Source organism: Staphylococcus sp. GDY8P45P (assembly GCF_017892745.1).
Classification (GTDB): Bacteria; Bacillota; Bacilli; order Staphylococcales; family Staphylococcaceae; genus Staphylococcus; species Staphylococcus cohnii.
This window is the reverse complement of record NZ_JAESLS010000004.1, coordinates 346,379-404,049: the sequence shown is the minus strand read 5'-3', so window position 1 is coordinate 404,049 and position 57,671 is coordinate 346,379. Positions and strand designations below refer to the sequence as shown.

Genomic DNA, 57,671 nt, shown 5'->3' with positions numbered 1-57,671 from the left:
TCATGCGTTAGAGCGTGTAGGTGTCTACGTCCCTGGTGGAAAAGCTAGTTATCCCTCTACTGTGTTAATGACTGTAACACTTGCCAAAGTTGCAGGCGTTAAAAATATAGTGGCCGTTACGCCACCTCAACCTGAAGGTCTACCTGATATTGTACTTGCTGCTTGTTATATTGCTGGTGTTGATCAGGTTTACCAAGTTGGTGGTGCACAAAGTATCGCTGCACTTGCGTATGGTACTGAGACAATTCCTAAAGTGGATAAAATTGTTGGTCCTGGCAACCAATATGTTGCATATGCTAAAAAATATTTATTTGGTCAAGTTGGCATTGATCAAATTGCTGGTCCGAGTGAAATTGCGCTAATTATTGACCAAACAGCTGACATAGAGGCAATTACGTATGATGTATTTGCACAAGCAGAACACGATGAACTCGCTAGAACATTTGTCATCAGTGAGGATAAAGACTTGTTACAACAATTAGAAAATAACATCCAACACACAATGACACAAATCAAACGACAACCTATTGTTGATGCCAGTTTGAAACATAACCATTTCTTAATTTCAGTAGAAAACTTTACAGAAGCTTGTGATTTGATGAATCAAATTGCACCGGAGCATGCATCTATACAAACACAATGTCCCCAAGACTATGTCAACCATGTGAAATATGTAGGCGCGCTCTTCTTGGGTCATTATTCTCCAGAAGTTATCGGGGATTATGTTGCTGGACCAAGCCATGTTTTACCTACAAATCAGACTGCACGTTTCACCAATGGTCTATCAGTGAATGATTTCTTAACGAGACATTCTGTTATCGATTTATCTCAACAAACATTTAATAATATTGAACAATCCGCACGTAAGTTAGCACATATCGAGCGTTTGTATAATCATGAAAAATCAATAGAAATTCGAACAACAAAGGAGCCACACAATGATTAGAATTAATAAAAATGAAAGTCCACTTAAACCATTATCTAATGAACAACTCGCTACAATTATTCAAAAAGCAGCATTCAATCTTTATCCTGATGATGAATATGAACGCTTCAAACAAGCTTATGCAGCTTTTCATAATATTTCACCTGACCAAGTCATTGCAGGTAATGGTTCTGATGAACTTATTCAAAAGTTAATGTTAATCATGCCAGAAGGCCCAGCTTTAACGCTAGACCCTGACTTTTTTATGTATCAAGCATATGCCAATCAAGTCGCTCGCCCTATTAAATTTGTACCAGCAAATTCAGATTTAACATTTGATTTAGAGACGATTTTAAAACGCATTGATGAAGTACAACCTGCATTCTTTATTATGAGCAATCCACATAATCCATCAGGCATACAATATAGTACGACATTTTTAATGGCTATCGCGGATAAGATGCAGACGCTTGGTGGCTACTTTATCATAGATGAAGCTTATTTAGATTTTGGTGAAGCTTATGATATTAAGATGCAACCGCATATTATTCAAATGCGCACGCTCTCAAAAGCATTTGGCATTGCTGGCCTAAGATTAGGTGTATTAATTGGCACTAAAGATACCATCAAACTCATCCAAAGCATCGAGCACCCGTATCCTCTGAATACAATTACGCTTCATATTGCGATTTATATGTTTGAAAATCAAGCAATGACTCGCGCGTTTGTAAAGCAACAACGACAGCTTGCTCACAAACTTAAAAATATGTTTCATGAACTTGTCTCAGATGTCATGGTAGTCTTCCCTTCTGCTACAAATTTCGTGTTAACAAAGGGAGAAGCTGCACAAAGTTTAGGCGCTTATATTAAGTCCAATGGTTTCCTTCCAAGATTATATGACGAACCAGAAATGTCTGACTATGTCCGATACTCTATTGCTACAGATGAACAATTAGATCAATTATTTGTATTTATTAAAAATTGGAGGTCACAATATGATAGTAAATAAAACACGCAATACAGCTGAAACACAATTAACTATTTCTCTAGCTGATGATCATCGTGAAAGTAATATCAATACAGGCGTTGGATTTTTGGATCATATGTTGACGCTCTTTACTTTTCACAGCCAATTATCCTTATCTATAGAAGCAAATGGAGATGTTCAAGTAGATGATCATCATGTAACCGAAGATATTGGTATTGTTCTCGGTCAGCTACTATTATCCTTAGTGAAGGAACGCAAATACTTTCAGCGTTATGGGTTTAGTTACATACCTATGGATGAAACACTTGCACGTACAGTCGTTGATATTAGTGGTCGACCTTATTTATCATTTAATGCACAATTCAGTAAAGAAAAAGTAGGTACGTTTGATACAGAACTCGTAGAGGAATTTTTCAGAGCACTTGTTATCAATTCTCGCCTAACAACACATATTGACTTAATTCGCGGTGGAAACACACATCATGAGATCGAAAGTATATTTAAATCTTTTGCTCGAGCGCTTAAGGATGCACTAGCATCGAATGACACGAATATCACCCCTTCATCTAAGGGCGTGATTGAATGATTGCAGTGATTGACTATGGTTTAGGGAACATTAAAAACATACAACGTGCGATTAATCGTTTAGGTTTTAATGCGATTTTAACGGATAGTCCCAACGATATTAAAGCAGCAGATGTCATCATATTACCTGGTGTAGGTCATTTTAAAGATGCTATGCAAGCGATTGAAAAACGGGGATTAAAATCCATTTTAAAAACGATAACAAATAAACCAATCATAGGCATTTGCCTAGGTATGCAGTTGCTATACGAACACAGCGCAGAAGGTGATGTAGATGGCTTACAACTTTTCCCTGGAAATATCATACCTATCCAAACATCTTATCCGGTGCCCCATTTAGGTTGGAACAATTTAATCAGCAACCTTACAGAATTAACACAGGATGTATATTTTGTACATTCATATCAAGCTGAAATGTCAGAACATGTTGTTGCGTATGCAGATTATGGCACATTGATTCCTGCAATTGTCCAATATAAAAATCTTATAGGCATTCAATTCCATCCAGAAAAAAGTGGTGAAGATGGTTTAGCAATACTTAATCAAGCTCTGAAAGGTGGTTTCTTAAATGATTAATATTTGGCCAGCTATTGATTTAATTAATGCAACGAGTGTGAGACTGACGGAAGGAAAATATGACTCAGAAGAAAAAATGACTCGCAGCGCTGAAGATAGTGTCGTTTATTATAACAAGTTTAAATGTGTAGAACGTATTCATATTGTCGATTTAATCGGTGCAAAGCAGCAAACATCTATTGAAAAAGACTATATCAAGCAACTGAGAAGCCTGACCAACAAACCGATGGAAGTCGGTGGTGGCATACGTAGTCTTGAAACAATTAATGCATATTTTGCTGATGGTATAGATTATTGTATTATTGGGACTAAAGGAATTCAAGATATTGAATGGTTGGCCAAAATGTCTCATCAATTTCCGTACAAACTATATCTATCGGTTGATGCTTATCAGCGTGAGATAAAAATAAATGGCTGGGAACAAGATGCACATTTAGATTTATTTGATTTCGTTCAGCAAATTGAATCACTACCTTTGGGTGGCATTATCTATACGGATATTTCGAAAGATGGACGCTTGTCTGGTCCAAACTTTGAAATAACAACGCAACTTGTCGAAGCAACACAAAAACCTGTTATTGCTTCTGGTGGCATTCGTCATCAACAAGACTTAGAACTATTAGAAAAATCTGGTGTTTATGCAGCAATTGTTGGTAAAGCTGCACACAACCCTGCATTTTGGGAGGGATTATCATGATAAAAAAAAGAATTATCCCCTGTTTAGATGTGAAAGATGGGCGCGTTGTCAAAGGAGTACAATTTAAAGGACTACGTGACCTTGGAAACCCTGTGGATTATGCACTTTATTACAATGAACAAGGTGCAGATGAATTAGTCTTTTTAGATATATCCCGCACTGAAGCTGGCCATGGGCTTATGTTAGATGTCATTGAGGAAACTGCTGAAAAACTGTTTATTCCACTTACTGTAGGTGGCGGTATCTCCACAATCGATGACATATCGCAGTTGCTAAATCATGGTGCTGATAAAGTGTCTCTAAACTCTAGTGCTCTAAAGAACCCTTCATTTATCCAAGAAGCCAGTGAAAAATTTGGAAGCCAATGTATTTGTATTGCTATAGATAGTAACTATGATACAGAATTAAACGATTATTTTTGCTATACTCATGGGGGAAAAAAACGTACAAATAAGCGTGTCTATGATTGGGTTCAAGAAGTAGAATCTTTAGGTGCAGGCGAACTATTAATAACGAGCATGACACACGATGGCATGAAAGAAGGCTTTGACGTCAACCATTTACATGAGATTGAACAACTTGTGCACATCCCTATTATTGCTTCTGGTGGCGGCGGCAATCCTGATCATTTTGTAGATTTATTCAAACAAACGAATGTTTCGGCAGGACTTGCTGCTAGCATACTTCATGACAAAGAAACCACAGTAAATGAAATCAAACAAACGATAGCTCAAGGAGGTATTCCAATAAGATGACACAACAACCTGATTTTAGTAAAGGGCTTATCCCCGCAATATTGCAAGATGTTCAGACAAAGCAAGTGCTTATGCTTGGCTATATGAATGAAGATGCTTACAACAAAACAATAGCTGATGGCATGGTTTGTTTTTATTCACGTTCTAAAGACCGCTTATGGACAAAAGGTGAAACATCTGGTCATACCCAAGCCGTTCAAAACATACACCTAGACTGTGATCAAGACACCTTATTGATAGATGTAATCCCTAATGGTCCAACTTGTCATACTGGAAGCCAGAGCTGTTTCAACACCACTGTTCCCTTCTATGTTCAACAGCTCGAAGACACAGTAACTTCAAGTGCTAAGTCAAATAAAGAAAATTCATACACACAATATTTATTGAATGAAGGTTTAGAAAAAATATCGAAAAAATTTGGTGAAGAAGCATTTGAAGTTGTAATCGGTGCTATGAAATCGAACCGCGACGAGGTAACAAATGAAACTGCTGATTTAATGTATCATCTCTTTGTGCTCTTGCATGCGTTGAATATCAAATTTGAAGATATAGAGGCAATTTTGGCAAAACGTCATCAAGTTTCTAATAACTTTAAAGGCGAAAGATCAGATATAAAAGATTGGTAAATTGCACTCACTGATTATTCAATAATTTTCTATATTAAGATATTTCCACCAATCTATACCCACATAACAAAATTTAGGCTGAAACAGCTAATCGCTGTTTCAGCCTAAATTGTTTGATTCATTTTATTTTTATAAAAATAACACCATCAGATCTTCATCATAATACCGTTTGCCATCATAAAGTGCCTTAGGTTCTGTGCCATATCTTTGAAATCCTAATTTTTCATATAATTTAATAGCACTTAGATTTTCCGCAAGTACCGATAAACCTATAGTTTTAACTACACCTTGTTCACTGACAATATCTATCATTTTTTGAATTAATTGTTGTGTAAAGCCTCGTCTTCTATATTGTGGGTCGCAATATACACCGACTAAATTACCTCTGTGTTTAATTTTCTCTAAAGTTTCTCGATAAAAAGTTGCATAGCCAATCAATTTTTCACCATCAAATACACCCATTGTAAAATGTCTTTCATTCATCCCTATCCTATCTTCAAAACGTTCAATAGGCAAATGAATCTCGCGTTGATAAGTTGAAACAAAACCTGTAGGATCAGTTTGTAGAGACTGTAAGCGCAATAAACGATACGCTTCTACATCACCTTTCTTAAGATATCTAAACTCCATGTTTTGCCTACTTTCAAAGTATATTTTCACTTTACCATTAACTTTATTTTAAACTAAATATAAGAAGGACGTATCAGACTGGTCTGACCGTAATTTCATTTACATTTACATGTGAAGGTTGTTGTAATGCATAAACTACCGCTTCAGCAATATCTTTGGGTTCTAGCTTTTTGCGTTCTCCCCAATCTGTCTGACCACTTAAAGGCGTATCTACCATACCCGGTGAAACGCTTGTCACTCGAACGCCAGTTTTAGCCAACTCTTTTTCTAATCCTTGCGTAATCGTGTGCACCGCAGCTTTCGTTGCACTGTATATAGTACTCATTTTCGTCACTTCAAAACCTGAGATAGAAGCAATGTTAATAATATGGCCACTAGATTGATCTAAAAATGTTGGTATGACAGCATTAATGCCATACAGTGTCCCTTTTACGTTTGTATCAATCATTGATTCCCAAGCCTTTACATCTCCATCAGTAACAGCAGAAGAAATCATTTGGCCGGCACTATTTACGAGTATATCCAAGCGACCGAAATGCTCTTTTGCATATGCTACTAAACGTTCAACTTCTTGTTGTTGTGTCACATCCGCTGTTAAAAATTCAATCTTCGCTTGATATTCATTTGAACGAATACGATTTACAACATCTTTAAGTCGTGTTTCATCACGACCAGCTAATAATAATTGTACACCATGACTAGATAGCTCCTCTGCTATGCTAGCACCAATGCCACTACTAGCACCAGTAACGATTGCAACTTTGTGCTCTAATTTAACCATCAAATCTTCCTTTCATCAAACGTATTTCATATTTTTATACCCTATCCACACAGATTATACCATGTGCCCTCCATCTTGAAACAATGAGTCAGCTCATGAATTTGCATACTTGTCATAAACAATAAATAATTATAGAGTGGGTATATAATACATAACTAACTTACCTTTTATAATTTAGGAGGATGACTTATGGACTTTCATGAAAGAATTAAAAATTTAAGAAATAATATAGATAGCACAAGTTTCGATTTTCGTTTTGAACAATTGTTTAATGAAGCAGAATGGCTCGGACTATCACTTAACCAGCGCCAACGATATGAGCGTGAATTTCGTAGATTTGTGAGCCAAAGTAAGCAATTACGTATCTCATATGCTTCACAAGATCACATTCGCATGCGCATGTATAACTCTGTTTATAACTATAATGAAATCAAACAAAACTTTAAATCATATGTTTAATAATGATGAGAAAAGCCTACATTACTGGACGAACAGTAACATAGGCTTTTCCACTTTGTAAGGGCTCTAAATAAATCATGAAAGGTGATACTAGGGAGAATAATATACATGAAGTTTTATGCACAACACACGATGAAATATGTGTGCACAAACTTCGATGCTACTAGATGAATACAGTGTATTAATTACTTACTAGTATCTTTTTTTCTAATCCATAGTTGTATAGTTTTTCTGCGTCAATATAAGCTATATAATCAATACTTCTGTATCCATCTTTAATGTCATTAATAATGCCTTGATTCACACCAGTATGTGTGTATATGTCATAACTACTTTCATTTGAAAAAATGACTTCTTCAATTACTTTTCTCATTTAATAATCACTCCGTATTTTTTCTTTCGCTAGGCATTGTTATCTTCTACACTCTTATCATAATCGAAAGTAATAGAATTTTAAAGTATTTTGTGATTAATTTCACAAAATACTCACTTTTAGCCTTTTTTAATATATTTCACATATTTTTAGATTGACAAATTGTTTAATTTTAAAAATGAATGCTTTTCTAAATATTCCGCATAGGCCAGTGAGAACTTTACGTTTAAGCTGTTTGTCTCTTCAATATTTTGCTTAATCGTTTATAGTAAGTAGTTCTGTAATATTTCAGCTAATCACTTTAGTGCAAACGCATTGAATTTAGCTTTTCTACAAACGCATGTGTTTGATTAATAATCGTATCTAACTGGTTTTTTTGAGCCCCTTTAGTTAATGCATTACCAATCCCAATAGCAAATGCACCGTTTTTATACCATTGATCTATATTTTCTAATGACACGCCACCATAAGGTATTATATTTATATTTGGAATGGTTCCATAGATGTTTTCCATAAAATTCACTCCTAATATATTTGCAGGATACAGTTTAATCACTTCTACTTCATATTGCATCGCTTGTATGATTTCATCTTTCGAACCGCATCTTGGCAAGTAAGGTATTTGGTATACATTACAAATATGCGCTATTTGGACATCTAAATGTGGAGTTGCTATATAGCGGGCACCATTTATAATCGCTACACGTGCTGTTACAGCATTTTGAATCGCACCTGCACCAACAATAATTGATTTATCAAATTTTTGCGTTAACGTTTTTATGGCTAATTCTCCATAAGGCGTGTTAAATGTTATTTCAATATTTTTGATACCACTCTCAATCATTTTTTCACTTTTCAATATAGCATCTTCACAAGTACATCCTTTCACTACTCCTATCAAGTAATTACGATGTAATTGTTCCAAAGTAAGCAATTTATCCATTAGCGCCTGTCCTTTCTACGTCATTTTATTTCATTGTAATTTTTATCTCATTTTCGTCAATGAATACTAAACGAACCTTTAATACGATGCTACATTTTATTCCGTTGACGGATTTGCTCAAACACTAGTTTCTATGTAGCATATTGGTGTTTTATTCACAAAACGAATGCCAGAGATGTTATACACCAAAGAAGGAACGTACGCACCTCTGATTACGTACTTCAATCAAATAGATAATAGTTTTATTAATAAAATAACTATTTTAGTAATAAAATGACATAAAACATTAACTTTGTGATTAAACTCACAAAGTTACACGAAATGTGCTAGTTTTTTTCTATTATGAATGCTAACTTTAATAGTATAAAGAAAGCGCTTTATTATATTCGTAAACTTTGCTTAAAATACAATCCTAAGTAAAGCGATGGTTATGATAAAGCACACATATTTTTAATTAAATAATCATTAAGATTGTAATTTAACTTGAGAGGAACAGATTAAATGATTGATTCTTTATCACTTTATAAACCTAGATTTAAAAAATTAATTTGTGTTGATTCTGACGGGTGTGCCATCGATTCGATGACTATAAAGCATGAGCGTGCGTTTGGTCCAGCTATTGTTGAAGAATGGCAATTACAAAATATAGAGTCCAAGCTATTAAAGCGCTGGAATGATATAAACTTATATGAAATCACTAGAGGCATTAATCGCTTTAAAGGGTTAGAACGTATGTTAAGTGAACTTGTTGAACAAGGCATTCAAATTGAGGGCTATGAACATATTAAGCATTGGGTACAAACAACAGATGCTTTCTCTAACCCAGCACTGGAAAAAGCCATATCAAACTATCCACAACAAATTGGATTACAAAAAGCATTATCTTGGTCACACCGTGTGAATGATATTATCAAAACCTTACCAAGTATTGGACCATTTAAATATGTACAAGCATCTCTAAAAAACGCTTCAACTTTTGCTGATATCGCAATAGTGTCATCAGCAAATTTGGCAGCAGTTGAATATGAATGGAACACATACAAATTAACAGACTATTTAAGTGGCATGTTTGCGCAAGAAGCAGGTACAAAAGAGCACTGTTTAGAGCACTTAAAACAATATTACAATTTAGAAGACATCATCATGTTAGGAGATGCCAAAGGAGACTTAGAAGCAGCAGAATCGCATAATATGTACTTTTATCCAATATTAGCAGGCCATGAAAATCAATCATGGCTAGACTTTAACAATAAATATTTAAAATTGTTTAAAGATGGTAAATTCAACCAATACACACACGACACTTTAAAACAAATATTTTTTAATAATTTTGAAGGAGAGGCATAAACTATGGTTAAAGTAGATTTGACAGCATCACCATATCATTTAAATGACAATCAAATAACATGGGTAGAAGAAACACTTGGCAAATTAACAGACGAAGAAAAAATTGGTCAATTATTTTTCAACTTATTTTCCTTAGAGGGTGGTAAAAAATTCTTTGATGCAGACTTAACTAATAAAGATATACTTGAACGTTATCACATTGGAGGCGCACGATATGAAGGTGGGAACAAAGAAGATGTTCAAAACTTACTCAATGATTTACAAAGACATACTAAAGTTCCCGTACTTGTAGCAGCAAACTGTGATTCTGGTGGAAATGGTGCATGTAAAGATGGTACTTATATCGCAAGTGCTGCACAATGTGAAGCTGCTCAAGATACAAAAGTTTCATATAATGCTGGTCTTGTATCAGCACGTGAATCATCCGCACTAGGTGTTCATATTAATTTCGATCCTTGTGTAGATATACTTAAAAATTGGCGCAACACAATCGTTAATACACGTGCATATGGCACAGATGCTGAAACAGTTATTAAATATTCAAGTGCATTTATTGACGGCTTTAATGCAGAACGCGATATGATTACATGTATCAAACATTTCCCCGGTGATGGTACGGAAGAACGTGACCAACATTTAGTGCTCGGCGTAAATGAACTATCTACCGAAGAATGGGACGATAGCTTCCGTAAAGTTTATCAACATCATATCGATCGTGGTGTACAAATGATAATGGCAGGACATATTGCACAACCTGCTTATTCTAAAAAATTAAATCCTAGTCTGGAAGATAAAGACATTTTGCCTGCAACACTTTCTTCTGAACTTATAACTGATTTACTAAAAGATGATATGCATTTTAACCGTTTAGTCGTTACCGACGCTAGTCATATGTTAGGTATGACTGCTTCTATGCGTCGTGAAGATTATGTTCCATTAGCCATTGCATCTGGCTGTGATATGTTCTTGTTCTTTAATGATTTAGAAGAAGATTACCAATTTATGCTCGATGGTTATAAAAACGGCGTCATAACAGAAGAGAGATTAAATGATGCCGTAAGACGTATCTTAGGTTTAAAAGCACAACTCAATCTACACATTAAACAAGAAGATGGTTCAATTATTCAACCACAAGAAGCATTAGATATCATCGGTTGTACAGAACATTTAGAAATGCGTGCAGAAGCAGCCGATATGGGGATCACACTTGTGAAAAACACTTTAAATCAGTTACCTATCCGACCTGAAACACATAAAAATATTATGCTTTATGTGATAGAAGGTGAAAAAGATGGTATCTATAAATCTGCTAATAACGTCACAGATGATATTATAAATGAACTTGAATCACGTGGATTCAATGTCACATTGAATGATGGTTCAACACGTATTAAAGGTAAAACATTAGAATATCGTGAAAAAGTAGATGCCGCGTTAGTATTTGCAAACATTATCGGTTATGCTGCAGAAAATAACTATCGTATTAAATGGGGTACTGCCATGAGTAATGAAATACCATGGTATGTACATGAAGTACCAACCGTATTTATTTCTACCAATTTCACCACTCATTTGCATGATGCAACAATGGTTAAAGCTTATATAAACGCTTATCATTCTAATAAAGAAACAATTAAACAGACCATTGATAAAATCATGGGAGAAAGTGAATTTAAAGGGCAATATAATGATTTAGTTTGGACAGATAAATGGCAAGCAAAATTATAAATGAACCACGTTTTACAATATAATCTATCGTTATAAAACCCATGCTCAAACAAAGGACTAATCCTTATCAAATAAGGATTAGTCCTTTTTATTTTGCAGTGCTTTTGTTTTAAATCGTATGTATTTACTTGAAGATGCATGGTTGAGCTTGTTGTCTCTCACATACTTCATTGTTATGGTCTTAACATGTTACAAAATCGTAATGAATAGAAATGTTTAGAATAGCATCATTAAACACTTTCGTCTTATTTAATATCTGCCCTTAAGCCAAATAAAGGAACTAATTTGTAATATAACTCGCTTACCATTACAAGAAAATTTTTATATTAATGTTGGTATAGGTTAATATCACTTTCTATAAATTAAAAATAACCCTAAAGCTTGGTATGGGCTTCAGGGTAAATACACTTGTCATTGTTCTTATATAATTATGATTTATAACCAAAATTAGGAATATTTTCCCAACGTTTCTTAAAGTAATGTGCTACCGCTTTAGGACGACGTTCACGCGTGAATATTCCTTTTTTGTTTCCTTGAACACGTATAATCTCGGTAGAAGTTTCAAAATCTGCAAAATTCCATGTCTGTTCACCAATAAATTGTGGATATTGATCAATGACTTCATGATTTGCTTCATAATAACGAATTTGGTACTCTTCTGTAAATAATTCGTCATTTAATGAATGCATGCCAGCTACAGTGTCTGCACCATATTCTGTAAACATAATTGGCTTGTGCGGCTGTTTTTCACTCCAACCATCTAACTCAGTTCGTAAAGCTTCTTTAGCGGCTTCCAAGTCACCTGTTTGTGTATACCAACCATAATATCTGTTCAGACATAATACATCTACTAAATCTTGAACTTGGCAATTATCTGGTTGTGACATTAAAATAGTTACGATGGTTACAGGTCTGTTTTGTGGATCGCAAGAACGTGCTAAGTTGATTAATGGCTCAAAGTATTCCTTTGCGCCTTCTTCAGTAGAAGCTGGTTCATTAGCTATTGACCACATAACTACACATGCATGGTTTTTATCTCGAGCAATCAAATCTTTGATCACAGATTCATGTGCTTTTTTCGTGCCAATTTCTTTAAATGTATTTCTTGCCTCAACTCCAGATAATATTGTACTAAAGTTTAAGTGCACACCAACAGCAGTTGTTTCATCTATGACAACAATACCTTGTTCATCTGCCAATCGCATCATTTCTTCAGAATAAGGGTAATGTGAAGTTCTGAATGAGTTACCGCCAATCCATTTAATAAGATTGAAATCCATAACATTCGTTACTTCGTTTAATCCTCGGCCATTATAGTAGGTATCTTCATGCTTACCAAAACCTTTAAAATAAAATGGTTGTTCATTGATTAAAAATTGTCCTTGCTTCACTTCTACAGAACGTACACCAAAACGTTCAGCATAGCTGTCTACAACTTGGTTATTATCTATTAACGTTACTTCTAAATGATACAAATAAGCATTCAGTGGTTGCCATAAATGAGGCTGTTCTATCTTGATAGAACCATTAGCACCAGAAGTTTCTGCTACAACCTCTCCCGCTTCATCTATCAATTTAACTAAAATATCATCCACCGACTCATTGATGGAAATATTATAATTGATGTCTGCTACATCATTTTTAACCTCCGGAACAATTTCAATATCTTCAATAAATATTTGTGGTGTTGTGTAAATTTTTACAGGTCTATGCAAACCAGCATAATTAAAAAAGTCAAAATTAGGTTTATTTCTTTTAATCAAATTGCCGTCTTTGTCCGTTGTTTCGCTATAATTACCAACAGGTAACGTCGTTTCGTCTAATATATTATTTACACATACAGTTAAGCGATGTTGCCCTGAACTGAATTTTTGCCCTAATTCCACTTCAAACGGTAAAAATCCCCCTTGATGTGATGTGACTTCTTGACCATCAATATATACTGTTGCTTTATGTGTAGCAGAACCAAATCTCAATACAATTCGTTCATCTGATAGTACTTTAGGTATCGTAAACATTCTTTCATACCATACGTTCCCTACATGATTTCGTATGTTAGCAGTTACGCCTTGATCATTATATGAACCTGGCACTGCCATAACTAAATCAGTGTCTAAAGGTTTCGTTACATCGATTTGATCATGGTTCTCTTCTAATTTGAATTGCCAAACACCGTTTAAGTCTATAATACTTCTCTGTTCGTTTGTTACTGGATATAGCATATAAATGCTCCTCTCATAAAATGAAATACAAAATAATTATAATTCCTCTCTAAGTGCCAACTCTTTAACAATTTGTTTATGTTTCTGATCTGTTAATGGGTATGCAAAGAAGAAAAGTATCACCGCAATTAAACAAATGACTGCGGGTACCACAAAGAATAATATTTTTAAACCGAATATTGTATCAGGCGTTTGTGCCGCATTAGGTACATAACCAATAATCGTTAATGCCATACCTGGTATAAAACCTGCTAAGCCTTGTGATATTTTTCTAGTAAAGCTATAACTTGCATAAATAATACCTTCAGATCTAAGTCCTGATTGCCATTGTCCGTATTCTACAACATCAGCTATAAATGCCCATGTTACTGTATTAGGAATAACCAAGAATAATTGTGCAATCGTGTTAATGATTAAGAACGGAATAATTTGCTCTGAAAATAATGAAAAGTTTACGATTTGGAAAATAATAAAACCACTTACGCCTATGACTGCCGTCATTTTCTTACCTACTTTTTTACTTAAGAAAGTAGTAAGGAATAATGCTGGTATTAAAACAATAAAATTCAATGTACTTACAATACCTATTAAATTATCGAAACCAAGTACATTTTTGTAATAGTAAAGTTGTGCACCTTGTTGTAAAAATAAAGCAGTAATCGTTAACAATGTATAAATTGCTAAAATAATAAATGGTCTATTTTTCAGTAAATTAAAAAACGCTTTACGTCCCAAACCTTTTACTTGTGGACGTTCTATTGTATGACGCTCTTTAACTCCTTTATAGCACAACATATGTAGTGTCACACCTGCAATTGCAAGTATACCTACTGCAATCGGATAGCCAATCGCATGATTCGGAAATAAACTTACTAAAGGAATAATAACTATACCCGAAATAAACATAGCACCTTGTGAACCTAAATTACGGAATACTGATAGTTGCGTACGATCATCTGCATTAATTGTCATTGAAGCGGACAATGAACCATAAGGTATATTAACGACAGAATAAGCAGCATTAAAGAGTAAATATGTTCCAAATGCCCATATAATTTTACCAGTCTCACTGATATCAGGTGAAATAAAGGTTAAGACAGTCAATATTGCCAAAGGAATACTTCCATATAATATAAATGGTCTAAATTTGCCTCGTTTTGAAAAATTTTTCTGATTATCAACAAGGGTACCTACACCCGTGTCTACAAATGCATCGAAAAATTTAGCAACTAAAAATACTAGCCCACCTATAGCAGAGGGAATTCCCAAAATATCTGTATAAAAAAGCAATAAATAAATTTGCCCCATATCAAACATTAATCCGTTCCCTAAATCCCCAAAACCATAAGCTAATTTTTCTTTAAATTTCAATTTCGGTGATTCAATTTCATTAAACTTTTTCAATTTCGTATTTGCCGGTTTTAATCTGGCTGTAACCATAAGGATTACCTCTTTCCACTATCGAAACAACATTTGTGCACCTCATCTTTGTAGTTTCATAGTATGTTTTATTGAATGTGGCCATCAATCATTACATTATCCATAGAATTGAAAGCGTTTTCTTCCATGCATAAAAATTTTTACCCTATAAAATAGATTCGCTTATTATTTTCACGTGCATACACCCTTAACACTTTTGATAGAGCTCTTACTTTAATTATATTTTTATAATAGCAACAGTCAACAAAAAATAACAACGTTGTTAAAAAACAAAGCACTTTTCTCTTTTATGTTATTCTTTTTCAACTATTGCTAAAGTCTGTAATAACGCCAGTTCAAATTGATACAATACTTTACTACATACGATTTAGCTAAAAATCACAAATTCAGTCTAAATTTAATGTGAATTGGTAATATTTCAATTAATTTTAGAGGATATTATGATTTTTTTGATATTTTCCTAATTTTATTTACAATTTTTATATTGAATATTTAATTTTCTGATTTTTTATACTATATCAACTAATAAAATTCTTTATGTTCAGTCCGATATTTCAATGGTGTCTTACCATATTGCTTTTTAAAGCATTGTGCGAAATAACTCTGTTCCCTGAAACCGACATATTTTGCAACTTCCGCTACAGTCATTTTTGTCCGTGCTATTAAGTCACGTCCTTTTTTTATTCTTAACGATGTAATAAATTGAGATAAAGATTGATGACATTCTTGATTAAAAATTCTTGATAGGTAGCTAGGTGCCAAATCAACATAATTCGCTAACTCTTCTAACGTTAAATTACTATCTAAGTTTCTTTCAATATATTGAATCACTTTACTTACTTTAGGGCTAAAGGCATTCGCTTTTATTTTCATAGCTCTTTCTGCGTATTCCTTAACGATTGCATACGTTAATTCTTCTAATACTTCTACGTCCAGTGTCCGATCAATCATCGCAGCATATTTAGCGGATATTTCATCAATATGTATGAGACTCACACCAGCTTTTTCTCCAGCTTTGCGGCATAAAGTATTGATTAAATATGCTTTATATTGCTCATTTGATAGATCATCCTTCACTCGACGTAAACCAGTCACAGACAAACTCATCTTTTTTAAAATAGATAATGCTTCTTCAACATTTCCGTTTTCTACCGCAGTCAACAATTGATTTTCTAAATTATATCTATACTCTATTTCTTGTAGTGTGTAATCACTTTGAAGCTTAGAATCAGCTAAAAATGCTTCATTTGCATGAAAACTGAAGTCAATATTCACCGTTTCATAGACGATGTTTCTATTCTTCAAAAAACGAATTGCTAAACGACACATTTTTTGCGCTTTAACATGATGACATATCGGAATTTTAAGTAAATATTGTTTCAATGTGGGCAACTTAGAAATTTTAATATTTAAATTAAGTAACATCTCATTACATTGTCGCTCATTGGGTCGTTTATCCATATAAGGCCCAATAATATAAATTTTTCTATATTTTTTAAATTTAAAAATCAAAAAGCTAACATTAAAACTATTTTTATAATGGTAAATTTTGTTACTCTGCATATGCACAATAAAATGTTTTAACTCATTTTTATATTGTTTTCTAGTAGTATTCATAAACGGTGTCTTAATATGGTTACTAATTGCTTTTATGTCGTCCATATCATAACCTTCCAACTGAATACCTAACAATTGTATAGCATGCATTTGCAATATTTCTAGCGTTTCATTTTTCATAAAAAAACACCCCATTCCTTATATTTTTATTATATCTAAATATTAAGGAATAGAGTATCAAATGAATAAAAAATATTTAATTTGTTTTTTAGATTTTATATATTTAGACCTACAAGGCGCTTCATGGCCATATATCTATTGTTTATGTTTCTTACCGAATTTTAATTTAAACGGTGCATAAAATAGGACAAAGATAAGTACCAAACCTAAATAACCGATTAAAGGATAAAAGATTGCTACTAGATCCGTAAATCCAACAAAACTTAAGCAAAGCCCTACTAGGATTGCAAGCGTATAAAATATTTTAAAACGTATAGAATCAACTACGGTGAAACGTGTGGCAAAGGCATAAAACATGCCCAACCCTGTATTGAAAATCATGCCAAAGATCACAAGTGCCATGATGATACCTAGGATTGGTGATATATGATTTACAATACCTAACATTGGCATTTCCATATTACCGACAATATTGATTTGTGTAAAAATTGCTAAATGACTTAACACAATCATAGCGCCTAAAATCAGACCACCTAATAAACCACCAATTGCTGCCACTTTCGAATTTTTTTCTGCTCCCCCCATAACAATAGCCATTGATGCACCTACTGCAGTATTAAACGAAGCATAATTGATGCCTGCAACAAACCAATTAGGCAATGTTGAAGGTTTTGCATCTGAAATTGTATTTAATTCTGAAAAAGGTACATTCGTAGTCATGAAACTATAAACCGAAATAATTAATATAAACACAATTAAAAATGGCGTGATATTACCAATAACTTTCACTACACCTTCTACCTTCAACATACCTGCAAGTATGATTAGTATGGTCATTAGTAATGTACCAACGATCGATGGTACGCCGAATTGTTGATTTAAATTTGACCCAGCGCCTGCAATCATCACTACACCAACACCAAACAAAGTAAAGATAATGACTAAATCAATAATCCATCCCAATAATTTTCCAAATAGTGATTCACCAGTAATATTATGTATAACTACTTTATGTGAGTCTGTATCAAACTTGCTCCCTAACCAAACTAACATCATCCCAACATAAGCAAACAATGCCGTGGTAATGATAGCACCCAAAGTACCCAAAATACCAAAACTAGTAAAATATTGCAGCACTTCTTGTCCAGAAGCAAAGCCAGCCCCAACGATGACACCGATAAAAGCACTAGCAATCAGTAATATTCTTTTCATCATTTTACCCCCTTATTGAATCTACTATATACAACTCAAGTAAAATTTCAATCATAATATCTATGATTACTTTACATTTGTTATATGAAATACTTAAAACCATTATAGTTACTTAATTTTATCATTTTATCCATAAGTTATGTTGAAATACCTTAAAGAAGTATTATAGCGCTAGCTCATATTTTGATTGATTGTATTAAGTAGTAAATAAAAAAGACAGGTAGATGAAATCAAATATATTCCGTTTGATTTCATCTACCTGTCTATTAAGCATACAGTTTGTTGCACATATGATTGATAACGAATTATTATTATTACCTTTAAGCTAGCCTTTTACTAACAATTATATAGATATAAATGACATATATTTTTAAAATTAATAATTAAAAGCCATCTACTGACAATATGAAATGAGGTTGGGCGAATCCATTATGTCTCAGCCTCTTTATAATCATATGCCATTGAGTCACACTCAATGATATATATGCTTCTATGTTATTTTATTATACAAAGATACTTAGTATAAGGATGAATACTAATCCTGAAACTGAAATAACCGTTTCAAGTAATGACCATGTTAGAAATGTTTCTTTAACAGTTAATCCAAAGTATTCTTTAAACATCCAGAAACCTGCATCATTCACGTGAGACAAGATAACGCTTCCTGCTCCAATAGCTAATACTACTAATGCAACATTTACATCTGATGATTGTAGTAATGGTAATACAATACCTGTTGATGAAATAGCTGCTACTGTAGATGAGCCTAATGCAATTCTTAAAACAGCTGCAACTACCCATGCGAGTAATATAGGAGACATTTCAGTGCCTTCAAACAATTTAGCTATAGTGTCACCAACACCACCATCTATAAGTACTTGTTTGAACGTACCGCCACCACCTATAATCAAAATCATCATTCCAATAGGATAGATCGCGTTTGATACAGAATCCATGATTTCAGCATTTTTTCTACCTTGTCTTACACCCATTGTTATAATCGCAAATAGCACAGCAATTAACATCGCTGTACCAGCAGTACCAATAAAGTAAATGAATGATTCAAAGCCATTCGTCGCTTCTTCATTACCTGTCACTAACTGAACAATTGTAGAAAGTAACATAAGAATAACTGGTGAAATTGCTGTGAGTAAACTGATGCCAAATCCAGGCATTTCAGACTCTGAAAATTCTTTTTGTGCGCCTAAAGCTGATATATCCCCTTCGCGTTGATAAGCAGTTGGCGTAAGCTTTTGTGCCACTTTATTAAATAATGGACCTGCAATAATAGTAACAGGTATGGCTATGATAATACCGTAAAGTAACACATGACCTAAATTAGCTTGTAGTTCTTTAGCAATGACAACTGGTCCTGGATGTGGCGGTAAGAAACCATGAGTCACAGATAGTGCTACAACCATAGGAAGTCCTAGTTTTAATTGTGAGACATTAGCACGTTTTGCAATCGTAAATACTAATGGGATTAATAGTACTAATCCTACTTCAAAGAATAACGCTATACCTACAATAAAGGCTGCAATTAGCATTGCCCATTGGACATGTTTATGTCCAAACTTTTTAATAAGTGTATCAGCAATACGTGTAGCGCCTCCACCATCTGCCAATAGTTTACCTAAAATCGCACCTAAGCCAAAAATTAAAGCGATATGACCTAAAGTACTTCCCATACCGTTTTCAATAGTTTCTATAATTTTATCTAAAGGCATACCTAGTAAAATAGCAGTGACAATAGATGTAATAATCAATGATATAAATGTATTTAACTTCAAGAAAATAATCAGTGATAGTAATACGACGATACCTATAACCACTGTAATTAACGGCCAAATTGTTTCAAACATAATTGTTCTCCCCTTCAACATTTAGCATAACCGTTCATAATTTCAAAAGGTATTACCTTCATCATGATAACGCTTACTTAAATGTCTAAAAATTTAATTTTTTTAACTTGAATGAATATACAGCTATAAATGAAAATTGCATATTTTTATTTATAGCTTGTCATTCACTCAATTTGTATCAACAGTATCTATGCTTTATCTTTAACCATATGTTCACGCTGAAACGTAGCGATTTCAGCATAGCGCTCTTCTAAAGAACGACTTAAATTGATGAAAATTGATATTAGTTTTTGATAAACATTCACATTATCTGGATTTGGATGGTGTTGATTTGTTGTACCTACCATCTCTTCAATAATGGAAAAATCTTCAATTTCACCAAGTGCTTTCATACCAAGTACACAAGCACCTAAACATGAGCTTTCATAACTCTCTGGGACGATTAAATCCGTATCAAAGATATCCGCCATCATTTGGCGCCACATTTCACTCTTAGCAAAACCACCCGTTGCTTTAATTGTTGACGGTGTTTCATTCATTACTTCAATTAGTGCGAGATAGACTGTATAAAGGTTATATAGCACGCCTTCTAATGCTGCTCGAATCATATGTTCTTTCTGGTGAGCTAAGGTTAATCCAAAGAATGAGCCTCTTGCGTCTGCATTCCACAATGGTGCACGTTCACCTGCTAAATACGGATGGAATATCAACCCATCTGCACCTGGTTTGACACGATTAGCAATTTTAGTCAGTACATCATAAGGATCAACGCCCAAACGTTTTGCTGTTTCCACTTCACTTGCCAACAATTCATCACGCAACCATCGTAATACCACACCACCATTATTCACTGGTCCTCCAATGACATAATGATCTTCAGTCAAAACATAACAGAAAATTCTTCCCTTATAATCTGTTCGTGGCTTATCTATTACGGTTCTTATTGCACCAGAAGTTCCAATTGTTACAGCAACTTCACCTTTTTTAAACGCATTTACACCTAGGTTTGACAATACGCCATCACTAGCGCCTACCACAATTGGTGTATTTTCGTCTATGCCCATTAAAGTTGCATAGCGACGTTTCATCCCTTTTAATATATGTGTTGTCGGCACAATTTCAGGCAATTGAGATGATTGAATACCTAACAATGCTAATGCTTCTTGATCCCAGTCTAGATTTTCTAGATTGAACATACCGGTAGATGAAGCCATCGATTGATCAATTACATATGTCTCAAATAACTGATAAAAAATATACGTTTTAATGTCTGCAAACATCGCTGTTTGATTGTATATTTCTTGTTGTTCATGTTTCATCCAAAATATTTTAGATAAAGGTGACATTGGATGAATCGGTGTACCTGTTCTACTGTATATCGCATCACCGTCATACTTGTCTTTAATCATTTCTGCATATTTAGTCGCGCGATTATCTGCCCATGTCAAATTCTCAGTTAATCGTTGATGACTAGCATTCATTGAAATCAAACTATGCATCTGAGCGCTAAATGAAATTAATTTCAAATCGTTTTTATGAATATTCGCTTCTCTCATAACATATTTAATTGTCATCAGTACTGCATCAAATAACTCATCAGGGTTTTCTTCTGACACTTCTACATTTGGTGTATGCAAAGGATAACCAATATTATGTTTCATAATAAACTGCCCTTTTTCATCATAAAGCACAGCTTTCGTACTTGTCGTACCTATATCAACGCCTATCATGTATTTCATGGTTTTGCCTCCTATTTATACCTCTTGCTTGACAGTTATTATTTCATCCAAAAACTATCTATATCTTCGCCAACATCGTCAAAGTTCAAATGAAATGCTTCTCTTAGTTTTGTTGCATTTTGCGCTGCAACTGCATCGATAAACACTTCATGATTATGATGGATTCGTTCAAAATCCACTGGGTTTTCATTCATGCGCTTGCGCATAGATAATAAAATAAGCGCTTCCATTACTGGCCTTAAATTATTCCAAAATGTTTTTAAATATTGATGTTTTGAAGCTAATATCGTCACTTCATGAAATTTCATGTCGTGTTCTGTAAATGCCTCAGCGTCTTCAAATTTAACAGCAACTTTCATCATTTCTAGTTGTTTTCGCATTTCTTTAACTATTTGCTTATGATTATCTTTTTTTATCTTATTAAAAGCGAATGATTCTAACATAATTCTTAAATCATACAGTTCTTTTTTTTCATTATCTTTAAAAGGTAAGACATAGGCACCCATACGTTCTAAATGAATTAACTGATCTTGTTTTAATAATTTAAATGCATCTCTTACTGGAGAACGACTCACATTAAATTCTTGAGCAATTTGGTTTTCAGTTAACAATGTGTCTGGTGTAATCATCCCATCAACAATCCTTAAGCGTATTTCTGAAGCAATCATTTCACCTTTAGAAACACCTTCAAGCCATTGTTCTGGATAAATATATTCCAACCGACTTCACCTCTCCACTTAATCGATATACTTGTATACAAGTATAGTAATATACATTCCGCTTGATTGCAAGCGCTTGCAATTGTATAGATATCCTTTTAATTCCATAAAAAAGCGGCATGCCAAGTTTTCACTAGACATACCGAAATTTTTTATTTTAATGGTTTTATATTTTTACCGTCGATACACAATGATGTGTTTGATGACAATACGGACATTGTAATTTTCTGGTTTTAGGTGTATGTGTAGCAAACATCCACGTCGCCAATTTAGGTTTGAATATTTGTTGACAATTCGGGCATAAATAATTCACGCGTTGATATATCGCTTTTGTCATAACCCCAGCATAAGCCACTAAAATAGGTAATGTTACTAAAAATGGAACCCATTTTTTTAGTAATATACTAGCCATGATTGATGTATACTGTATTATGATGGCTGGACTTAATTTATATAGTAGCGACATGTATAACGCCGTGCCACGCTGATTTTGAATGGTATATTTATGTGTGTTAACCAACTTTTCAATCGGCGCTTGCGTATTGTCACTGATACTGTTTTCCAGTTGTTTGATTTCATAAGCAGTAAGCTTCATTTTATCAATTTCTTCAGTAATCTCAGATCTCTTTTGATGTAACATGAATTTTACTGCTTGTAATTTTTTGTCTTCAGTTAATAGCTTTTTTATATCTTTTAACGAAAATCCCATCGATTTCAATATTAAGATAATTTCTAAATTTACTTTGCTTTGTTCATCAAATAGACGTCTACCATTACTTGATGATGGTACCGATTGTAACAATCCTTTCTTATCATAATACTGAATTGTTCTTACTGTTACATTGCAATGTTTAGCTAGTTCTCCTGTTTGATATAGTGTCATAAAATAACCTCCTTGACGTTAATCATACATGGTGACCTAACGTAACGAGCAAGTGTAACAATCGTTTTTAGTGCGGGATATTTGTTCGTGCCTCTAATTATCAAAAATTTCGGAATGAATATTTTGCATTTTACTTTCAACAGTTGTAATTTCATTGGCACATTGTTTTAAAACTTCTCTATAGTCCTCTGTATTTTTATTATTTTTGTAACGTATTTTGTGTTCTAAACTCGCCCACATATCCATACCTATTGTTCTAATTTGAATTTCTACTGGTACTTTTTCTACAGAATTCGCTAAAAATACTGGTATTGAGACTACAATATGCAAACTTCTATAACCGTTATCTTTCGGATTCATAATATAATCTTTTCTTTTTAATAACTGCACATCTGCTTGTTTTAACAATAATTCTTCAATGACATAAATATCATCTATATAATTACAAATAACTCTTATACCTGCAATATCGTATATATATGTTTTCGCTGATGCTGTGTTGATTTGGTAACCTTTTCTATCTAATTTTTTAATCAGACTTCTCATTTCCTTAACACGACGTTCCATGTGATGAATTGGATTGTGTTTATATAATTGTTGAAAATGATCGTCTAAAATATCGAGCTTAGTGCTAATTTCTTTTAGTGCAGAAGAATAGAGTTGCTCTAAAGCAACAAAATCAATGACCATTTCGAATGCTTCTTCGTAATTATTTATATAAGATAAACTCTCTTTAAATTCTTCTTTCAAATCATCCATATTCAGCGTTGGTTTACGTTCAATGTACATAAATCGTACCTCCAATAATTCTTCTCTCTTCAAACATTATAGCTAAATTAAAAGGATACTTGAAATAATACAGTAGATATTTACAATGCATTACACGATTCAGAAGTTATTTGTGTGATGGCAATGACATTTTTGGTTTTGGTTATTTCAGCTCACAAAAATCCATAGTTGCCTAACATTAGGGAATAGGCAACTATTTCAATTGCGTGACACTTTTTTATTTATATAAAAAACTTTCAACTTCGTCTTCACAATGATTTTCTACGCTATTCATCCATTTTATGTTCAATAATTTGAGTCCTTCTATTATCAGCAATATTACGCGCCCGCTTCATAGCATCTGCTTTTTTATCAAAGCTATCTGTAGCTTGTTTGGCACCATCAGATTTTATTTTCCATTCTTCATTCTCATAATAGACATGAACATCTTTGTGATTTAATTGTGGGTTCGCAGATTGATCACGTTCATGTACCGTGATTTTTTTATTTTTTAGCGCTTTCAATTCATCTTCAGTCGCATTCTCATACCAATTTTCAGCTTGTTTGGTAGCGATTGGAATCGCATTTTCCTCTTGATATCCATCTTTAAGCATCGCATTTCCAATGTCGATTGCTTTTTTTCTTTCCAATTTTTCCATATTTTTCCAACTTTGCGGATAATCTTCCATTGTCCAAGGCATGTGATAAAACCTCCATCTTCATAACTTATATTAATTCTCTTTTACCACCTTTTCCCTTTAACAAACTAAATAAATTCACAAAAAATAATATAATTATTTAAGTTAACCATGATTTGTTCTTTAATTGAAAGGGAATGATGAGTAAGAATCAGTGTTAAGTAAAAGGAGGTTTAACTAACATGAATCTATCTATTGGATTAATCCCTTCTCCTGATATGCCTCATAAATTAATTAATAAAATTTATTCAGAACTTCCAAAAGATTTCACAAAACATGTAGATAATGGCGTGGAATGGCAATTCGACATACATGTTGCATCTATGATTGAGACTGCAGAACATATGGATAAAGTTTTGGATATTGCATCCAATATGAAACAGCAAAAAAATTGGGATTATACAATTTGTATTACGGATTTACCTAACTTTTCTAAAAATAAAAGTGCATTATGTGATATTGATTTTGATACTAAAACAGCGCTTTTATCATTACCAGCGTTAGGAACAGTTAAGTTAAAAGAGAAATTAAGACAATGCTTAATATTTATTGTTGAATACTTGCATTCTTCTGGTAGAAACAAAAGCACTTTAAACTTTAAACATTTTAAATTAACTCAATTTAAAGAAGTTATTCCTAAGGACCATAATGAAAATCATAGATCTCGCATTATCGCCAAATCTACATTTTTAGGTTGGCTCCATTTAATTTGCGGCATGACTTTTGCCAATGAACCTTGGTCTGCAATTTTTGATTTCAAAAAAATCATTTCTGTTTCATTTGCCACAGGAACTTATATTGCAATATTTTCTACACCTTGGGATATCAGTCTAGATTATAGTTATTGGCGGTTTATTTTACTGATGCTACTCTCTGTATTAGGCATGGTTGGTTGGTTAATTTATTCTTATAAATTATGGGAAAGACCTAGTGCTAATACACAAAAACTTTATCGCTTTATTTATAACATTACGACTTTTACAACCTTATTGACCATTACCTTTTTAAATTTTATAGTACTATATATTTTACTATCTTTAAGTACAATACTATTTGTACCGCCGGAGTTATTTTCAAATTGGACATCGTTAAACAGTAAGCATCCAACTATTTTAAACTATATTAATTTAATTTGGTTTATTACATCATTAGGTATTCTTGCTGGAGCTATGGGATCCACTGTTGAAAACGCTGAAAAAATTAAACGCGTGACTTATTCTTTCAGACAATACTATAGATCTAAATCATTGGAACAAGAAGATGAAGACAGCTCTAGTGCCTATGCTAAAGCTGATTACTACGAAGGCGAAAAACAATCACATCACGAGGAGGGATTAAATGGACACAACAACAGCTAAAATAGGTATCATTGCTGCACCGGGAGTAACTGAAAAAATTGCTCGTAACCTTGAAATTGAGTTACCTAATATTCTTAGTGAGCGATATGATCATTCAGTTAAATGGGAAATCGATACAATTATTGATCCTTTAACTGGTTCAGCTGAAAGCGTCCAACAAATTTTTAGTAAAATAGCTGATTATCAAGAACATAATCATTGGCATTTTACAATCGGACTCACTGACCTACCGATGATTGAACAACAAAAAGTAGTTGCCTTTGATATCAATAGACAAAATGGTGCTAGTTTAATTTCTATCCCTGCTTATGGATGGCGCCCAATTAAAAAAAGAATTCAAAACTCTATATTGGCTATTTTAACAGCAATAGATGAATTTAAGCGTTCAGAAAAAAGTAATAATAACGAACATGCAATGTCACTAATGAATGCACAGTTTCCTTTAACCAATTTACAATCTCGAACTGTTTATTTTGAAAATACTACCTCTCAACATACACAATACTACGTATCTTCAAGATCAAAAGGTATATTTCGTCTTGTTAGTGGCATGACATTTGCGAATAACCCATTTAATATGTTAAAAAGCTTAAGTAATGTTGTGGCAATTGCATTCACTACTGGTGCTTTCGGAATTATCTTTACGACTATGTGGAATTTAAGCTTTGTATATTCTGAGTGGCGCTTGTTATTAATGATGCTTGTAGCCATATTTGGTATGATGATTTGGATGATTATTGCACATAATTTATGGGAGTCCAAAAAAGAGAGCACGAATAAGCAGATTACCACCTTATATAACTTAACTACAACGTTGACTTTAACTGTTTCTGTTATGATTTATTATGTCATCTTATTCTCGCTCTTTTTGGTCGCAAGTTTAATCGTACTCCCATCGGACTATTTAGGCCAAGCATTACAATTTAAAACATCTGCAAGCTTAATAACTTACATAAATTTAGCTTGGTTTGCTGCATCAATTTCGACAGTAGCAGGTGCAATAGGTGTTGGTCTAAATAATGAAACACTCATACTTGAAAGTACTTATGGATATAGACAAAAACAACGATACAAGCAATTACACAAAGAACAACAGCAACAAGAACAACAACAAAGAAAAGCGCAAGCAGATATACAGGAAAAAAGACAAGAAGAAGAACAAAAAGTTAGAAAACAACAAGATTCCAACTAGATATAAGAAGTAGAAATATTTATTATGCTACTATTAATTTTTCAAATTTATAGCGACTTCACAAAAACTACATTAAATTATAAGGTTTAAATATAAAACAAGCCAATGTCATCGATTTTAACTATCGTGACATTGGCTTATTTTGCATTATTCATAAGATAATTTAATTGCTTGTCTAGCATTTTGACAATTATGTTGAATACTCATTAAAGAAGTTCTAATATGCGTGTATTGTGGTAAAGTTGTAATTTCTTGAACATTGATATTAGAACCAATTTCAAAATGTTTTGCTATATTTTCAAATACTAATAAATATTCTCCCATGGTTTCATCATCAATATGGTAACGTTTCTCATTACTTAACGCTCTCGTCAGCATAAAGCTAATTTCTTCTAATGCATATATACTAGGATAATAGTATTGTATAACCATTTTATTACTAAATACTTCGCCATTCGCACTGTTATATATTTGTTTCATATTATTTAGTTGGACACTTAAATGTAACATTTTTGTTTTATCACGTTCTCTGGATGAGTATTTGTTGCTTGAAAACAAGTAATGAAATAACACCGCTTCATTACGTGCCACTGTAGCAAGCGTACCCGGTAACATTGAAGATGCAGTCTTTCTACCTATTACAAGTAACAAAATAACGGCAATAATAATACCAACAATCACATCGATAATTCTTGGAAGTGCTATTAAAATTGAAAGATGGTTTGATGCTAAGCCATTTAATAATATAACTTGGATTGTGATAAATATAACTGCAAATGAATAATTTGCACCTACAAACATTTCTGTTACCCCTGCTGCAACCGCAAGGAGTATGATAGCGATAGGTACAGGTGGCGTAGATAATAATATTAATGACAGTACAAGCACACCAATAATCGTACCAATGCCTCTTGATCCTGCACGTTCAAAGCTGTGTAATGTTGTTGAACCCAATAATACTGTATGTGTACTAAGCGGAATCCAATATGCTTTGTCAAAATCAAACATCAATGCGATAAAAATTGCAATTGCCATGATAACGATATAGCGGATTGTATTTCTAAAGACAAATGAATCTATTGTCAAATTTGTAACTAAGCGATGGCCGTAAATAGGTACACGTATATCTACTTCGTGTTCCAGCTGTGCATCATTTGCATTCATAATAGCATCAACTTTAAATATATTATCTACAAGTTTTTGATAAGCTTCATCTATATCAACTTGTTGTGTCCATGTTTTATTTGTCTTACCTTGCGTATATACTAAATTGATAACATAGTCCACCATCAATTTAATATCTTGAGGTAAAGGCCGCACATTTTTTTCATTTAATTCCAGTAATTCTGAATGTATACCTTGCGCAATATTATGTAACAAGATTAACCGCTGGAATTGCGGTGACTTTTGAGATTTGGCAGAACTTGCAGTGATGAGCTGGTTATCTGTATTTCTAAAAGCTGTCACCGCAAACCGAGATGCTTTTGAAAATGCTTTTGGATCATCAAAATTATAAACTAACTGTTTTATAATATTATAGTCATTTTTAATTGATTTAACTTCAGCTGATTCTTTTGAAAGTAAAATCACAACAATTACTACAAATGTTGCTAATAAACCTCCAATAAATACTGCAATACCTCTTGTTATTGCTTCATCTGGAGCAACTGGTAAATTGATTGGCAAACTGAATGCCACAATGAAAAAAGTTGACGAAGGTCCAGGAATATTTAATGAACTAAATACATAATATGGTACTACTGCTACAATCAATAACAAAATTCCAAATATGATTGGTTGATTGACAGTCAACGTACCTAACATCATCGATATTGCAAATACGATTGATGTAAAGAATACCGTACGAAGTTTAGATTTTGCCGTACCGCCAAACACATAAATATGTGCTAATGTACCTGTTGAAATTAATAGACCGATTGAAAAATAACCGACTAAATAGCCAATCATTAAAGGCAAAAACATTAATATAGCCTGTCTAATACCTTTAGCAACATCGATTTTCATTGCATTAAATTTTGTGAGTGACTTTAAATATTTAATCAATGGCGGTTCACATCTCCTTTTCATTTTATTTTAGCAATGATATAGCGTATGAAATAATAGCAAAACATAAAAAAGACGGGTGTTAGAAATCTAAAATTTATATTTCGATTTCATAGTCCCGTCCCCGTTAAGGTCATTTTATTTTGTGAAAAGCTTATTATACATAGATTTAAATATGAACACACTGTTGCTATACAATATTATAGATATTTAATTTATCCTTCAGCTCACTTTAACGAATACATGTATCTACAAATGGGGAAGTTAATTGTAAAATTGTTCATTTCACAAATTTTGGTTGAGAAATCATATACATTTTATTTAACGATTACTAAACTATTTTAACACTTTTATTGAATTCTGCTAGAGCATTTCCTACAAATCGTTTAAATGAAAATGTTAAATCATGACTATATTCTGCTATAACTCGTATTTTTATTCTGATTGTTTGATATCTTCATGCACTGTAGAATAATCAATATCAGATTCTAAAAATGTTGCGTTATTTACTGGGAAATGTTGTTCAAGTGTTTCAATATTGCTTATTTCTACATCGCCATGATTCATTTCAAAATCTAAAACATGCCCACCTACTGTTTTATCTCTATCTACAAAATGCAAATGGAAACCTCCAGCAGCTATGCCATGAAAAAGTGTTGGTGCATAAAAACCTACTATTGTACCGTCAATTTGGTCATAATGATATTCAGGTTGTTGTTTAGCAGATTCAATTAATTTAGTATATGGCTTTTCTTGCTTTGGCATCATTCTGACATGTACATTTTCAAATTTCCCAGATATTTTAACTGCAAAAAATAAATTTTCACTGGCAGCGTGGCTTTTTGTTTTATTTAATAAATTTTCAGAATCGGTAATGTGTCTCACATCAAAGCTTACATCTGGTTTGAATGGTGTCACAGTAGAAAAAGGTGTCATTTCACTACCATCCAACTGTTTGAAATTACCATGAGCATCAGCATGATAAGCGACACCATCTAATATAATAACTTCACCGTCTGATCCTGTTAACGTGCCGATACCTAAATCACCATGTTTTAAAATTTCATTCATTTCCATAGTGCCTTCTAATAATCCAGCCATCAAAGTACCAAGCGTGCCATGTTGATATAGCATGATATTTTCTCTCCTTATATCAATATTAATTTTAAATATTTCGCTCTTTACAATTATTCACAACATATTATTATACAATATAATTGCATTTTTCAATATCTTTGTGCTCACATAGTGTTATGTGAACCCTGAATATTTATCGATATCATTCTTATATGCTTATTTTAAAATTATGATAAAAATAAACTTTGATTTCACTAATTATATACATTCAAGTACTAAATAAGTAAACACAAACTTCGATTCGCCAAGATGATGCCCACAAGTTCAATCCTTACGCTACAATATTTCAAAAAAATGAAAGCGTCCTTTTCTATTCAATTGAATTAGAAATGGACGCTTATGCGTTATTCACAGATGATTATCTTCTATTGGCTTATTTTCATAATTATTTAATTGAAGCAACTTCTATTTTAGGCGCTTCAAGTAAATAATTTTCTATTTCTTTAAAAAATGTTTGAAAATGTTCAGATTGATTATGTGCTTCCAAAGCAGCTTCATCTTTATATTTTTCTATAAAAGCAAAAGTTTGAGGTTCATTCGTATTTTCAAAGTGATCATAATATAATGCGCCTTCTTCTTTATTTGCTGCAATGACTAAACGTTCAACCTCTGCTAAATAATTTTCTCTATGCTCCACTTTAATCTTCATTACTGCAGTTACTAGAATCATGTATAACCTCCTGTGATAATCGTTTTTGCAAAACTAATTTTTAGAGATATTAAAGTTCTTCTTTTTCAATGATTAGCGGTTGATCTGGTTTAACAAAAAACCACATAATTATTGCAAATACTACTGGGATAATAACTAATTCTAACGTCACTGTCCAGCCAACAATATCAACCATCATACCTGCTAATAAAGGACTCAGTAATGCACCGATATTTCCCCATAAATTCATCCATCCAGATACTGAACCAGAGAAATTACGTCCTAAATCTGTAGCTGCTGCCCAACTCATTCCTGTAGCAATTCCTATTCCGCCTAAACATAATGACAGCCATAGCACATTTGTTACTAAATTGTTTGTTTGAATTGACATGAATAATGAGATACAAAATACCACAAACCCAATAATCGCAATAGACGCTCTCGCAACAAATCTTGATTTTCCATTTTGTAATAATTTATCAGAGATAGCACCGCCACATAATATTAACAAGAACATAGCAATCCAAGGTGCGCCCGCTGCCCAAGCCATATCAGGATCAGTTAATTTAACATTATATTGTTCGGTTAGATATGTAGGTAACCATATTAAGAATAGTGACACAACAAATTGAACAACAAAATATTGTGCTGCCAATGCATAAAAGCTAAATCTTCTTAGGAAAATATTCCACGGAGCGTTACTTTTTTCTGTTTTAATGATATCACGATTTTCCATAATATATCTTTTTTCTGCTTCATTAACCATTTTATGTTGTTCCGGTAAATCTTTTGAAATAATAATCCATAATAATGCAATGACGATACCAATAGCACCAAAAATATAAAATACAGCTTGCCATCCAAACATATTAACGATAGCAATCGTAACTACAGGTGCAATCACTGGCCCAAAATATGAACCTGCCAACAATGCACTCGAAGCACGCCCCTTTTCACCTTTCGCAAACCAAAATGAGTTAAACACTGCATTCGAAGGATACATAGGTGCTTCACCTATACCAAATAAAAAACGTACAGCATACAATAAACCATGATTTTTAACAACACCAGTTAAAATCGTGAAAGCACTCCACCATACGAGCGCGACTGTCAACATTTTTTTAGAGCCAAACTTTTCTGCCAAAAAGCCTGAAGGTACTTGCATCAACGCATAACCTAACGAGAAAAATGATGCTAATAAACCAAACTGTGTTTTTGTCAAATGTAAATCTTCCATCATAGGTCCTGCAATAATTGAAATATTCGATCTATCCATATAAGCAATTACACCTATAATAAAAAACGCAATAGCAAAATACCATCTTATATTTGTTCTTTTTTGTTCCATTTTTTTTACCCACACTCTCTCCCTATATCACTAGTCATCATATGACCTATTGTGTTTCTAGATATTACCACAATATGAAATCGCTTACAATAACTTTTTTCATTTTTTTATAACACGCTGTAAATTCGTGTGATCAACATACAGCGTTTATGTGACAAATATTGGGAGCATTTCTATTTCTACTTTTAAAAATCTTAGGTATGAGCTATCACATTAGTTAAACTATGTTCCTCATAGGCATATAGTTTAGTGTGACTTTACCGCAATAAATCATTTAATTACTTTTGTGCCACCTTAAAATATGCATTAAGCATTAATTTAGATTATAATACAGAAGTAATTATAAAATATCATCACGTTTTATTATGAAAAGGAGCAACATTTATCACTATGGAACAAATACTGACAAACTTTATAAATGCTTGGGGTTATACTGCAATCGCAATATTAATCCTATTAGAAAATATATTACCTTTTATTCCATCTGAAATTATTTTGACATTTGCTGGGCTTATGACAGTTAAATCTGATTTATCTATACCTTTACTTTTTATCATATCTACCATTTCATCATTAATCGGTTTAATCATACTTTATTACATCAGTAGCATTGTCTCCGAAGCACGTTTATATCGTTTTGTAGATAAATATGGAAAATGGATCAAACTCAAAGGAAAAGATATCGCTCGCGCTAATGAATGGTTTAAAAAATATGGTGCAGTTGCAGTCTTTGTTTGTCGTTTTATTCCTGTTTTACGTGTATTAATCACTATACCAGCAGGCATTAATAGAATGAATATTTTTGTATTTACCATCCTTTCGTTGATAGGTACTACAATTTGGAACATTGCACTCATTTTCTTAGGTAGCATGTTGAGCAACAGTTTTGATATGTTAATGAATGGCTTACACACTTATTCATATATTATGTATGTCATCATCGCTATAGCTGTGATATATCTCTTTATTCGAATCTACAAAAAAAACCGCACACATCAATAAATGTATGCTTTAAAGTAGTTAGAAAACTTTTACAACACATGCTCATATGACTTATATCTACCTTAGCAATCAGACAAAATCCAAACGGGTTTTTGTCTGATTTTTTTTATAAAAAAAAGACTAACTTCCCCCTTCGAAGTTAGCCTTTCACGAACTTTAATTTCTCCCTAAACTTTTGAGCAGAAAATTTTCTATTATTTATGTGCTCATTGAATATTTATATAATTAAAATACTACCCCTTTATCAAACTACACTGATAACGATTAATTATTACCTTTTACTATTTGACGAACTTCTTCTAAATCGCCTTCTACATCAATTTGAGGTTTCTTCGTCATTTTACTAACTAAAATTGTAACAATTAAACTTGTTAAAAATCCTGGAACAATCTCATATAAATTAAAGAAATCATTAATTTCACCTAATGGTTTAACAAACGCAATCCAAACAATTACAACAATTGCACCTGATACCATTCCGCTGACTGCACCAGTACGACTTAAACCTTTCCAATATAAACTCATTAATACAAGTGGTCCAAATGCAGCACCAAAACCTGCCCAAGCGTTACCTACAAGATTCAAAATTGTATCATTAGGTGACCATGCAATTATAATTGATACAATTGCAACTAAAATAACTGACATACGTCCAACAAAAACGAATTCTTTTTCATGTTTTTTTGCTGCTTCCTCACCACGGAACAATTTATAAAAATCTTCGGTTAGTGAACTTGATGTCACCAATAGTTGTGACGAAATCGTACTCATAATAGCCGCTAAAATAGCTGCAAGTAAGAAACCACCAACAAGTGGATGGAACAATATTTGACCCATTAATATAAACAATGTTTCTGGATCCTCAAGTGTTACTCCACCGCGATTGACAAATGTAATACCTACAAGGCCAACTCCAACTGCACCTAGCAAGCTAATTGCCATCCAACCTATACCAAAACGTCTTGCTGTCGGTAATTGCTTCACTGATTTAATAGACATAAAACGTACAATAATATGTGGCTGTCCAAAATAACCTAAGCCCCAAGCAAAGAATGATATGATACCAATGACTGTTGTACCTTTAAATAAATCAAGGTTTGTCGGTTTCAAATCTGCCGCTTGCGATAAAGTATCCAACCCACTTAATTGCATCATTGCTACTACTGGTACCATTACCATAGCAATTAACATGATTACCCCTTGGAAAAAGTCTGTTAAGGACACGGCTAAATAGCCGCCAAAGAAAGTATATGCAATTACAATAATAGCAACTAATAATAATCCAAAATGATAGTTTAAGCCAAATGCACTATCAAATAATTTACCGCCTGCGACCATTCCGGAATGTGTATAAAGTGTAAAGAACACGACAATAATACCACCTGATATAATTTTGATCACATTCGATTGATCATCTAAACGATTTCTAAAGAAATCAGGTAATGTTATAGCATCTCCAGCTTTTTCTGTATACACACGTAACCGTGGAGCCACAACGAGATAATTTATGTATGCACCAATTGTCAGACCAATTGCCAACCAAGCAGCTGATAATCCTGTCGTATAAACTTCACCAGGCAGCCCCATAATCATCCAACCACTCATATCCGAGGCCCCAGCTGATAATGCTGTAACATATGGTCCTATGCTTCTACCGCCTAACATATATTCACTGATATTACCTGTCGCTTGTTTATAGCCGTAATATCCAATGACTAATAACACAACAAAATAAGCACCAAGCATAATATATGTCTGCCAGTTTGGATTTACTTGACTCGATAACGATGCTCCCAATGTAAACATAAAATAAACTCCCTTTATATAATTTTGTTACATGCACTTATTATACAAAAGTTAAAAATTTTTTAAACCGCTATTTTAAAAATAATTTTTATAAATGTATTTCAAAACGCCTATAAAACGCTTTGAACAATTGTTATTAAGCTATTTTTACCGTTTGAAATAATATGTGTATTTTTACAATTACAGGGTTAAATAATCATTTTTTAAATTCAAAAAAATGTATGTTTCCTGCAATATTTACATTTATATGCGGTTTAATGTATTTGAGTAACATCGTTATTTTCAAGAATTTTATCGCTTTTTTGACAAAAAAATGAAGTCATTTATATTAATTAAAATATAGTCTAAATAATATAATCAATACTAGACACCCACCCCAAAATTAATGCTACAATATTACACATACAATGGAAACGTTTTACTAAATATAATGAGTAACAAAACTACCTAATTGGAGTGACATAAATAATGCATGATGCAACAGAAAAAAGCGTAAAAGAAAAATATTTAGATTTATTATCTCAACAATTTAATAACAGAGAGGAATTAGCAACTGAAATTATAAATCTTGAATCTATTTTAGAACTTCCTAAAGGCACGGAACATTTCGTCAGTGACCTACATGGTGAATTCCATGCATTTCAGCATGTATTAAGGAATGGTTCAGGAAATGTTCGATCTAAAATCAGTGATATATTTCAAGATACATTAACACGCCAAGAAATAAATGAGTTTTCAGCACTTGTATATTATCCAGAGGAAAAATTAAAATTAATTAAAAATAGTTTCACCTCAAAAGAGCGTTTAGATGAATGGTATATCACAACGATTAATCGTCTTATCAAATTAGTAACTTATGCTTCTTCTAAATATACACGCACGAAATTACGCAAAACTTTACCTAAAAATTATATTTTTATAATAGAAGAACTGTTATATAAAAGTAATAAATATAATAATAAACATTCGTATTATCAAACTTTAATGAATCAAATTATTGAACTCGAACAATCAGATGACCTGATTATCGGCCTGTCCTTTACAATTCAACATCTTGTAGTGAATCACTTACATGTTGTAGGCGATATTTATGATCGTGGTCCAGAACCTGATAAAATCATGGACACTTTAATTGACTATCCTTCCGTTGATGTGCAATGGGGAAATCACGATGTCTTGTGGATTGGTGCCTATGCTGGTTCTAAAGTTTGTTTAGCAAATTTACTCAGAATTTGTGCACGTTATGATAATTTAGATATTATAGAAGATGCTTATGGTATTAATTTACGTCCTTTATTGACACTTGCTGAAAAGTATTATTCAGGTGACAATCCCGCTTTCAAACCTAAAAATGCTGAAGGACTGTCTCAATCTGAAATAGAGCAAATCACTAAAATCCATCAGGCAATCGCCATCATTCAATTTAAATTGGAAGCGCCTATCATTAAGCGCAGACCTAATTTTGAAATGGAAGAACGCTTAGTATTAGAGAGTATCGACTATGAAAATAATACAGCAACACTTTATGGTAAAACTTACACTTTAGAAAATACTTGCTTCCAAACTATCGATCCAAACAACCCTAACGCATTAACTGAAGACGAACACGAGGTAATAGAAAAATTATTATTGTCAGTACAACAATCAGAAAAATTAAAACGACATATGACATTTTTAATGCAAAAAGGCAAACTTTATCTCCCTTATAATGGCAATCTACTTATACATGGTTGTATACCTGTGGATGAAAATGGCGAAATGGAATCTATGATTATTGATGGTGAAAAATGCTATGGCAGAGATTTACTTGATCATTTTGAACACTTTGTAAGAGAAGCATTCGACCATAAAGATATACATGATGATTTAGCAACTGATCTCGTCTGGTATTTATGGACAGGTAAATATTCATCATTATTTGGAAAAAGAGCAATGACAACATTTGAACGTTATTATATTAATGATAAATCAGCACACAAAGAAACTAAAAACCCTTATTATTATTTACGCGAAGACGTAAATATGTGCAAAAAAATGTTGAAAGATTTCGGTTTAGACCCAGAAGAAGGACATATCATCAATGGTCATACACCAGTCAAAGAAATTGATGGTGAAAATCCAATCAAAGCGGAAGGAAAAATGATTGTTATCGACGGTGGATTTTCAAAAGCCTACCAATCTACAACTGGAATTGCTGGCTATACTTTACTCTATAATTCTTTTGGAATGCAGCTTGTGGCACACCAACACTTTAATTCGAAAAAACACGTCTTACTGAATGGGGCAGACGAGCTTTCTATACGCCGTGTAGTAGACAAAGAATTAAAACGTAAAAAAATACGTGATACCAATACTGGCAAAGACATACAAGAAAAAATTGATGTTTTAAAAGTATTAATGCATGATCGCTTCGTCAATTAATTTTATCAATCACTTTTTCATAAGGTGCTATTCACGTGATGCTATTATCCTGTGACTTAAAATTCAAAAAACAATAGCTCAGCAAACACTACTATGTTTCATAAAAATAAAAGAAACGTCAATTTTTATGGGCACCGTCCCCTAAAATTGTAAACCTAATAAAAATGCTATTTTCTAGGCTGCTAACTCCCTAAATTCCACAGGGAATTAGCAGCCTAATTTTTATTAAGTGCTAACCGTTTAATTATTTTCACTTCACTTGTTCAACCATATTATCGTTTTCGTTCTTTCAAAAAATACATATGTATATTCGATATAAACTTTCCCATTTATTTCTATTTTCTTTTAAGATAAAATAAATCATTGTGATGTTTATTAAATAAGTATGTTCACCATATGAATGGCAAGAAAGGATTCCAACTATATGTCTAATTTAAAAGAAAGTATCGCGGTCGCTTTTGCGTTTGTAGGTGTTGTTGTGGGCGCTGGCTTTGCAACTGGACAAGAAATTTTTCAATTTTTTACGAGTAATGGTAGATACAGTGTTTTAGGCGTTATTATAACCGGACTTATCATTACTATCGCCGGTGTACTTGTATTAAATACAGGATATCGATTGCGTTCTCACAGCCATACCGAGCCCATAAAGTATTATCTTCCTCGAACAATTGCAACAATTTTTGATATTATATTAACTCTGTTTTTACTTGCATTAGCAATGATTATGACAGCTGGTGGAGTTTCAACGATTCATGAAAGTTTTGGTATACCATATGCCATTAGCGCTTTAATTTTAGTAATTATTATATTGGCTACTTTGTTCTTAAAATTCGACCGTTTAATAACTGTTTTAGGCATGGTCACACCATTTTTAGTCATTATTGTCTCATTGATTGCTATTTATTATTTCACTACTGGAAGCTTTGATTTTAACTCAGCATCACAATACGCCAATAGTGGCAATCGGACAGATAGATGGTGGTGGTTTGATGCAATTAACTATGGCAGTTTACAAATTGCAGCTGCGTTTAGTTTTCTTTCTGTAATGGGAGGACGCATGAAATCTGAGAAGGCAACATATTTGGGCGGTATTTTAGGTGGCATCATTATAACGTTTTTATTATTAATGTTGAACCTTGGAATGGTAACAGAATTCACAAACATAATAAACGTATCATTACCGTCATTATTATTGGCAAACCATATTTCACCTGTGATTGGTCATTTTATGGCAATTATCATGATATTAGTTATTTATAATACGGTTGTGGGCTTAATGTATGCATTTGCTTCTCGTTTCACAGAACCATACCAACAAAACTATTATATATTAATTATAATTATCGCAATCATTACATTTGCTACTACATTTATTGGCTTTATTGAGTTAATTGGAAAAGTATTTCCATTAATGGGTCTCTTCGGTTTTATTTTGTTAATACCTATATTAATTAAAGGCATCTTTTATAAATCTCATTCATCATAATAAAAACCCCTAGACAAGTGTTTCAATATTATGTTCATTTAATCAGATGTGATCAAAATATTGAATGAGTCTAGGGGTATTCTATTTTGTTAGCAACGCCTTTTATATAAAACGCTAAGCAAACTGATATTGGTTAATCTTCTAATAATGATTGGCCCGCAATGATACCTTCTCGTGTGAGTTCATGACTGTTTACCCATAGTTCCTTAACTGTTGCACCTCTTTGTTTAAATATATCAATAACATTTTGACTATCCTGAACAGAAACAATTGGGTCATTTTCACCCATTGATAATAATACCTTGGTATAAGATAAATCTTTATCATTTATTGAATCTAAAGGATATAAAGGTGCATACAGTAACGCTTTGTTAAATGAAATATCAGGGTGTAACATCATGCTTATCGCTATATTAGAACCATTAGAGAAACCTACTGGGACAGCCTTAGCTAAATCAAAATGATAAGTTGCAGCCGCTTCTTTTAAAAATTGAATTAAATTGTTTGTTCTATATTTCAAATCTTCAACATCATATTGACCTTCACCATATCTCTTGAAGAAACGATTCATACCATTTTCCGATACTTCACCTCTTACACTTAATACATTATAGCTAGGGTTTAACGCTTGCGCTAAAGGTAAAAGATCATTTTCATCGCCACCAGTACCATGCAATAGGATAAAAGTTGGTCCGTTTAAATCACCTTTTTTAAAGATGTGTTCCATTATTCATCATCTCCTTTTAAAATAGTTATATTCGAATGGGTGGTAATAAATTCAATAATGCTTCTCTGCGTTCTTCATATTGTGGTGGTAACATAAGATGTGTACCCAAATCTTCAAATCGTTCATCTATCGTGAATCCAGGTCCTTCAGTAGCAAACTCAAAAATAATGCCGCCACGTTCTTTCATGTAAATAGCATTGAAATAATTACGATCTTTAATGTCAGTTACATGATAGTCTTTGTCTTTCATTTTCATTTGCCAAGCTTTGTGAGCATCATCATTAGGTACTGACCACGCAATATGATGTACTACACCGACGCCCCATCGTACACGGACATTGGCTACCTCTTTTCTAACTATCACGTGATGTTGCCATTCACCCTTAGTTTTTAGGTGAACATGATGATCGTTTTCACTTACTAGCTCTATACCCATATCCTCATTCAATGTTCGTACTGTTTGATGTGGCTCAGTTGATAACATGCTAACACCATGAAAACCTAAAATATTTCCTCCATTATCATATGAATGCCCTTCATCGGCTTCCACAAGTGCTAATGGCAACTCATGTATATCTGAAAATTCGACCGTAGCTTTATCAAATAATTGTGTTCTCACTGTCTCTATCCCATGTGATTGTAAATGTGTTTCCCAATGTTCCAATGATCCATTAGGCACCCGAAATGCTATACGTTGAACCTGACCAGAACCTATCCGTCCTTTATAATTGTTAGGCCAATTAAAAAATGTCAGTATCGTTCCATTATCTACATTGCCATTTGCAAAATATAGATGATACGTGGAAGGATCATCAAAATTCACTGTTTTCTTAATTAATTTTAAATTGAGTATATCTCTATAAAATTGAATATTCTCTTCTGGATTACCTACAATCGCCGAAATGTGATGAATATGACTGATATCTTCCATAAAATAACCACCTTCTCATTTTGTAATTTCAAGGTTTAAACAATCTTTCATTTTTAATGCGAACGTTTTGTGTCAAACGGACGTATTTCTGATTCAATATAATCACGTTGTTCTTCTAAGAATGGTGGTAATGCAAGACTTTCGCCCAATGTTTCATATGGCTCATCTCCCATAAATCCAGGGCCGTCAGTAGAAACTTCAATCAAAATATGGCCAATACGTGCATATAATGCTTCAAAATAAAATCTGTCTACTAACCCAGAATTCCCTATACCATACTGTTCATATTTTTCTAACCACTTAGATATTGCCTCATGATCTTTTAATCTGAATGAAACATGATGCACCTCTCCATAACCTTGTCTCGCTTCTGGACCAGTTGTATCTTTTCTTAAAAATACTTGACCTCCATTGCCACCTTCGCCTACTTCTAATACTGCAACGTTTTCTTCCTCTATAATCGTTGTCATATCAAATATATTTTCTAAAATCTTTTTAAAATCTTCAAAATAACTAACTGTTATTTCAATCGGACCTAAACCATAAATTGCTTTATCTGTTGGTACTGGACCTTCTTTCCAAGGTTGTCCAGGTGCCACGCCTTTATTATTTTCATCCGAAATTAATTGGTAACTTTGTCCATCTGATTCTTCAAATGGTAATACTTTTTTACCAAATAGTGTTTGAATGCCTTCATGTTTAATATTATATTCATTAAATCTTTGTTCATAATATGCTAACGCTGCATCATCAGGCACACGAAATGACGGACGTGTAATTGAATTGGTACCAGAATGCCCTTTGGGAACATTAGGAAAATCAAAAAATGTCATATCAGTACCAGGAGAACCTACATCATCTGCAAAGAATGTATGATAAGTATATATATCATCTTGATTTACAGTCTTTTTAACAAGTCTCATTCCTAATACTTCAGTAAAAAATTTATAATTTCGTTCAGCATCATCTGTGATTGCTGTTACATGGTGTATTCCTAATAATTGATTGTTTGTCATAATAAAACTCCTTTTCATTATATTTATCTCGATTTCGAAGTAATTTTGAGTAAAATTTTTAAGTGCTACGACTTATTAATAGGTTGAGCACTTAATTTTTTTAAAGCTAGTTGTAATATTGTTAATTCTTCGTTTGAAAGTATTGAGAAAGTTGATTGTAACGTAGCCGCATGTTCTGGAAATATATCATTCATTAATGCTTGACCTTCGTCAGTTATTGAAGCATTGGTTACGCGTTTATCTTGTACATTTCGAATTCTTACTACATATCCTTTGGCTTCTAACTTATCAACGACATATGTGATACTGCTACTCGCAATTAAAACTCTGTCACCAATACGCTGTATCGGCTGGTCGCCTTTATTATATAATAACTCTAAAACTGCAAACTCCGTTATATTCAAGCCGTAACGTTGGATATCATTTCTTACGATTTGTTCTAAATGATCTACGGTTCGATTTAAACCAATAAAAGTATTCAACGACTCTTTAGTACGATTCATTGCATCACCAACTTCCAATTTATTTCGAATTCGAGATAAATTATAATATCTCTTCAGACATAAGTCAACAAATAAGGTGTAAAAAATATACTTATTATTAAAATGGCAATAACATTAAAAGTACTTAACATTATTTCTCAACCAGTTTCTTTCTCTCTTATAAGTGGTATATATCATAATGTGGAGGTGTCATAATGAATAAATTATTTATTAACAATCAATTTGTAGAAAGTGAGTCTAATGACACAATGAATGTCATTAATCCTGCGACAGAAGAAATCATAGACACAATTACATTTGCGACGGAAAATGAAGTTAATTCGGCTGTGGAAAAATCTAAACAAGCACAATTAGAATGGGAAAAAGTCCCTCAGCCAACACGGGCAGACCATGTGAAAATGTTAATCCCTTTATTAGAAGAACATAAAGATGAAATTGCAAAATTATATGTTCAAGAACAAGGGAAAACTCTCATTTCTGCAATCGGTGAAATAGACAAGGCAATACACTTTATAGACTATATGACAAGTCAAAGTATGAATAGCAAAGGTGAAGTCATTCAAAATAGTCGCGAAAATGAAACGATACAATTAACAAAAAAACCTATTGGCGTAACTGCAGGTATCGTTCCATGGAATGCACCTATCATGGTCTTAATGAGAAAAGTCATTCCTGCTGTAATCACAGGTTGTTCTGTAGTAATTAAACCAAGTGAGGAAACATCATTAGTCACTCTAAAAATTGCAGAGTTGTTTCGCCAATCAACGATCCCTGCAGGTCTCATTCAAATTATCCCTGGTAAAGGAGAAACTGTCGGTACACAATTAGCAGAGCATCCAGATATACAATTAATATCAATTACAGGTAGTATGCGTGCTGGTAAATCTGTTTATGCCAAGAGTGCTCAAACGGTTAAAAAAGTTAATCTTGAACTCGGCGGCAATGCGCCTGTAATAGTGACACCAAATGCGAATTTAGATAAGGCCGTTGATTACATTGTTACTGCTAGAATTAATAACGCAGGACAAGTATGTACTTGCCCTGAACGAATCTTTGTACACCATGATATCCATGAAACGTTCATTAATAAGCTAAAAGACAAAATGGAAACTTTAAATGTAGGAGATCCATTTGATGATCAAACTGATTTCGGTGCAATTATCAATCAAAAACAATTAGATAGCATCGATGAAAAAGTTCAAAATGCAATTCATAGCGGTGCTAAATTAATTACAGGTGGTAACATAATTGATCGTTCCGGTTATTTTTATGAACCAACGATTTTAGATCAAGTAAGTCCAGACGACGAAGCTTTCAAAGAAGAAATTTTCGGACCTGTACTACCTATCGTACAATATTCTGACTTTGAAGAAACTATTGAACAAGCCAATCATACAAACGCTGGTTTATCTTCTTATATATTTTCAGAAGATTTAAAAGAAGTAATGATAGCCACTGAACGTCTTAAATTTGGTGAAGTTTATGCAAATTGTGAAGCAGAAGAAGTTGTGAATGGATATCATGCTGGTTGGAGAGAATCAGGTCTCGGAGGCGCTGACGGTATTCGTGGACTTGAAGAATATTACAATACAACAGTGTCTTACATTAGATATGATTAAAAGTGTTAAATGTTTAAAAATACACAACATGTTTAAATGACTAAATGCATGTTAAGCAAACTGTAACAGCAATTTCTTTTACAAAAATAAAATAGTCTGGGACATTAAGTTCTTGGACAAGTTAAAAAAGGCATTTCTATCGAAATAATATAGAAATTGCCTTTTTCATTTTGTGTTTGTTTTTGTGACAGCCACATCATTCGGATACGATGATTAAGCAGCTTTTCTATTTTACGACCAGAGCATACGGATTGTGTGTAGGCATATAGCATAATTTTTAATATCATTTTAGGATGATATGATGTAACACCACGATGATGTTTGAATTCATCGAATACATTTTCAGAGATTGCTTCAACGATTTCATTAACATGTCGTGACAAATACATATAAATGCGACGTATTTTGGCGAGACGCTTGAGGGAACAGGACAACCTGAAGTCTACAGGTTGAGCTGTTCTCTAAGAAAGCGAGCCAACAATATGAAGTATTAAATAAAAAAGAAGCAATCAGATGGATTAAATTAAATCATCTGATTGCTATTTTTCTGGTATTTATGTCCCAATCTCTTTAATCATTATATGGATAGTTCGAAATTTTTCATCAAATATGTTATTTGACGTTTAGGATGTAGTACAAAATATTGTTATCCTGACATCAATATGACTGTAATTACTGATTAAGTGCTCTATTTAATGATTTCATATTTTCTTTCATTAAAGATTGATAAGTAATCTGTTTATCCTTTACTTCTTCTTTTGATAAGGTTGCCATATTATGAAATTTTAGTGGGGTTGTATTAGATTCCTTTTGAATAACATCTGTAACTTTAGAAGTGATATTTTGTTCATATAATACATAAGGTTGTTTAGTTTTATCTATATTCTGAACGATATTCATTAGTTCACGTTGACTAGGTTCTTCATTATTCATGCCACTAACACCTCGCTGATTAAACTGATAGCGATTTGCTAGATAACCTATAGAGTCATGAGAAATTACGACTGTATCACGTTTAGGATGTTGTGTAATCCGCTTCATCTCATTATCAATTTCGTCGATATCTTTGATCAAATGATTGTAGTTACGCGTGTAATACGTTTTGTGTTTAGGATCCTTCTCGATTAAATCATTTTTAATCACCTTAGCAAATTTTTTATTCAACACAGGATCTAGCCATACATGTGGGTCTTGTTCCCCATGATCATGACCTTCATGATGATTGTGATTGTCATGTTCATCATGGTTTTCATGTTCATCATGTTCTTCGTGATTTGCAATTAAATCATGGTGACTAAGATGTGCAGCAACAGGTAATTTCAAGTTATCATTATTAATTGAACGTGCAATTTTCTTAGCCACGGGATCCATTTCTTCATTTGAATAGATAAACAAATCACTTTTAGCGATATTAATCATTTCTTTTTGTGTAGGTTCAAAAGAATGCATATCAGCACCGGGGGGATAAATCGAATCAACATCTACATATTTGCCCCCGATTTGATCAGTAAAACTTTGGAATGCAAATGCTGTCGTATATATTTTTAATTTATTATTCGAACTGACGTCTTTTTTTTCAGAATTTATATTACCGCATGCACTTAACAATACGATAAATATACAGGTCAGAATAAGTAACATAATTTTTTTCAAAAAACGCCCCTCCAAATCGAAATTATTCCGTTAAAACTATAAACTTATTTTCACATTTTTTCAATGGTTTTTTGTTATTCGACAATATTTAATGACATCATTGATGATTAAAATACGTGCTTATTTTTAATATTTGTTTAACTTAAGGTGAAATGTGATATTTAATATATATGACGTTAATAACATGGAGGTGTTAGAATGGCGGAAATTAAACAAGGTACGAATAAGTTTTATATAGGCGATAACGAAGACAATCCACAAGCAGAGATTACATTTCAACCTCAAGGTGATAATCAAATAACTATTGATCATACAGGCGTACCAGATGAGCTTGGTGGCCAAGGTTTAGGTTCTCAACTTGTAAAATCAGTTGTTGACTATGCACGAGACAACAATTTAAAAGTCTCTGCGACATGTCCTTTTGCTAAATCAGTTATTGAGAAAAAACCAGAATTCCAAGATGTTTATGCAGGTTAATTGCTTGCCTACAAACTTCTTTAAGTTCCAAAATAAATTTGGATATAAACAGCTCAAGCTAAATCACAAATATGAATGAGTCTGGGACGAATCAATGATGTCCCAGACTCTTTTTTTCTTTTTATTTTTCGGATCCATATTCTATTCTAATGAAATTCAAACCCGCTTTTATAAATATAGCAATTGAATCTACATCAATTGTTCTTTGACTGAAGACCTTAGTTTTGATTGTTTAGCTGCATTTAAACCTTAAAATAACAGCAATTCGCGCACTTTATTATTTTTGTACTAAAATACATGATTTATCCATTTTGCAATACATACATATTATAATAAATACCATTTTTTTGAATTAGTGTTTCATGTGTCCCTTGCTCTACAATTTCTCCATGATTTAATACAAGTATTTTATCAGCATCTTGAATCGTAGATAGTCTGTGCGCAATGGCTAAAGTTGTTCTTCCTTTTCTCATTGTATTCAAAGATTGTTGTATTTGTTCTTCCGTTTCAGAATCAATATTTGCTGTCGCTTCATCTAAAATAAGTATTTTGGGATTGGTCGCAATTGTTCTTGCAAATGCTATCAATTGTCGCTCACCACTTGAAAATGAACTTCCTTTTTCAATTACTCTATGTTGATATTGATCTGACAACTTTTCAATAAAATGGTGTGCATGAACAAATTCTGCAGCTTTCTTTACTTGTTCAAATGTCATCGTTGGGTGGTACAATTTAATATTAGATGCTACAGTGCCATAAAATATAAATGCATCTTGAAGTACGAGTCCTATTTTCTGCTTTAATTCTAGTTTCGGTATTGTTTTAATTGAATGCCCATCCACTTCAATACTACCTCGCTCAAATTCATAAAAACGCATAAACAAATTGATGATGGAACTCTTTCCTGAACCTGTATGACCAACAAGCGCTACCATTTCCCCCGGATTAACGGTAAAATTAATGTTTTTAAGTACGTCTGTCTCACCATCATAGCTAAAACTCACTTCTTTAAATTCAATCTTTCCTTTGTCAATTGTATTTGATGGCACAGGTTGTTGTTCAGGCTCATACGTTTCATCGTCAATTAAAGTAAATACCCTACTCGCTGAAACCAAAGCTTGTTGTAAAATATTTAAATTTTGACTTACTTGGTTGATTGGTTCAAAAAATCGTTCCATATATTGCACAAATGCAAATACAACACCAGCTGTAATACCTGTTGTAAAACTGATGATACCAAAATAACCTAAAATCATAACTAGAGCAAAAATAGCTAGTGAACTTATTGCAGGTCTCAATAATAAGCTATCAAGTTTCACTGTTTTTAACATATATTGATAATGTTCATCATTGATATGATTGAATTCTTTGTTTAACCTTTTTTCTTGATTAAATGCCTGTATTATCTTCATACCTTCTATAGATTCTGCTAACTTTGTATTTAAATCGGACAATTTTTGTCTCGACTTTGTAAATAAAACAGCTGAGTATTTCCGATAACTCGCAAGTATGAGTATGATAACTGGTAAAAACACCAATGAAATTAAAGCTAATTTCATCTCTAAAATAAACATCATAATATAACTAGAGATCATCATGAAAATAGCTATAAGAAATGTTGAAAAAACGCCTATAATCATATCAACAATTGTCTCTGTATCATTTGTTAACCTAGATACAATACTGCCGCCTGACACCTTATCAAAATACTTCATTCCCAATTTCCCTAATTTATTAAAAGCGTCAATCCTTAATTGTTGTATCACTTTAAAAGCAAGATATTGAAAAAGATATTGACTTAAATACATTGTTACTGCACCTATTATTTGAATGCTGATAAAGATTATAATAAGCCAAATCATTGCTTGCTGAGGAAAGATACGTGGCGTAAGGTAATCATCGATAAATACCTTTACCAAATAGGGTGTTAACATACTTGCTATGGTAGATATTGTTAATGTTAAAAACGCTAAAGCAATAATCCCTTTATAAGGGGTCGTATACTTAAATAACCTAATCAAAGACTGGGCTTGGTCTTTCGCAGTTAAATTAACTTTTTCAGCCATTAGTATCGTCCCCTTTCGTTAAGTCATCTAAATTACGCGTGAGCTTTTGTTGTAAAGCTTGAGCTCGATATGTTTCGTAATACCATCCTTTTTGGTTCATCAAAGTAGTATGTGTACCTTTTTCAACAATTGTTCCTTGATCCATCACAATTATTTTATCCGCTTGTTTCACAGCGCTCATCCGATGTGCAGTAATGATATTCGTTTTTCCTTTTCTTAATTTTTCTAAATTGTTTAGTATCACTTCTTCGGTTTGAGCATCCACTGCAGAAAGAGAGTCATCAAGTATTAATACTTCTGGATTTATTAATAACGCTCTCGCAATTGATATTCTTTGTTTTTGTCCGCCTGACAATGATACGCCTCTTTCACCTACAACAGTTTGATATTGATAAGGGAAAGATAAAATATCCTCATGAATATAACTTGCTTTACTTGCTGCAAATATCTGATTGTCATCTATTTTTTCATTACTAAATGCAATATTATTTCGAATGGTAGTAGAAAATAGAAAGTGTTCCTGTGGTACATACCCAAACTGATCTCTTAAATATTGTACATTATAATCTCGAATAGGATGGTCACCATATTTGATTTCATTCGGTTCCTTTGTATCAAACTCTCTAAGTAACAATCTAATTAATGTGCTTTTCCCTGATCCAGTTCTACCAACTATGCCAACAGTAGAACCTTTACTCACTTCAAAATGCACATCATAAATGCCTTCTTCCGAATTTCCCGGGAAATTAAATTGTTTAATATTAAATTCAATATCCCCATATGGTCTTGTATTAAGTTTATAATCTGTATCTATATCATTAGGGGTGTTTCCTATTTCTTCAATTCGTTCATAAGATGCCTTTGCCCTTTGAACGATATTAAAAAATAATCCTAGTGCTAGTAATGGCCAAACAAGCATGCCTAAATAAGTCGTAAATGTAATCAGTTGACCAAGTGTGATTGTATTATTGAAAACTAATTTTGCACCAAATAAAATTGATAAAAAGTAACTCATTCCTATAACTAATGTAATTGTTGGGTCAAACAATGCATCAATTTTTGAAACTTTTAAATTTTTATTTACTACATCATCACTTAAATCTTTAAAATCTTGTTGATCACTAGCCTCATAACCAAATGTCTTAGTGACTTTAATACCAGCCACGCTTTCTTGTGTCTTATCATTCAATCTACTAAACGCTGCTTGAGCTTTTTTAAATCCTTTACTAAGTAATGAACCATAAAAACTTGTTAACAACACCATAAAAGGCAGTGGTATCATTGCAATCAGTGTTAATTTCCAGCTTACTGTTACAGCCATTGTGATAACTACGGTTCCACCAGTTATCAAAGAATCTGCAATCATTAATATCCCTGCGCCTGCAGCATTTTGCACTGCTCTGATATCATTGGTTGCATGTGCCATCAAATCACCAGTTCTTCTATTTTGATAAAAGATAGCACTCATAACTGTATATTTTTTATATAAATACGTTCTTAATGTTTGGCCTAGTTTTTGACTTGTCCCAAATATCGATAATCTCCAAATATATCTTAATACATAAGTCAAAATCGCGACCAACACTAATATAGAAAGATAAATTATTAATAATTTCGGTGTTAATTTATTAGCCACCATATAGTCAATCGTCTTACCGATAATCTGTGGTGGTAAAATTTCAATCACAGCAATCAAAAATAATGTGCTCAAACCTATAATATAACTACCTTTATGCTGTCTGAAAAACCACCCTAATTTCCAAAAGACTTGCATACACTCACCCACTTCATCATCCAAATTGTTTATGTTCACATATTACCACATGTTGTTAAATGTAAATATAGTAGTGATTTTAAACGTTGTGTAATTCTAAATAGCGAGACAAGTAAATTGACTTGGTATACTTTTTATATTAACTTATAGTTATAAATCATAACTGACTATAAAGGAGCAAAATGATGACTTTTCACGATAAAGCAGCAATTCAAGTAACAAATATCACCTTAAATGTTAAAAATTTAAAAACAATGTTGGAATTCTATTCACACATTTTAGGACTTAAAGTTGTATCAAAAGATGATACTTCTGCTATTTTACAAGTTGGTTTGAGCGACCATACTATTACATTAAATGAAATTCAAGAGGGACGTCAGCCTTCCTTAAGAGAAGCAGGCTTATTTCACATAGCAATTCTACTACCTGAACGCGTAGATTTAGCTAATTTCTTATTTCATATTTCACAATCAAACATTCCGATTGGTGGCGGTGACCATCTTGTGAGTGAAGCTTTATACCTTAATGATCCAGAAGGAAATGGCATTGAAGTTTATTACGACAGACCTGAATCTGAATGGTTGTGGGAAAATGACAAAGTGAAAATGGATACGTTACAAGTAGATACAGCTGATTTACTTAATCAAAGAACAGAGATAGGTTGGGATAAAATACCAAATAATGCAAAGATTGGGCATTTGCATTTGAAAACATCTGACTTAGCAGTAGCTAGACATTTTTACATTGATAAGTTAGGGCTTCAACATATTTCCGATTTTCCTCAAGCTCTGTTTATGTCATCTAAATATTATCACCATCATATTGCAGTAAATACTTGGCAATCCAGCTTACCGAGAATTGAAAATGATAACAGCTATGGATTAGTCCACATCGATATTTATAAACCAAACAATGAAGTTGAAGAAACTTTTTTAATAGACGGTTTAAATATTACTTTACACAATCAAATGTCATTAATAGCTGATAAAGTATAAAGCTAAGACATCACGCACAGTATAATAACTCAACATGCTATTAAAGTTTATAATAATAAAAACGTCAATTTCTATTATAATTATAGAAATTGACGTTTTTTTTATTTAAGTCAAGACATTAATGTCATGGTTTTCTTTTGTACGAACTTTAAATATTTTAGTCATGGTCGTTCTTATTATTCAACCCATTCTACAACATGAGATTGAGGTTGACGCACTTTTTCTTTTGCTTCAGTTTCTCTATAACCAAATGCAACCATTACGGATGGTGCAAAATGCGTTTCATCCATCAAGCCTTCATCAATTAAAAATTGCGTTACAGCATCTAAATCAAATCCTTCCATCGGACAAGAATCAATATTTAATAATGCCGCACTCGTCATCATATTACCTAATGCAATGTATGTTTGTTTTTTAGCCCATTCCAACAATGTTTGTGCATTATCATTAATATGGAAACTTGTTTGGAAATTATCGAATTTTTCTTCCGTAGCAGGTATACTATCTTCGCTGTATTGCTTAATATCTCGAATCATATGTTGTACAAATGGTGATTTAGAAGTTACATTTTTACGTGCCAATATAATTACGAAATGGCTTGCTGTATCTAACTGCCCTTTTGCACCCCAACTTATTTCTTTTAACTTATTTCTAATTTCTGAATTTTGTATTACGATAAATTTCCAAGGTTCTAATCCCAGAGAGCTCGGGGACAGTCTACCCGCTTCTAAGATAGTGTCAAATTCACTTTCATTTATCTTTTTATTTGAATCAAACCTTTTTGTTGCATGTCTAAAATTAAACGCGTTTATAATTGTTTGTTGCATATCATTCATTTCTTGTTTGCCATCCTTTCCATTTGTATCTTATACCTTTTAGTATAGGATAGGTTGTTACATGGATTAAAATAAAATGTTTAAGCTTAATACCAAATTAAGATATAAGATATTACTTATTCATTTTAAGCACTTGATCTTCAATAATAGATAAAACACCTTGCTTATCATTTGATGGTGCTACATAATTTGCAATTTCGAATAATGTTTCATCTTCACAATTTTCCATCACATAACTATATGTTGCTAATTGCAACATATCTAAATCATTATTTGCGTCTCCAAATGCCATGAGCTCGTCTTCCGCTAATCCCCATTTTTTTAATAATCTAGCTAATGCATTTCCTTTGGTCATACCTGGAATGATAATATCGATACTATCTCGACCACTTGATACAAGTGACAAATCTTGTGAAAAGCGTTTTGACAAATCCTTATCAAGTGTAGGATGTGTTGCTCTATCTATATTTAAAGCGATTTTTACATATTCGTCTTCTGGTAAATTTTGTAAGGATTCAATTTCTTTTAATTGTCGATAATAAAAATGTGCATCTTTTTTAAATGATTGCTCATTGTCTTTTAATATGTAAGCACTTTTCAATCCACAAACAATTATTTCGTTGATACCACGGGTGATATTTAAATAATTAACAATATTACGGAAAACATCTTTTTCAAATGCTTGGTAATCATATAACGTATTGCCTTCATAAATAACCGCGCCATTTTCAGCAACAAAAAACATAGCTTTATCTCCGAAAATAGATTTTAATTTTGCGTATTGATTACCACTTGCTGCTATAAATTTAATATTTTCATTTTTCAATTGTTGAAATATACGATTAAATCTTTCTTGATCATATTGTTTTTTTGAATCTAAAAATGTACCATCCATATCTACTGCGATTGCTTTTATCATACTTATCATCCCCTCAAATGCTCTGCTTATATCTGTAATTCATTATATCTATATTCATCGCTAAATTAAAATAAATAAATTGAATTATATCCTTTAAGTTGTGAATAATCTAATTTTTAAAGTTTTAAATAAAAAATAGGCAGAATAGAAAGCACATACGCAATATGCTTGATTCTATCTGCCTTGAATAACGTATTCATTTTCTAAAAATTATCTTAGCTTAACATTGGAAAAAATCTATTCTATGACAACTCAATGTACGATTCATTTTACCTAACTTTATAAAGCTTTAGCCTTCTTGATTGTCTTCTTTCATACGAACAATAGAAACATAATTAGATTTTTCTTTAATATCATAGATTGTTAAACCTGTAATATCTTTTGGTTTACCTGGCACGATAATACTTATGATATAAGAGAAAATAAATGCTACTATAAACGAAATAATAGATACATAGAATGGTGAATTGCCGCCACCCATTCCGTTAAAGATATAAGCAAAAATAATTCCAAATATTAATCCCATCAGTACACCGAACGTATTGGTACGACGTGTGAATATACCAACCGCAAATACACCAGCCAATGGTACTCCTACTAAACCAGTAATTAACAAGAATAAATCCCAAAGGTCGTTAGAATCTGCTGCAATTAGATAAATAGACATACCGAATCCAAATAATCCCGAAAGGATAATTATCCATCTAGCAAATCCAACTTCACTTTTTTCATCTTTCTTGCCAAAGAATCTGTGCTTAATATCAACAGAAATACAAGCCGAAATTGAATTCAAACTTGAAGAAATGGTTGATTGTGCCGCTGCAAATATGGCTGCTATTAATAGTCCAGCAACAAATGGTGGCATTTCAGTAAGTATAAAGTATGGTACTACAGAAGAAGTATTAAACCCTTTAGGCAATGCACTTTCATGACTATAAAATGAGTACATCATTGTTCCCATACCGTAGAATAACGGCGCCGATATTAAAGCTAAGGCCCCATTCGTCCATAAAGATTTTTTTGTTTCTGATATAGAATCTGATGCTTGATAACGTTGTACCACATCTTGACTTGCTGTATATTGATGCAAGTTGTTAAAAATGTTCCCTAAAAAGATGATAGGAATTGCTGCGGCTGCAGTATTAAATTTCCAGTTATCAGCACTAATGATTTTTTTATGTTCTAATGCATCACTTACAACAGTCCCCATTCCCCCTTGAATGTGGACTACACCTAAAATAATGATTGCTGCTGCGCCACCTAATAGAATGACGCCTTGAATGAAATCACTCCATACAACACCTTCAAAACCGCCAAGGAATGTATAAAGAATACACAAAATACCAACCAAACTTGCCACTACATATGGATTCATATCTGATACAGAAGTTATCGCTAATGTAGGTAAATAGATAACAATGGCTACTCTCCCAATATGGAATAACACAAATAACAATGAACCGATAACACGAATACTAGGTCCAAAACGCGCCTCTAAATATTCATAAGCAGACGTCACCTTTAATTTTTTAAAAAAAGGTACATAAAAGTATATAAGTAAAGGAATAATTGCTACAATCGCAATATTACCTGCAATATATGACCAGTCTGTCAAAAAAGCCTTTTCTGGCGTAGACATAAAAGTTATCGCACTTAAAGTTGTGGCATAAATAGAGAACCCTACTGCCCATGAAGGCAAACGACCACTAGCCGTAAAGAAGCTATCTGTACTTTGGCTTGCGCGTTTGGTAAAATATGCACCGACTAAAAGCATAACTAAAAGGTAAATAACTACTGCCATCCAGTTCCATATACCAAAACCAACTTGTTCCATTTAATTCATCCCCTTATACGGTAACCTATAAATCGTATTTGTTAATTAATGATTCTAATTTAGCTCTGTTGTTTTCATTGAACGGTTTGAACGGACGTTTTGGTAATCCACCATCAATACCACGTGTCGCTAAAATTTCTTTCAATGTAGAATAAATGCCCATAGACAGCACATTTTCAATAATGTCGTTAGTATCATGCTGAATTTGATAAGCTTCATCAATTTGACCATTTTTAGCTTTTTCAAAAATTTGTCTTGCGCGTCTACCATTGACATTATATGTAGAGCCAATTGCGCCATCTACACCAGAAATAGCCGCTTGTACTAACATTTCATCAAAACCAGAAAGTATTAATTTATCTGGATACGCTTTGCGAATACGTTCTAATAAGAAAAAGTTAGGAGCAGTATATTTCACACCGACCACTTTTTCATGATTAAATAATTCACCAAATTGTTCTATGGAAATGTTAACGCCAGTTAAATCTGGAATTGCATAAATAATTAAATTATTTTGTGTCGCTTCAATTAATTCAAAATAGTAATCTTTGATTTCTTCAAATGAAAATGGATAATAGAATGGTGTAACTGCAGAAATGGCATCATACCCTAATTCAGTTGCATATTTACCTAGCTCTATTGCTTCATTTAAATCTAATGATCCAACTTGAGCGATCAATTTTACATTCTCATTCACTGCCTCTTTAGCAACTTTAAAAACTTGTTTCTTTTGCTCTTTATTTAATAAGAAGTTTTCGCCTGAGCTGCCATTAACATAAAGTCCATCTAATCCTTCAGTTTCAATGGCATTTTGTGCAATTTGCGCCAATCCTTCCTCTTTAACCTGACCATCCTCATCAAATGGTACTAATAATGCTGCATATAAACCTTTTAAATTCTCTTCCATTTTATAACCCTCCATCTATATATTTAAGTTATTATTTTTAATCATTTATATAAACATATAATGCTTTAAAAAATATCTTTTATTTATTCTATTTACAGTTCAAATTGTAAACGCTATCATAGAGTGTGGCAATAGTTTTTTGAAAAAATGCATCATTTTATAATGATATGCGTGAAAAATTTTTTCAATATTGATTTTCTTGTAGAAATTAAGGAGGGTGCAAATATGCATCAATATAAGATTGCTATTGATATTGGGGGAACAGAAATTAAGGCTGCTGTGGTAGATCAATCATTAAATTTTATAGAGTACATCAAAACACCTACCCCAAATAACATCGATACGTTTATTAGGGATAAAGTTTATGAGCTTGTAATGATGTTGCAGAAATCTTATCAAATCGACCCACTTTATGTTGGTATTTCTAGCGCAGGCGTTATAGATGAACAGCGCGGTATAGTTGAATACGCTGGGCCAACGATTCCCAATTATAAGGGAACTGACTTCAAATCTTTGCTTGAACCGTTAAATGCTCAGGTGAATGTATTTAATGATGTCAATGCAGCATTATTAGGAGAACTGGCTTTCCATGATTACAGCTCACAAAATATTTTTTGCTTAACTCTGGGAACAGGAATTGGTGGCGCTTTTTATAACAAATACGCGCAACTATACAATGGCGAAAGAAATCGCGCTAATGAAATTGGTTATTTGCTTTATGATAGAAAAACAAACAAAACCTTTGAACAACGTGCCTCAACAACTGCCTTAAAAGCACTCATGTTAGAAAAAGGGTTTATTCATCAAGACAATGTGCCAAAATTATTTGAACTAGCAGATCAACAAGATACGCTTGCACTAGCCATACTCAATCAATGGAGTGATTCCATCGCAGAAGGCATCGCTCAAATACAAATCATTTATGATCCTGGGTTAATACTGATCGGTGGCGGTGTTTCGTCACAAGGTCAAAATTTATTAAAATACATCATACCAAAAGTCGAATGTTATTTACCTGAACAATACGGTCATGCTCAAATACAAACAACAAGTACACAGAATCACGCTGCACTATACGGAGCAGTCTCTAGATTTTAAAAAGTTTTTGTCATCATTTTGTTGTCATAATAATGAAAGTTACTCCGTTTTAAAAGTCAAAACTATAAAAAACGCCAAATTCTAAATTATCCCAATAGAATTTGGCGTTTATGTTTTAATCAAAAATATTTATTTTCACAATGATTCTATTCATTTAATACTACTTTTTTAGTATGTTGATATACATTATGCATATACGTATCGTCCAATAATAAGTAACTGACGATATCTATTAAAAATAATGTAGCTATTTGAGTATTGATAAATTGGGTGTCTTTATTTCTAGATTGATCAGTAGTAATAAGCACTAAATCCGCACACGCTGTAATTGGACTTCCTTCATAATTTGTTATCACTACGACATATGCACCACGTTCATGTGCAACTTTAGCTGCAGCGATAAGCTCTGTAGTTTCGCCACTATTTGAAATTGCAACAAATGTATCGGAAGTTGATAATAAAGAAGCAAATATTTTCATTTGATGTGCATCTGTAGACACATTCCCTTTCAACCCCATTCTCATCATACGATAGTAAAATTCAGTAGCTGATAATCCAGAACTACCAAGTCCTGCATAAATAATTTGCCGACTACGAATAATTTGGTTTACAAAACTTTGAATTTTTTCATCAGAAATAAATTCTCCTGTTTGTTGAATAATATTTTGATGATATTTATGAATACGTTGAATTAATGGACTATTTTCTATTACTCTTTCTGACATTTCTTGCTGTAAATTAAACTTCAAATCTTGAAAGTTCTCGTAATTTAATTTATTACTAAACCTTGTGATTGTTGCAGGTGAAGTACCAATCGCATATGCTAATGAATTAATTGTTGAAAATGTGTCGTCAAAGTCATTGTTTTGAATATATGCTACGATTTGTTTATCTGTTTTGGTAAATAAATGATGATAACGTTGAACGCGATTTTCGAATTTCATTTTGTGCATCCTCCCATCCCAATATTAGCTATATTATAAATGAAAATGTTTTTCATAACAATGAAATATATTGATTATTATTTTCTTGGTGTTATATTAAAAATATAAATCTATTAGATAATAAAGTATTTTATTAAATCTACTAAAGTTACGGAGTGTATAATTATGTTACCACAAGGATTAATTGTCTCATGTCAAGCCTTGGAAAATGAGCCA

Annotated in this window: 51 protein-coding genes and 1 pseudogene (2 of these 52 running past the window's edge); 20 read left to right on the top strand and 32 right to left on the bottom strand. The window is 32.8% G+C overall.

The genetic code is table 11. From position 1 onward, the window contains the following. The 7 genes in view from hisD to hisIE are tightly spaced (each overlapping or abutting the next) and all read left to right on the top strand, a layout consistent with a single transcriptional unit that may run on beyond the window. Nucleotides 1-946, top strand: the 3' portion of a protein-coding gene (gene hisD / locus KA873_RS02105; protein WP_233422628.1) for a histidinol dehydrogenase. It extends 317 nt beyond the left edge of the window; only the last 946 of its 1,263 coding nucleotides appear in the window; its start codon lies beyond the left edge, outside the window; its stop codon occupies nt 944-946. Beyond that, on the top strand, nt 939-1,934 hold the full coding sequence (locus tag KA873_RS02100) for a pyridoxal phosphate-dependent aminotransferase (protein WP_107504603.1): 996 nt from the start codon (nt 939-941) through the stop codon (nt 1,932-1,934). The genes hisD and KA873_RS02100 overlap by 8 nt, the downstream gene beginning before the upstream one ends. Next, a complete protein-coding gene (hisB, locus tag KA873_RS02095; RefSeq protein WP_107384112.1) occupies nt 1,921-2,499 on the top strand; it encodes an imidazoleglycerol-phosphate dehydratase HisB in 579 nt (192 codons plus the stop codon). Before KA873_RS02100 ends, hisB begins: the two co-directional genes overlap by 14 nt. After that, the gene (gene hisH, locus KA873_RS02090; RefSeq protein WP_107384113.1) at nt 2,496-3,074 is read left to right on the top strand and encodes an imidazole glycerol phosphate synthase subunit HisH; all 579 of its coding nucleotides are present in this window, start codon (nt 2,496-2,498) and stop codon (nt 3,072-3,074) included. The genes hisB and hisH overlap by 4 nt, the downstream gene beginning before the upstream one ends. Next, nucleotides 3,067-3,771 carry a 1-(5-phosphoribosyl)-5-((5-phosphoribosylamino)methylideneamino)imidazole-4-carboxamide isomerase gene (gene hisA, locus KA873_RS02085; RefSeq protein WP_107504602.1) on the top strand — a complete coding sequence of 235 codons (705 nt, stop codon included), beginning with the start codon at nt 3,067-3,069 and terminating at the stop codon, nt 3,769-3,771. The genes hisH and hisA overlap by 8 nt, the downstream gene beginning before the upstream one ends. Next, a complete protein-coding gene (gene hisF, locus KA873_RS02080) occupies nt 3,768-4,526 on the top strand; it encodes an imidazole glycerol phosphate synthase subunit HisF (RefSeq protein ID WP_107504601.1) in 759 nt (252 codons plus the stop codon). The genes hisA and hisF overlap by 4 nt, the downstream gene beginning before the upstream one ends. After that, nucleotides 4,523-5,152, top strand: coding sequence for a bifunctional phosphoribosyl-AMP cyclohydrolase/phosphoribosyl-ATP diphosphatase HisIE (gene hisIE / locus KA873_RS02075; RefSeq protein WP_107384116.1), 630 nt, complete (start codon nt 4,523-4,525; stop codon nt 5,150-5,152). Before hisF ends, hisIE begins: the two co-directional genes overlap by 4 nt. Nucleotides 5,153-5,281: 129 nt before the next feature. On the opposite strand, the gene KA873_RS02070 is transcribed toward hisIE, so the two are convergent. Further along, entirely contained in the window at nt 5,282-5,782 is a 501-nt protein-coding gene (locus KA873_RS02070; protein WP_107504600.1) for a GNAT family N-acetyltransferase, read from the bottom strand. Nucleotides 5,783-5,855: 73 nt separating this feature from the next. Beyond that, complete coding sequence (locus KA873_RS02065; RefSeq protein ID WP_107504599.1) at nt 5,856-6,563, bottom strand: SDR family oxidoreductase; 708 nt, start codon at nt 6,561-6,563, stop codon at nt 5,856-5,858. Nucleotides 6,564-6,752: 189 nt separating this feature from the next. On the opposite strand from KA873_RS02065, the gene KA873_RS02060 reads away from it, so the two are divergent. Further along, nucleotides 6,753-7,022, top strand: a complete 270-nt coding sequence (locus KA873_RS02060; RefSeq protein WP_107384277.1) for a DUF1413 domain-containing protein — start codon at nt 6,753-6,755, stop codon at nt 7,020-7,022. A gap of 181 nt (nt 7,023-7,203) precedes the next feature. Here KA873_RS02060 and KA873_RS02055 read toward each other — a convergent pair whose 3' ends face one another. Further along, nucleotides 7,204-7,395, bottom strand: a complete 192-nt coding sequence (locus KA873_RS02055; RefSeq protein WP_210140149.1) for a hypothetical protein — start codon at nt 7,393-7,395, stop codon at nt 7,204-7,206. A gap of 301 nt (nt 7,396-7,696) precedes the next feature. Further along, nucleotides 7,697-8,338 carry a beta/alpha barrel domain-containing protein gene (locus KA873_RS02050; protein WP_107384275.1) on the bottom strand — a complete coding sequence of 214 codons (642 nt, stop codon included), beginning with the start codon at nt 8,336-8,338 and terminating at the stop codon, nt 7,697-7,699. Nucleotides 8,339-8,839: 501 nt separating this feature from the next. On the opposite strand from KA873_RS02050, the gene KA873_RS02045 reads away from it, so the two are divergent. Both KA873_RS02045 and KA873_RS02040 read left to right on the top strand, forming a co-directional pair. Then, complete coding sequence (locus KA873_RS02045) at nt 8,840-9,685, top strand: HAD family hydrolase (RefSeq protein ID WP_107504598.1); 846 nt, start codon at nt 8,840-8,842, stop codon at nt 9,683-9,685. 3 nt (nt 9,686-9,688) lie between these two features. Then, nucleotides 9,689-11,413 (top strand): glycoside hydrolase family 3 protein, encoded by a 1,725-nt coding sequence (locus KA873_RS02040; protein ID WP_107504597.1) that lies wholly within the window; start codon nt 9,689-9,691, stop codon nt 11,411-11,413. 428 nt (nt 11,414-11,841) lie between these two features. Here the strand turns inward: KA873_RS02040 and uidA are convergent, their stop codons facing one another. The 10 genes from uidA to KA873_RS01990 form a co-directional block, all read right to left on the bottom strand. Beyond that, on the bottom strand, nt 11,842-13,635 hold the full coding sequence (uidA, locus tag KA873_RS02035) for a beta-glucuronidase (RefSeq protein WP_107384272.1): 1,794 nt from the start codon (nt 13,633-13,635) through the stop codon (nt 11,842-11,844). Nucleotides 13,636-13,671: 36 nt separating this feature from the next. Then, nucleotides 13,672-15,075, bottom strand: a complete 1,404-nt coding sequence (locus KA873_RS02030) for an MFS transporter (protein WP_107384271.1) — start codon at nt 15,073-15,075, stop codon at nt 13,672-13,674. Nucleotides 15,076-15,597: 522 nt separating this feature from the next. After that, nucleotides 15,598-16,812, bottom strand: a complete 1,215-nt coding sequence (locus KA873_RS02025; protein ID WP_107504596.1) for a helix-turn-helix domain-containing protein — start codon at nt 16,810-16,812, stop codon at nt 15,598-15,600. A gap of 135 nt (nt 16,813-16,947) precedes the next feature. After that, nucleotides 16,948-18,024, bottom strand: coding sequence for a YkvI family membrane protein (locus tag KA873_RS02020; RefSeq protein WP_107384270.1), 1,077 nt, complete (start codon nt 18,022-18,024; stop codon nt 16,948-16,950). A 503-nt stretch (nt 18,025-18,527) separates the two neighbouring features. Further along, complete coding sequence (locus KA873_RS02015) at nt 18,528-19,886, bottom strand: gluconate:H+ symporter (protein WP_107384269.1); 1,359 nt, start codon at nt 19,884-19,886, stop codon at nt 18,528-18,530. A 188-nt stretch (nt 19,887-20,074) separates the two neighbouring features. Further along, nucleotides 20,075-21,625, bottom strand: coding sequence for a gluconokinase (gene gntK / locus KA873_RS02010; protein WP_107385957.1), 1,551 nt, complete (start codon nt 21,623-21,625; stop codon nt 20,075-20,077). A gap of 38 nt (nt 21,626-21,663) precedes the next feature. Next, nucleotides 21,664-22,344, bottom strand: a complete 681-nt coding sequence (locus KA873_RS02005; RefSeq protein WP_107384267.1) for a GntR family transcriptional regulator — start codon at nt 22,342-22,344, stop codon at nt 21,664-21,666. A 166-nt stretch (nt 22,345-22,510) separates the two neighbouring features. Continuing rightward, entirely contained in the window at nt 22,511-23,227 is a 717-nt protein-coding gene (locus tag KA873_RS02000) for a MerR family transcriptional regulator (RefSeq protein ID WP_107504595.1), read from the bottom strand. Nucleotides 23,228-23,320: 93 nt separating this feature from the next. Next, nucleotides 23,321-24,016 carry a GTP pyrophosphokinase gene (locus KA873_RS01995; RefSeq protein WP_107384265.1) on the bottom strand — a complete coding sequence of 232 codons (696 nt, stop codon included), beginning with the start codon at nt 24,014-24,016 and terminating at the stop codon, nt 23,321-23,323. A 266-nt stretch (nt 24,017-24,282) separates the two neighbouring features. Beyond that, nucleotides 24,283-24,696 (bottom strand): DUF2188 domain-containing protein, encoded by a 414-nt coding sequence (locus KA873_RS01990; protein WP_107385959.1) that lies wholly within the window; start codon nt 24,694-24,696, stop codon nt 24,283-24,285. 179 nt (nt 24,697-24,875) lie between these two features. Here KA873_RS01990 and KA873_RS01985 point away from each other — a divergent pair, with 179 nt between their 5' ends. Together KA873_RS01985 and KA873_RS01980 are read left to right on the top strand one after the other, a co-directional pair. Continuing rightward, a complete protein-coding gene (locus KA873_RS01985; protein WP_107504594.1) occupies nt 24,876-26,051 on the top strand; it encodes a hypothetical protein in 1,176 nt (391 codons plus the stop codon). After that, nucleotides 26,032-27,243 (top strand): 5,10-methylene-tetrahydrofolate dehydrogenase, encoded by a 1,212-nt coding sequence (locus KA873_RS01980; protein ID WP_107504593.1) that lies wholly within the window; start codon nt 26,032-26,034, stop codon nt 27,241-27,243. Before KA873_RS01985 ends, KA873_RS01980 begins: the two co-directional genes overlap by 20 nt. Nucleotides 27,244-27,390: 147 nt before the next feature. Here KA873_RS01980 and KA873_RS01975 read toward each other — a convergent pair whose 3' ends face one another. From KA873_RS01975 to KA873_RS01960, 4 genes are all read right to left on the bottom strand, one after another. Next, entirely contained in the window at nt 27,391-29,307 is a 1,917-nt protein-coding gene (locus tag KA873_RS01975; RefSeq protein ID WP_107385962.1) for an FUSC family protein, read from the bottom strand. 435 nt (nt 29,308-29,742) lie between these two features. Then, complete coding sequence (gene budA / locus KA873_RS01970; protein WP_107384260.1) at nt 29,743-30,441, bottom strand: acetolactate decarboxylase; 699 nt, start codon at nt 30,439-30,441, stop codon at nt 29,743-29,745. Between the two features lie 388 nt (nt 30,442-30,829). Further along, a complete protein-coding gene (locus KA873_RS01965) occupies nt 30,830-31,114 on the bottom strand; it encodes a putative quinol monooxygenase (RefSeq protein ID WP_107384259.1) in 285 nt (94 codons plus the stop codon). A gap of 49 nt (nt 31,115-31,163) precedes the next feature. Then, nucleotides 31,164-32,441 carry a pyruvate MFS transporter gene (locus KA873_RS01960; protein ID WP_107384258.1) on the bottom strand — a complete coding sequence of 426 codons (1,278 nt, stop codon included), beginning with the start codon at nt 32,439-32,441 and terminating at the stop codon, nt 31,164-31,166. 390 nt (nt 32,442-32,831) lie between these two features. On the opposite strand from KA873_RS01960, the gene uptA reads away from it, so the two are divergent. Continuing rightward, on the top strand, nt 32,832-33,443 hold the full coding sequence (uptA, locus tag KA873_RS01955; RefSeq protein ID WP_107385963.1) for an undecaprenyl phosphate transporter UptA: 612 nt from the start codon (nt 32,832-32,834) through the stop codon (nt 33,441-33,443). Nucleotides 33,444-33,707: 264 nt separating this feature from the next. Here uptA and putP read toward each other — a convergent pair whose 3' ends face one another. Further along, entirely contained in the window at nt 33,708-35,249 is a 1,542-nt protein-coding gene (gene putP, locus KA873_RS01950; RefSeq protein ID WP_107384256.1) for a sodium/proline symporter PutP, read from the bottom strand. Nucleotides 35,250-35,717: 468 nt separating this feature from the next. Between putP and KA873_RS01945 the strand changes: the two genes are divergently transcribed. Together KA873_RS01945 and KA873_RS01940 are read left to right on the top strand one after the other, a co-directional pair. Continuing rightward, nucleotides 35,718-37,670, top strand: a complete 1,953-nt coding sequence (locus tag KA873_RS01945) for a fructose-1,6-bisphosphatase (protein ID WP_107384210.1) — start codon at nt 35,718-35,720, stop codon at nt 37,668-37,670. Between the two features lie 424 nt (nt 37,671-38,094). Next, nucleotides 38,095-39,156: a YkvI family membrane protein gene (locus tag KA873_RS01940; RefSeq protein WP_107384211.1), complete on the top strand. Its 1,062-nt coding sequence runs from the start codon at nt 38,095-38,097 to the stop codon at nt 39,154-39,156. A gap of 133 nt (nt 39,157-39,289) precedes the next feature. On the opposite strand, the gene mhqD is transcribed toward KA873_RS01940, so the two are convergent. The 4 genes from mhqD to KA873_RS01920 all read right to left on the bottom strand — a co-directional run bounded on the left by mhqD (nt 39,290) and on the right by KA873_RS01920 (nt 42,333). Beyond that, a complete protein-coding gene (mhqD, locus tag KA873_RS01935) occupies nt 39,290-39,883 on the bottom strand; it encodes a methylhydroquinone degradation carboxylesterase MhqD (protein WP_107386198.1) in 594 nt (197 codons plus the stop codon). 25 nt (nt 39,884-39,908) lie between these two features. After that, nucleotides 39,909-40,814, bottom strand: coding sequence for a VOC family protein (locus tag KA873_RS01930; RefSeq protein ID WP_107504914.1), 906 nt, complete (start codon nt 40,812-40,814; stop codon nt 39,909-39,911). 53 nt (nt 40,815-40,867) lie between these two features. Continuing rightward, nucleotides 40,868-41,830, bottom strand: coding sequence for a ring-cleaving dioxygenase MhqE (mhqE, locus tag KA873_RS01925; protein WP_107384214.1), 963 nt, complete (start codon nt 41,828-41,830; stop codon nt 40,868-40,870). Nucleotides 41,831-41,895: 65 nt separating this feature from the next. Continuing rightward, nucleotides 41,896-42,333, bottom strand: coding sequence for a MarR family winged helix-turn-helix transcriptional regulator (locus tag KA873_RS01920; RefSeq protein WP_107384233.1), 438 nt, complete (start codon nt 42,331-42,333; stop codon nt 41,896-41,898). A 191-nt stretch (nt 42,334-42,524) separates the two neighbouring features. Between KA873_RS01920 and aldA the strand changes: the two genes are divergently transcribed. Next, the gene (gene aldA / locus KA873_RS01915; protein ID WP_181187391.1) at nt 42,525-43,952 is read left to right on the top strand and encodes an aldehyde dehydrogenase; all 1,428 of its coding nucleotides are present in this window, start codon (nt 42,525-42,527) and stop codon (nt 43,950-43,952) included. A 161-nt stretch (nt 43,953-44,113) separates the two neighbouring features. Here aldA and KA873_RS01910 read toward each other — a convergent pair. Both KA873_RS01910 and KA873_RS01905 read right to left on the bottom strand, forming a co-directional pair. Next, nucleotides 44,114-44,335, bottom strand: a pseudogene (locus KA873_RS01910) (transposase); the annotation flags it as partial. Between the two features lie 289 nt (nt 44,336-44,624). Beyond that, complete coding sequence (locus KA873_RS01905; RefSeq protein ID WP_181187352.1) at nt 44,625-45,605, bottom strand: metal ABC transporter solute-binding protein, Zn/Mn family; 981 nt, start codon at nt 45,603-45,605, stop codon at nt 44,625-44,627. 198 nt (nt 45,606-45,803) lie between these two features. On the opposite strand from KA873_RS01905, the gene KA873_RS01900 reads away from it, so the two are divergent. Continuing rightward, nucleotides 45,804-46,082, top strand: coding sequence for a GNAT family N-acetyltransferase (locus KA873_RS01900; protein ID WP_107384216.1), 279 nt, complete (start codon nt 45,804-45,806; stop codon nt 46,080-46,082). 302 nt (nt 46,083-46,384) lie between these two features. Here the strand turns inward: KA873_RS01900 and KA873_RS01895 are convergent, their stop codons facing one another. Together KA873_RS01895 and KA873_RS01890 are read right to left on the bottom strand one after the other, a co-directional pair. Continuing rightward, entirely contained in the window at nt 46,385-48,148 is a 1,764-nt protein-coding gene (locus KA873_RS01895; protein WP_107386193.1) for an ABC transporter ATP-binding protein, read from the bottom strand. Next, nucleotides 48,141-49,922: an ABC transporter ATP-binding protein gene (locus tag KA873_RS01890; RefSeq protein WP_107504917.1), complete on the bottom strand. Its 1,782-nt coding sequence runs from the start codon at nt 49,920-49,922 to the stop codon at nt 48,141-48,143. The genes KA873_RS01895 and KA873_RS01890 overlap by 8 nt, the downstream gene beginning before the upstream one ends. Before the next feature lie 185 nt (nt 49,923-50,107). On the opposite strand from KA873_RS01890, the gene KA873_RS01885 reads away from it, so the two are divergent. Next, nucleotides 50,108-50,917 (top strand): VOC family protein, encoded by an 810-nt coding sequence (locus KA873_RS01885; protein WP_182474464.1) that lies wholly within the window; start codon nt 50,108-50,110, stop codon nt 50,915-50,917. A gap of 176 nt (nt 50,918-51,093) precedes the next feature. On the opposite strand, the gene KA873_RS01880 is transcribed toward KA873_RS01885, so the two are convergent. The 4 genes from KA873_RS01880 to KA873_RS01865 all read right to left on the bottom strand — a co-directional run bounded on the left by KA873_RS01880 (nt 51,094) and on the right by KA873_RS01865 (nt 55,413). Next, nucleotides 51,094-51,753: an NAD(P)H-dependent oxidoreductase gene (locus KA873_RS01880; protein WP_107386190.1), complete on the bottom strand. Its 660-nt coding sequence runs from the start codon at nt 51,751-51,753 to the stop codon at nt 51,094-51,096. A 112-nt stretch (nt 51,754-51,865) separates the two neighbouring features. After that, complete coding sequence (locus tag KA873_RS01875) at nt 51,866-52,672, bottom strand: Cof-type HAD-IIB family hydrolase (protein WP_107386189.1); 807 nt, start codon at nt 52,670-52,672, stop codon at nt 51,866-51,868. Between the two features lie 289 nt (nt 52,673-52,961). Beyond that, complete coding sequence (locus KA873_RS01870; RefSeq protein ID WP_107505074.1) at nt 52,962-54,506, bottom strand: sodium:solute symporter family protein; 1,545 nt, start codon at nt 54,504-54,506, stop codon at nt 52,962-52,964. A gap of 25 nt (nt 54,507-54,531) precedes the next feature. Further along, a complete protein-coding gene (locus KA873_RS01865; protein WP_107386187.1) occupies nt 54,532-55,413 on the bottom strand; it encodes an N-acetylneuraminate lyase in 882 nt (293 codons plus the stop codon). A 225-nt stretch (nt 55,414-55,638) separates the two neighbouring features. Between KA873_RS01865 and KA873_RS01860 the strand changes: the two genes are divergently transcribed. Continuing rightward, on the top strand, nt 55,639-56,511 hold the full coding sequence (locus tag KA873_RS01860) for an ROK family protein (RefSeq protein WP_107384224.1): 873 nt from the start codon (nt 55,639-55,641) through the stop codon (nt 56,509-56,511). A 146-nt stretch (nt 56,512-56,657) separates the two neighbouring features. On the opposite strand, the gene KA873_RS01855 is transcribed toward KA873_RS01860, so the two are convergent. After that, nucleotides 56,658-57,455, bottom strand: a complete 798-nt coding sequence (locus KA873_RS01855) for a MurR/RpiR family transcriptional regulator (protein ID WP_107384225.1) — start codon at nt 57,453-57,455, stop codon at nt 56,658-56,660. Nucleotides 57,456-57,620: 165 nt separating this feature from the next. On the opposite strand from KA873_RS01855, the gene KA873_RS01850 reads away from it, so the two are divergent. Next, on the top strand, nt 57,621-57,671 hold the start of the coding sequence (locus KA873_RS01850) for an N-acetylmannosamine-6-phosphate 2-epimerase (RefSeq protein ID WP_107505076.1). Its footprint extends 618 nt past the window's final position; only the first 51 of its 669 coding nucleotides appear in the window; the start codon lies at nt 57,621-57,623; its stop codon lies beyond the right edge, outside the window.

Coding starts and splice junctions, on each gene's coding strand:
- KA873_RS02100 (WP_107504603.1), top strand. CDS start 939: ATGATTAGAATTAATAAAAATGAAAGTCCACTTAAACCATTATCTAAT.
- hisB (WP_107384112.1), top strand. CDS start 1,921: ATGATAGTAAATAAAACACGCAATACAGCTGAAACACAATTAACTATT.
- hisH (WP_107384113.1), top strand. CDS start 2,496: ATGATTGCAGTGATTGACTATGGTTTAGGGAACATTAAAAACATACAA.
- hisA (WP_107504602.1), top strand. CDS start 3,067: ATGATTAATATTTGGCCAGCTATTGATTTAATTAATGCAACGAGTGTG.
- hisF (WP_107504601.1), top strand. CDS start 3,768: ATGATAAAAAAAAGAATTATCCCCTGTTTAGATGTGAAAGATGGGCGC.
- hisIE (WP_107384116.1), top strand. CDS start 4,523: ATGACACAACAACCTGATTTTAGTAAAGGGCTTATCCCCGCAATATTG.
- KA873_RS02070 (WP_107504600.1), bottom strand. CDS start 5,782: ATGGAGTTTAGATATCTTAAGAAAGGTGATGTAGAAGCGTATCGTTTA.
- KA873_RS02065 (WP_107504599.1), bottom strand. CDS start 6,563: ATGGTTAAATTAGAGCACAAAGTTGCAATCGTTACTGGTGCTAGTAGT.
- KA873_RS02060 (WP_107384277.1), top strand. CDS start 6,753: ATGGACTTTCATGAAAGAATTAAAAATTTAAGAAATAATATAGATAGC.
- KA873_RS02055 (WP_210140149.1), bottom strand. CDS start 7,395: ATGAGAAAAGTAATTGAAGAAGTCATTTTTTCAAATGAAAGTAGTTAT.
- KA873_RS02050 (WP_107384275.1), bottom strand. CDS start 8,338: ATGGATAAATTGCTTACTTTGGAACAATTACATCGTAATTACTTGATA.
- KA873_RS02045 (WP_107504598.1), top strand. CDS start 8,840: ATGATTGATTCTTTATCACTTTATAAACCTAGATTTAAAAAATTAATT.
- KA873_RS02040 (WP_107504597.1), top strand. CDS start 9,689: ATGGTTAAAGTAGATTTGACAGCATCACCATATCATTTAAATGACAAT.
- uidA (WP_107384272.1), bottom strand. CDS start 13,635: ATGCTATATCCAGTAACAAACGAACAGAGAAGTATTATAGACTTAAAC.
- KA873_RS02030 (WP_107384271.1), bottom strand. CDS start 15,075: ATGGTTACAGCCAGATTAAAACCGGCAAATACGAAATTGAAAAAGTTT.
- KA873_RS02025 (WP_107504596.1), bottom strand. CDS start 16,812: ATGAAAAATGAAACGCTAGAAATATTGCAAATGCATGCTATACAATTG.
- KA873_RS02020 (WP_107384270.1), bottom strand. CDS start 18,024: ATGAAAAGAATATTACTGATTGCTAGTGCTTTTATCGGTGTCATCGTT.
- KA873_RS02015 (WP_107384269.1), bottom strand. CDS start 19,886: ATGTTTGAAACAATTTGGCCGTTAATTACAGTGGTTATAGGTATCGTC.
- gntK (WP_107385957.1), bottom strand. CDS start 21,625: ATGAAATACATGATAGGCGTTGATATAGGTACGACAAGTACGAAAGCT.
- KA873_RS02000 (WP_107504595.1), bottom strand. CDS start 23,227: ATGACACTATATCAAACAGGAGAACTAGCTAAACATTGCAATGTAACA.
- KA873_RS01995 (WP_107384265.1), bottom strand. CDS start 24,016: ATGTACATTGAACGTAAACCAACGCTGAATATGGATGATTTGAAAGAA.
- KA873_RS01990 (WP_107385959.1), bottom strand. CDS start 24,696: ATGCCTTGGACAATGGAAGATTATCCGCAAAGTTGGAAAAATATGGAA.
- KA873_RS01985 (WP_107504594.1), top strand. CDS start 24,876: ATGAATCTATCTATTGGATTAATCCCTTCTCCTGATATGCCTCATAAA.
- KA873_RS01980 (WP_107504593.1), top strand. CDS start 26,032: ATGGACACAACAACAGCTAAAATAGGTATCATTGCTGCACCGGGAGTA.
- budA (WP_107384260.1), bottom strand. CDS start 30,441: ATGCTATATCAACATGGCACGCTTGGTACTTTGATGGCTGGATTATTA.
- KA873_RS01965 (WP_107384259.1), bottom strand. CDS start 31,114: ATGATTCTAGTAACTGCAGTAATGAAGATTAAAGTGGAGCATAGAGAA.
- KA873_RS01960 (WP_107384258.1), bottom strand. CDS start 32,441: ATGGAACAAAAAAGAACAAATATAAGATGGTATTTTGCTATTGCGTTT.
- uptA (WP_107385963.1), top strand. CDS start 32,832: ATGGAACAAATACTGACAAACTTTATAAATGCTTGGGGTTATACTGCA.
- putP (WP_107384256.1), bottom strand. CDS start 35,249: ATGTTTACATTGGGAGCATCGTTATCGAGTCAAGTAAATCCAAACTGG.
- KA873_RS01945 (WP_107384210.1), top strand. CDS start 35,718: ATGCATGATGCAACAGAAAAAAGCGTAAAAGAAAAATATTTAGATTTA.
- KA873_RS01940 (WP_107384211.1), top strand. CDS start 38,095: ATGTCTAATTTAAAAGAAAGTATCGCGGTCGCTTTTGCGTTTGTAGGT.
- mhqD (WP_107386198.1), bottom strand. CDS start 39,883: ATGGAACACATCTTTAAAAAAGGTGATTTAAACGGACCAACTTTTATC.
- KA873_RS01930 (WP_107504914.1), bottom strand. CDS start 40,814: ATGGAAGATATCAGTCATATTCATCACATTTCGGCGATTGTAGGTAAT.
- mhqE (WP_107384214.1), bottom strand. CDS start 41,830: ATGACAAACAATCAATTATTAGGAATACACCATGTAACAGCAATCACA.
- KA873_RS01920 (WP_107384233.1), bottom strand. CDS start 42,333: ATGAATCGTACTAAAGAGTCGTTGAATACTTTTATTGGTTTAAATCGA.
- KA873_RS01900 (WP_107384216.1), top strand. CDS start 45,804: ATGGCGGAAATTAAACAAGGTACGAATAAGTTTTATATAGGCGATAAC.
- KA873_RS01895 (WP_107386193.1), bottom strand. CDS start 48,148: ATGGCTGAAAAAGTTAATTTAACTGCGAAAGACCAAGCCCAGTCTTTG.
- KA873_RS01890 (WP_107504917.1), bottom strand. CDS start 49,922: ATGCAAGTCTTTTGGAAATTAGGGTGGTTTTTCAGACAGCATAAAGGT.
- KA873_RS01885 (WP_182474464.1), top strand. CDS start 50,108: ATGACTTTTCACGATAAAGCAGCAATTCAAGTAACAAATATCACCTTA.
- KA873_RS01880 (WP_107386190.1), bottom strand. CDS start 51,753: ATGAATGATATGCAACAAACAATTATAAACGCGTTTAATTTTAGACAT.
- KA873_RS01875 (WP_107386189.1), bottom strand. CDS start 52,672: ATGATAAAAGCAATCGCAGTAGATATGGATGGTACATTTTTAGATTCA.
- KA873_RS01870 (WP_107505074.1), bottom strand. CDS start 54,506: ATGGAACAAGTTGGTTTTGGTATATGGAACTGGATGGCAGTAGTTATT.
- KA873_RS01865 (WP_107386187.1), bottom strand. CDS start 55,413: ATGGAAGAGAATTTAAAAGGTTTATATGCAGCATTATTAGTACCATTT.
- KA873_RS01860 (WP_107384224.1), top strand. CDS start 55,639: ATGCATCAATATAAGATTGCTATTGATATTGGGGGAACAGAAATTAAG.
- KA873_RS01855 (WP_107384225.1), bottom strand. CDS start 57,455: ATGAAATTCGAAAATCGCGTTCAACGTTATCATCATTTATTTACCAAA.